Consider the following 54,989-nt stretch of genomic DNA (forward strand, 5'->3'; position numbering starts at 1 on the left):
GGGCGGCCCGCTGCCGGGCCGCGCGGGTCTTCGGGGCGCGCCGCGGGGCCGGGCGGCGGGCCGGGGCGGGCGCGTCCGGGACGGTCTCGGCGGCGGTGTCCCCCTCGGGCGCGGGCTTGCGGTCGCGGTGCAGCAGCGCCCGCTCGCAGGCCGTCCAGGTCGTCGTGGTGACCACGTAGAGGCCGGCGGCCAGCGGCACCACGGCGATGGTGATCAGCGTGCCGAAGGACAGCAGCGGCATCAGCCTGGACATCGACGCCATGCCGGGCAGCGCGGCGTTCGTGCCGCCCGCGGCGGGGGCGGGGGCCTTGGCCAGCGTGGCCCGGGCCCGTCGGAAGTTCCAGGTGGCGACCGCCGTGATCAGCGCGAACAGGGCGAGGTAGACCAGGCCCTGCGGGCCGAGGACACCGCCGTCGGAGAGCGCCTGGGTCCAGTGGCCGCCGAGCGGCGCCCCCAGCAGGGTGTGGTCCAGCAGACCGCCGGCCCCGCGGGAGAACAGGTGGTACATCACGAAGAAGACGGGCAGCTGGAGCAGCATCGGAAGGCAGCCGGCCAGCGGCGAGGAGCCGCTGTCGGCGTACAGCTCGCTGATCGCCTTCTGCAGCCGCTCGGGGTTGCCCTTGTGGGTGCGCTGGAGCTCCGCCATGCGCGGGGCGAGCGCCGAGCGGGCCTTCTCGCCGCGGGCGGCCGCGCGGGCGAGGGGGTGCAGCGCGGCGCGGACGCCCAGCGTGCACAGGACGATGGTGGCGGCCATGGCCGCCGTGCCGAAGAGCGGGGTGAGTGCGTCGGCGGCGTGCGTCAGTGCCGCGCCGAGGAAGCCGAACATGGACATGGGTGAGCCCTCCACGGGTCTCGTCGTGCCGGGATGCGGAATCGGCGTGACGAGCCGCGCGGACGCGGACAGCGGTGCGGTGGGACCGGTCCGGGCGCCTACGCGGCCGTCGGGAGGGGACGGCCCGGTGCCCGGGGACGCGGGCGCCCTGCCGCGTCGGGATCGCGCTGGGGCAGGAAGGCCGTACGCCGCTCGCGGTCGCGCAGCGCCGTGCGGACCCGGCCCGGTGGCAGCGGCCGGGCGACGGCCGCGATCAGGAAGGCGCTGCACAGCAGCAGCATCGCCGCGGTGGTCGCGGCGGCGGTCAGGGCCGCGGTGAGGCCGGTCTGCGAGAGCAGGAGACCGGCCAGGAGGAAGAACAGCGCCGAGAGGCAGAGCCGCCAGCTGTCGACGATGCGGTGCACCCGGCGTCCTCCTCTGGTTGTCCGGTCCTCAAGACTTGTCGTCTTCCGCTCAAGAGTAGCCATAGATCTGGGCAGCCGTGAGACCTGCCGGTAACTTGCCCTGCCTGCCGTCGGGGACGTCGGCGGACCAGGGGGAATCAAGGGGGAACACCAAGGAGGTGCTGTGCGCGACATCAGCGTTCCGGCCCTGGCGGCTCCACTGCGGACCGGCGGTCTCGCCGACTCCGTCTTCGACACCGCCGCCCATCAGCCGGATTTCGCTCAGCTCGCCCGTCGCGACCCCCGGGCCGGCGGCGGCTGGCAGGAGGTGTCCGCGGCGGAGTTCCGGGACGAGGTCATGGCCCTGGCCAAGGGGCTGCTGGCGGACGGGGTCCGGCCCGGTACCCGGGTCGCCCTGATGGCCCGGACCCGCTACGAGTGGACGCTGTTCAGCTACGCGCTGTGGGCGATCGGCGGGCAGCTGGTGCCGGTCTATCCGACCGCGTCGGCCGAGCAGCTGCGCGCGATCGTCGCCGGGGCGAGGGTCACCGCGATCGTCGTGGAGAACGAGGCGCACGCGATGACCGTGGCCGAGGCCTGCGACGAGCGGGCGCTGCGCCGGCTGTGGCAGCTGGACCTGGACTGCGTGCGGCGGCTGATGGAGGAGGGCACCCGGCTGACCGACGCGGACGTCCACCGGCTGCGGCACGCGGTCGACCCGGACGGCACCGCGGCCATCGTCTACACCTCGGGGACCACCGGCCGCCCCCGCGGCTGCGTGATCACCCACGCCAATCTCGCCGCCGAGTGCGACACCCTCTACGCGGGCTGGGGCGGGCTGCTGGCCGCGCCCGGCGAGCGCCCCTCGCTGCTGGCGTTCCTGCCGTTCGCGCATGTCTACGGGCTGATGGTGCAGGTCGCCTGCCTGCGCGGCGGGGTCAAGCTCGCCCATCAGCCGGAGGTGTCGTCCCGCGAACTGCTGCCGGCGCTGGCCTCGTTCCGTCCGACGTTCCTGTTCGCGGTGCCGTACGTCTTCGAGAAGATCTGCACCCGCGCCCGGCTGGCCGCGGAACAGGCCGGCCGGCAGCGGACGTTCGACGCGGCGATGACGGTGGCGGTGCGCTACGCGGAGGCGCTCGCGGAGCAGGAGGCGGGCACCGGCCGCGGCCCCGACCCGTTCCTGCGCGCCCGCCACGCGCTCTACGACCGGCTGGTGTACTCGCACATCCGCGAGATGCTGGGCGGCCGGGTGCGCACGGCCGTCTCCGGCGGCTCGCCGCTGCTGCGGGAGCTGGGGCTGCTGTTCGCCGGTATCGGGATCACCGTCTACGACGGCTACGGACTGACCGAGACCAGCGGCGCGATCACCGTGCAGCCGCCCGGCCGGGTGCGGTTCGGGACGGTAGGCCTGCCGCTGCCGGGCAGCGCGGTGCATCTGGCGCTGGACGGCGAGGTGTGGGTCCGGGGCGCGGTGGTGTTCGCCGGCTACCTCGACGAGGGCGGCACCGCGGACGACGGGCTGTACGACGGCTGGCTGGCGACCGGTGACCTCGGGCACCTCGACGAGCAGGGCTATCTCGTCATCACCGGCCGCAAGAAGGACGTCATCATCACCAGCAGCGGCAAGAGCGTGGCGCCGCAGGGGCTGGAGCAGCGGCTGTGCGCGCATCCGCTGATCTCGCAGTGCGTGGTCGTCGGCGACAACCGCCCCTATGTGACCGCCCTGATCACCCTGGACCCGGAGTCGCTGACGCACTGGCGCACCCTGCGCGACGAGCCGGGCCCGGGCAGCACGGCCCCCTCGCCCGAGGAGCAGTTGCAGGCGGAGGTGCGGCGGGCGGTGGCGCGGGCGAACGCCTCGGTGTCGCGGGCCGAGTCGATCCGCGCCTTCCGGGTCCTGCCGGGCGAGTTCAGCCAGGAGTCCGGGCTGGTGACGCCGTCGCTGAAGCTGCGGCGCGCGGCGATCGTCCGGGCGTACGCGGCGGAGATCGAGGCGCTGTACGCCGAGGGCCGCAGCGAGGAGCCCGAGTCCCGGCGCGAGCGCCGCCGTTGGGCGGGGGCGAGCCTGTACGCACGCTGAACGCGCGGGCCGGGCCGCCTGGTGCGGGCCCGGCCGGGCACACGGCATCCGGCGCACGTCACCCGTGTCACCCGGCCGGGCCCGCACGCGGCACCGTAGCAGTGCCGCGGCGGGCCCGGCCGTTATTTGTCCAGGGGTGAGGACCTGGGCCCGCCGACCCGGTGCGGCACTTAGCGTCCGGTGGGATTCCAGTAGTGACGATCCGGGAGGTCGTGTGCGGTCCATCCTCAGCAACTCCGCAACATCCGGGCGGACCATCGCCACCGGACTGGTGGTAGCTGCGCTCATGGCCACGCTCGCGGCGCTGCTGCTCCCCGTCCAGCTCTTCGGTGAGTCCGCCGCCGCGGCGACCACCACGCTCACGTACGACGACGACGGCGGGGGCACGGTCAACACCCGCTACGGTCCGCTCACCGCGATGGACCGGGACTTCGTGCGCAAGGTCAAGCTGGCCGGGCTGTGGGAGCTGCCCTCGGGCCGGATGGCGCAGCAGCGCGGGACGACGGACGCCGTCCGCACGGCCGGCAACCATCTCGTGGCCGGGCACACCGAGCTGGACCGGCGGTCGAACGAGGCCGGGAAGGCGCTGGGCATCGAGCTGCCCACCGAGCCCAACGTCGCCCAGCAGGGCTGGCTCGGGCAGCTCAACAACGCCCAGGGCAAGGAGTTCGACCGGCTGTTCGCGGAGCTGCTGCGCCGCGCCCACGGCAAGGTCTTCGGGCTGGTGGCCCTGGTCCGCGACCAGACCAAGAACACGATGGTGCGCGCGCTGGCCGACCGCGCCAACGACGTCGTGCTGGATCACATCACGTTCCTGGAGAAGACCGGTCGGGTCGACTTCAACACCCTGCACTCCAGCTGACCCGGCGCAGGCACCCCACTGGGAGGCGCCCATCACGCCCTTCTGTGAACCGCATCAGGACGACACCCCTCACATCGGACGAAGCGAAGTGATCTCATGAGGCAACGGCAACAAGCCCATAAACGCTCGCGTTTGACGAACAGAATGCTCGTGGGAGCCGCGGCGCTCCTGCTGGGCGGCGGCGGTCTGGCGGCGGTCGCCACGACCGCGCTGGCCGGCAACTCCCACCCGGAGACGGGCTCCTCCGCGGGCCATCAGCACACCGTGTCCGCCTTCACGATCTCCTGCCCCGATGTGGGCGAGCGGCTGCGCCAGGTGCCGCACAGCGCCCAGCTCCCGGTCTCCAAGGGGCTGTCCTCGCTCGACCGGCAGGTGCACGACGCGTACCACAAGATGATGGGCGGCAGCGGCTCCGCCGTCCTCGGCGGGCTCAAGACCCAGCGCCAGAAGACGATCAAGATGATGGTCACGGCCATCTCCAAGAACGCCAAGCGGCCGGGCTATCTGCTCAAGATGAGCGGCTGCACCGTCAAGCCCGTCAACGAGGGCGCCGGCGCGGGCGGCAACGACTCCACGAAGACCGTGAAGGAGGGCTGGTACCAGGGGCAGAACCCGAACCAGACCGGCGGCCAGCAGCAGGGGCAGGACCCGAACCAGAACGGTGGCCAGCAGCAGGGCCAGGATCCGAACCAGAACGGCGGGCAGCAGCAGGGCCAGGCCGGCGGTCCCTCCCCCGACGACTTCGTGGACATCAACAACGTCCAGCCGAACGCGGATCAGCCGCCGTTCGCGGCCCCCCAGGGCGGCAACGCCACGACCGGCACCTTCACCACGGAGTGCGGCCGCAACGAGGAGGGCCACTTCAACTCCGACAACGTCATCGTGACGCCGGGCGTCAGCAACGGCGCCCACCACACGCACGACTACGTCGGCAACACCACCACCGACGGCAACTCCACCGACCAGTCCCTGGCCGCCTCCGACACCACCTGCACCAACGGCGACCAGTCGACCTACTACTGGCCGGTGCTGCGCAAGCTGGACGGGAACGCGGAGCAAAAGCCGGGCGCCGCGCAGGACGCCAACGTCGGCTCGGTGCTGACCCCGGCCACCGTGACCCTCACCTACCGCGGCAGCCAGGCCGGCCAGGTCGAGGCGATGCCGCGCTTCCTGCGGATCATCACCGGTGACGCCAAGGCGTTCACCAACGGCACCAAGAACGCCAACGCCTCCTGGAGCTGCACCGGCTTCGAGAACCGGCAGCTGAAGGACAAGTACCCGCTCTGCCCCAAGGGCTCGCAGGTCGTGCGCAACTTCGCCTTCCAGAACTGCTGGGACGGCCGGGAGACCGACAGCGCCAACCACCGCGACCACATGGCGTTCTCGGACCAGAACGGCACCTGCCCCGCCGGGTTCAAGGCCGTGCCGCAGCTGGTGGAGCGGATCACCTACGACGTCCCGCAGGGCGACAGCTTCGCGGTGGACAGCTTCCCCGAGCAGCTGCACAAACCCGTCACGGACCACGGCGACTTCATCAACGTGATGCCGGACAACCTGATGAGCAAGGCCGTGGACTGCATCAACAACGGCCAGAAGTGCACCTGACGGACATCGGCACCGCACGGACGCCCGTCCTCACCTGACGGACGTGGTGCCCCTCGGGGAGACGCTCCCCGAGGGGCACCCGGCATGCCGGGGCGGAGGAGTCGGCGGGGCGGCGGGGCAGGCAGGGGCAGGCGGCGGGCACGGCAACGGTGCCGGCCGCCGGCTCCGGCTCCGGGGCTCGGCCCCGGCGACGAGCCCCGCCGCGGCGGCACCCCGAGGACACGACACAGCACCGGCCCCAGGGCCCTGACGAAGCGGTGGCCCGAGGACATGGCACAGCAGCAGTGGCACGACGGCGCCTCCCCGCGGCGGCCCGAAGACGGGGCACCGCGGTCACCGCGCCGGGCGGCGGCCCGGCGGCGCCCCCGCGGGCACGGCACGGCAGCGGCCCCGACCCGGGTGGTCCGGGGGTCGGGGCCGCTGCGCCGCGCCGGCGGTCAGCTCAAGGGGCGCGGTGGTTCATCCGCTGCTGCGTCAAAGACCGTTGACGCGGGCCTCGCGGGCCACGCCCAGCGGGCGGATGGAGGAGGCGACGGCCCTGGCGCGGCGGCCGGCCCGTGCGCGGTAGCTGCGGACATGCGCCATCAGACGGCGACTGCGCAGCGCCATCTCCAGCTCGAAGCGGGTGCGCGGGTCGCGCAGCACCGGACCGAAGAGCTTCTCTATCTGGCGCAGGCGGTAGCGGACCGTCTGGGGGTGCACATGCAGCAGCTTGGCGGCCTCCGGTGCTCCGCCGCCCTCCAGCCACGCCAGCAAGGTGACTTCGAGCCGTTCGCTCTGCCGCGGCGTCAGCTCCTCCAGCGGTCCCAGCCAGCGGGACGTCAGCGCGTCCGCCAGCGACTCGTCCTGGAGCAGCAGCAGCGCCGAGAGGTGGTCGTCGACGAAGGCGGGCCGCGACTCCGGGCCGACCCGGCTGGGGGCCAGCGTCAGCAGATAGCGGGCCCAACGCAGCGACGACGCGGTGTCGGTGGCCGGCACCACGTGCCCGACCGCCGCCGGCCGGCCCTTGAGCGCCGCCTCCAGGCGGGCCCGGGTCTGGGTGGCTGGGTCGGGGACGAACAGACAGGTGTAGCCCTCGACATTGCCGATGAGGGCGTGGCCCAGTGCCGCGGCGAGCTGCGCCGCCTCGGCGGGGGTGGCAAGCACGACGGCCTGCAGGGTGTCGGGGACGGGCCAGCCGGCCTCGCGGGACAGCCCGCTCAATCCCTCCTCCGGAGCCTCGCGTTGTCCGGCGAGCACGTCGAACAGATCCTGGCGAGCCCGTGCGACGGGCATCGGGGTCACCACTGAAGGTCCTGCCGGAGGTTTACTCTCCGACTCTTTTTGGTACCCAAGAACTGTCAGCAAGGCCTGTTCAAGCGCCCAATGTGCCTCTTCTACGGGAGTATCCCCGAGAAGTGCGGACAATGCGGGAAATCCGCGTTGCAACTCCGCGACCAACTTCTCGGAGAGGTCCGGTAGTTCATTTCTGACTACGCGGGACCACTCTCCTCGGGGACGCGACCAGATGCGGTTCAGGAGATCACACATCGCTACCTCGATCCTGGCGGGGATGCGGCTGTTACGGGGGGTGGCGCACCCCGTGCGCCTGAGTCGGCATCATCCGGAGTCGTGCCGCGCGCCCGCGATGCCACTGCAGGAATTTGTCACAGCGCGATAAACCTTACGAAATCCTGAACACGTTCGTAGATGCTTTTGACATCCGGATTACGGCCCTGCGTATCCACTCGGTTACAGAATGTTTAGTGTTACCGGGGGTCACCCGAACAAAAGCCCCGGGCAAATTACGCCCCCGGGATATTTCCTCGAAATTCGCATCCCAGCACCCGCGCCCTGACACCGGGAGGTCCGATGTCCGCACCGCGTATGCAGAGCCGCCGCGCCGCACACCGAGCCCGGCCTTCGCCTTTCGTGCCTCGCCCCCGGCGCCCCCCGAACGAACCCGGGCCGCCGGCCCGCCGATCGGCCGGCGGCTTCGCCGGAACCGCCGTGCTCCGCCCGGCGCTTCCGGCCGCACTGCTGCTCTTCCTCGCCGTCCTGCTGCGCTCCGGCGCGATGGACGGCGTGCTGAACTTCCTCGACTTCGGTGCCGGGGTGCTCGCGCTGGTCTCCCTGTCGGTGACCGTGCTGTGGGGCCTGGCCGCCACCGACCGGATGGTGCTGAAATCCGGTCACCGGCTGCTCGCCCAGGCCGTGCACCGCGGCACCGGCGTCGCCGGCCTCGGCTTCCTGGGCCTGCACATCTGGGTCAAGGTCTCCGAGGGCCACACCGATGCGGGGGCCGCCGCGGTGCCGTTCACCGACGGCGCCCGCCCCGGCCTCATCGGCCTCGGCACCCTCGCCGCCTACGTGTTCCTCGCCGTCGCGGTGACCGGCGCGGTACGCGGCGCCTTCACCGGCATCACCGCCTCCCGGTGGTGGCGCGGGCTGCACATGAGCGCGTACGTCGCCTGGGGGCTGGCCCTGGTGCACGGCCTCCGGGCGGGCCGCCCCGCGGCCGGCTACGCCCTCGTCGGCTACGCCATCTGCCTCGTCGCGGTGGCCGTACGGCTCGCGCTGCGGTTGCGCGGCGCACGCAGGAACACAGGAGAACTCCCATGACCGCCCCCGCCCCGACCCGCCCGCTCCCGGTCCTCCCCGGCCCGGAGCCCGTACCGACGCTGGCGTCCTACGGTCCGCCCCGGCTGCTGGCCGGCCTGGACGAGATGCCCCGGATGGACCGGGTGGCGCACCTGGCCCGGCACGGCAGCCTGCCCCAGCTGACCTCTCAGGAGCTGGTGGCGCTCGCCGAGAACATCGACCTGCGCGGCCGCGGCGGCGCGGGCTTCCCGTTCGCCCGCAAGGTGACCGCGGTCCTGGACGGCATGCAGCGGGCCGACGGCAAGGGCGCGATCGTGGTCAACGGCAGCGAGGGCGAGCCCAGCTGCCTCAAGGACACCGCGATGCTGCTGCACGCCCCGCATCTGGTGCTCGACGGCGCCCTGCTGGCCGCGGACTCCCTCGGCGCCCAGGAGGTCGCCATCGGCGTGACCCGCACGGACGTCCTGAACTCCGTGCAGCGGGCCATCGACGAACGCGGCCCGGTGCGGCCGACGTTACGGGTCACGCTGCTGACCGAACGCTTCGTCACCGGTGAGGGCTCCGCGATGACGAACGGCCTGGGCGGCGGGGCGGGCCTGCCCTCGGGCCGCAAGATCCGCTCCAGCGAGCGCGGGCTGAACGGTGTGCCGACCCTGCTGTCGAACACCGAGACCTACGCCCAACTCGCCGTGGCCGCCCGGCTCGGGGCGCTCGGCTACCGCACCACCGGCCTGCCCGCGGAGCCCGGCACCCTGCTGCTGACCGTGGCCGGCAACCGGGTGGTCGAGGTCCCCTACGGCGTACCGCTCAACCGGGTGCTCACGCTGTGCGGCATGGACGCGGGCCAGGGCGTGCTGATCGGCGGCTACCACGGCACGTTCATCTCCCCCGTCGACGCCCAGACCGCCACGCTCTCCCGTGAGGCGCTGAAGACCTACCACGCGGTCCTGGGCGCCGGGGCGGTCCTGCCGCTGCCGTACGACACCTGCCCCGCGGGCGAGACGGTACGCGTCGCGAAGTGGATGGGCGCCGAGTCGGCCGGCCAGTGCGGCCCCTGCGTGCTGGGGCTGCCGGCGCTCGCCGACCAGCTCGACCTCGCGGTCCGCGGTGGCGGGGACGCCGCGCTGGACGCCGTGCAGGCCCGGATGCGGGCCGTGGAGAAGCGCGGCGCCTGCAGCCACCCGGACGGCACCGCCCGCTTCGTGGCCTCGGCCCTCGCCGCCTTCCCCGAGGAGTTCGAGCGCCATGCGCGGGGGTTCGGGTGCGGCCGCCCGGTGACCGGGGCCCTGCCGGTCACCGGGCGTCTGCCGCTGCTGCCGGCCGCCACGCCCGTCGCCGCGCCGGCGGCGGCGCCCGCCGCACCGCCGCAGGAGCGGCTGCTGGTCGACTGGACGCTGTGCCGCGGCCACGGCCTGTGCGCGGACGTGGTGCCGGGCATCGTGAAGCTCGGCCCGGACGGCTACCCGGAGAAGGCCAGCATGGCGCTGCCCGCCCGGATGCGGCGCCGCGCGCAGCTCGCGGTGCGCCGCTGCCCGGCGCTGGCGCTGCGGGTGCAGGGCGGCAACTGACGTGCCGGGCGGGGTTTTTGCGCGCGGGGAAAATTCTTCGCCGCCGTTGAACGCCCCGCCCCCCGCAGCGCGTATTCCCCCGGCGACGGCACCCCGCCGGGGCCGGCCCGCCACCACACGGGCCATCGGACAGGCAACTCGGTTTCATCCCGGCAAGCGACACAGCCACCATCCGGCAGAGGAGACATCATGATCACTCGACGTCGAGCGGGACTCGCGGCCATGGCGGTCGCCACCTTGGCACTGACCGCCGCCTGCGGCAGCAGCGACAACCAGAGCGCCGGCACCACCCCCACCACCGACACCGTGCAGCCGGCCGGCTCGGGCACCAACTACAAGTACGGCTCCTCCGGCTCCAGCCAGGGCGACAACGGCTACGGCGGCCAGGCCGGCGGCGACAGCGGCGCGGCCCCCCAGGCGGCGAGCGCCGGAACGCTCGCGCTGCACCAGGACAGCAAGCTCGGCCCGGTCGTCACCGACTCCAAGGGCATGACCCTCTACCGCTTCGACAAGGACACCGCCAAGCCGCCGAAGTCCAACTGCTCCGGCTCCTGCGCCACCACCTGGCCGGTGGTCCCCGCCGACGGCGCCGAGGCCCCCGCGGGCATCGCCAAGAGCGACCTGGGCTCGGTCACCCGCGCCGACGGCACCAAGCAGCTCACCATCGGCGGCTGGCCCGCCTACCGCTACGTCAAGGACACCAAGCCCGGCGACACCAAGGGCCAGGGCGTGGGCGGCACCTGGAACGCGCTGGCCGCGGACGGCAAGAAGGCCGGCGCCCAGGAGCCCGGCGACGTCTCGGTGCTCAACCAGCCCGAGCTCGGCGACATCCTCGTCGACGGCAAGGGCATGACGCTCTACCGCTTCAACAAGGACAGCGCCTGGCCGATGAAGTTCGGCTGCAACGACGCCTGCCTGGACACCTGGAAGCCGGCCAAGCCCGCCGACCGCTCCAAGCTGAAGGGCATCCCCGCCAAGCTCATCTCCACCGTCACCCGCCCCGACGGCCTCCGCCAGCTGGCCGTCGACTGCTGGCCGGTCTACACCTTCACCGGTGACAAGCAGCCCGGCGACATCAACGGCCAGGGCAAGATGGGCCTGTGGTTCGCGGTCTCCAAGGAGGGCAAGAAGATCACCTCGACGCCGGCGGGCTGACCCCGCCGCCGCGCGGCGCCGTCCCCTCCTGACGGGGGAACTCGTCCTCCAGCGCCAGCACTTCGGCGTCCGGCCGCCCGTCCTTCGCCCCCGGCCCCAGCCAGGTGACCGCGAGCGCCACCACCAGATTCACGACGAGCCCGACGAGCCCCGCGTTCACCCCCCGCACCGGGTCGTGTCCCCCGAAGACCAGGACGCAGACGAGCGCGAAGCCCACGACCAGGCCGCTCACCGCGGCGTGCACCGTCAGCCGCCGCCACACCAGCCCCAGCAGCAGCATCGGTACGAGCTGCGCCATGCCCTCGTACGAGATCAGCGACAGCCGGACGAGGGTGTCGGGGGCGGTGTAGGTCAACAGCAGTGCCAGGGCTCCGGCCACCACCACGACCAGCTGCGAGAACAGCTTCTGCCGGCCGCCCGGCACCGTCCCCCGCTCTCCCCCCTCGGCCGCTCCCGTCGCCCCGGCGGGCCCGCGGGTGCGCGCGCCCAGCACGCTCCTCCCCCACATCGTGCCGATGACCAGCATGAACACGGCCATCGGCACGATGGAGGAGAGGGCGGCGGCCGCCCCGATCACCCCCACGGCCCAGGCCGGAAGGGAGTCCACCACCAGTTTGAACAGCGCGAGGTTGGAGCCCGCACCGCTCAGGTGCGGCACCACGAACAGCGCGGCCATCCCCAGCAGCACCGGCACGAACAACAGCACGTTGTAGAAGGGCAGATACATGGCATTGCGGCGGAGCGCGTCGGCGTTGCGGGCTCCGAGGTAGCCGGCCACGGTCGTCGGAAAGATCACCACGGTCAGGGAGTTGACGACGGTGGTGGTGGCGAACCAGACCTGGCCCAGGCCGCCCGAGGCGTGCCCGGGGAAGGTCAGCCACTGCGGCTTCTCGGCGACGATCCGGTGCAGGAAGGGCCCGTAGCCGCCGAAGTAGTGCCAGGGCACATAGACCGCGAGGAACCCGAGGGTGGCGACGACCAGGACGTCCTTGAGCACCGAGACCCAGGCGCTGCCCCGCAGCCCGCTGACCGTGACGAACGCGGTGGTCACCGCGAAGCTGAGGAAGTAGCCCCAGTTCAGGCTGATCGCCCCGTAGGAGATCGTGGAGACGACCACGCCCATGCCGGTGATCTGGAGCTGGATGTACGGCAGCAGGCAGACGGTGGCGAGCAGCGCGACGGCGGCGCCGAGCCAGGGCCGGCCGTAGCGGTGCGCCACGATGTCGGTGATGCCGACCAGGCCGTGCCGGCGGGCGTAGGCCCACAGCATCGGGCCGACGACGTAGCCGAGCGCGTAGCCGCAGGACATGTAGGCCAGCAGATAGAGCACCGGGGCGCCGAAGTTGTAGCCCCAGCCGGCCGCGCCGAGGTAGCTGAAGCTCGTGTAGCTCTCGCCGGCCATCAGCACCCAGATGAAGACCGTGCCCAGGCTCCGGCCGCCCACCGACCACTCGGTGAGCCCGCCCCCGCCCGGACGCCCCCCGGCCGTTCGGCGTCCCCGCACCGCGAGGAGTCCCAGGACGACGGTGAGCACCATGAATCCGCCGAACACGGCGGTGGCGACGGCGGCGTTCACATCCGCCCCCGCGCCCTGTCACCGCGCCGCGCCAGCCACACCGACAGCGGGGTGGCCAGCGTCGCCAGCAGCACCCAGAAGAACAGGAACGGCAGCCCGAGCACCGTCGGCGTCACCCGGTTCACCAAGGGCAGCACCCCCAGGAACAGCACGTACGGCAGCAGCAGCCACAGCAGCGCGGGACGTCTGCGGGAGCCCGGGGACCGCTCTTCGCGGGTCTGGTTACGCACGGGGCGTCAGCCTAGGCGACGCCCGGCCGCTCCTACCGGGACTGTGTCGACCGCAACACTCCCCACACCACCAGGCGGTAGGTGGAGGTGTAGGCCGGCGTACAGGTCGTCAGGGTGAGGTAGGCGCCGGGCGCGGTGAACCCGTAGGAGGGGTGCACCGCGCTGCGGGGCACCGCGGCCAGCACCGAGCCGTCGCCGGGTGTGGTGCGCGGCAGGACGCGCCGGACGGTGTAGGTGGCACGGGTCCGGGCGGTGTCGAGGGTGACGGTGTCGCCGGGGCGCAGCCGGTCGAGGTGGCGGAACGGCTCGCCGTGGGTGTTGCGGTGCCCGGCCAGCGCGACGTTGCCCCACTCACCGGGCTGCGCGCTGTGCGGATAGTGGCCCACATAGCCCCGGTTGAGGACCGCGGCCTTGCCCGTGCCCTCGGCGACGGGGGCGGTCAGGCCGAGCCGCGGGATGCGCAGCACCGCGTACGCGAGGTCCGTGCGGGGCCGCGGGGGCGGGGCGGCGGCGCGGTGGCCGGGGGCGGTGGGCGAGGCGGTGCGCCCGGTGCCGCGCGCCCCGTCGGCCGCGCCCTCGCCGGACGGGGGCGGCCCAGGTGACGGCGGGCGGGCGTCCCACTGCCGCTCCAGCCGGTCCACCTGGTCGCGGGCCGCCGCCTGCGCCTGACGGTTCGTCCACCACAGCTGGTGGGCGACGAACAGCAGCAGGACGAGGCCGGCCGTCACGGCCAGCTCCGCGCCCGTCCACAGCACCCGCACGACAGGAGGGCGCGGTGGGGAGGGGCGCCGCCCCTGTACGACCACCGGTATCCGCTCGCGCACGCGGGCACCGTAAGCCCTGCGGGCACAACCCGCCAGAGGCGGTGCGCGGTCCGCGCCGCGAACGGGGCGTCAGCCGCCGAAGGCCTGCGAGACGGCGTAGATCGCCAGGCCCGCCAGGGCGCCGACGACGGTGCCGTTGATGCGGATGAACTGCAGGTCGCGGCCGATGTGCGCCTCGATCTTCCGCGAGGTCTGCGCGGCGTCCCAGCCGGCGACGGTGTCGGTGATCAGGGAGGTGATCTCGCGCTGATAGGTCGTCACCACATAGACCGCCGCGTTCTCCAGCCAGCCGTCCACCTTGCCCTGGAGCCGCTCCTCGGCGGCCAGCCGCCGGCCCAGGGACAGCAGCGCCGCCCGGACCCGCAGCCGCAGTTCGCTGCGCTCGTCCTCGGCGGCGGCGACGATCATCGCGCGCACCGAGCCCCAGGCGGAGGCGATCAGGTCCTGGACCTCGCCGCGCCCCAGCACCTCGGACTTCAGCCGTTCGACCCGGGCCCGGGTCTCGGGGTCGGACTGCAGGTCGTCCGCGAAGTCCCGCAGGAAGCGGTCGATCGCGCCGCGCGCCGGGTGTGCGGGCATGTCCCGCATCTCGGTGACGAAGCGCAGCAGCTCCTTGTAGACCCGGTCGCCCACCTTGCGGTCGACGAAGCGCGGGGTCCAGCCGGGCGCGCCGCCGGAGACCGCGGTCATCACGGAGTCGCCGTGCTCGACCAGCCAGTCGTGGGCGCGGGCGACGACCAGGTCCACCACCCGGGTGTGGCCGCCCTCGGCGACGACCCGCTCCAGCAGCGTGCCGAGACCGGGCGCGATCTCCTGGGCGGCGGCGCGGCGGGTGATCGCCTCGCCGACCACGGCCTGCACATCGGAGTCGCGCAGCACGGTCAGCGCGCCGCGCAGCGCGGTGGACACCTCGGCGGTGACCCGGTCGGCGTTCGCCGGGTCGGCGAGCCAGCCGCCGAGCCGCCGGCCGACGGCCACCGAGCGCAGCCGGCGCCGCACGACCTCGCCGGACAGGAAGTTCTCCCCGACGAAGTCACCCAGGCTCTGACCCAGTTGGTCCTTCTTGGTGGGGATGATCGCGGTGTGCGGGATCGGCAGCCCCATCGGCCGCTTGAACAGCGCGGTGACCGCGAACCAGTCGGCCAGCGCGCCGACCATCCCGGCCTCCGCGGCGGCCGCGACATAGCCGGTCCAGCCGCCCGCTCCGGCGGATCCGGCCCATTTCGCCAGGACGTAGACGACCGCGACGGCCAGCAGCAGGCCGGTGGCCAGGGTCTTCATCCGGCGCACCGCGTGCCGGCGCTCCTCGTCGGCCGCGCCGAAGGCGAATCCGGCCGCCCCGGGGGCGGCGGGCGCCACCGGTCCGCGCGCCGCCCCGGCCGCCGTGTCCGAATCTCTGCGTTCCATCCGCTCCACCGCTCCCACCGCGTTCCCCCGTCATCCCGACGGCCTATGCTGCTCCGCACCGGCCGCCGGCCCGGCTCCGTGTCCCACTGTGACCTACTCCTGGAACGCATCACGAGTTCCCCACGTCCCATGGCCGTGGCGGAACGGCCCGGGGCGCCGGGCGGTTCCCCGGAGGTCCGTGGGATCATGAAGGACCGATCGGACCGCAACGGTGCCGCTGATCATCCGCTGCCCTTGCCCGCCCGGAGCGTGTTGCTCCACTTTCTCCAGGAGAGCCCTCCCGCATGAACAAAAGTGTGGGTTACGCCCTGTTCGCCGGACTGGCGGCAGTGGTCGTGCTGATCTCGACCGCGATATTCGTCGGCTTCGGCGGCGATGACGGCGGCCTGGGCGACTCCTCCCACAAGCCACGCGACCCGGCGGCCCCCGCGGTCTCCGGGCAGTGGGTCGGCACCTGGTCGGCGGCGGCCGCGGCGGCCGAGCCGGGCACCCTGAACGGCTACGCGGGCATGTCGGTGCGCAATGTCGTGCACACCAGCGTCGGCGGCTCCGGCGTGCGCATCCAGCTCTCCAACCTCTACGGCACCCGCCCGCTGGTGGTCAGCCACGCCTCGATGGCGCTGGCCGCGGCCCCCAGCAACCCCACCGCGGCGACCGGCACCATGCGGCGGCTGTCCTTCGGCGGCAAGCCCGCGGTGACCATCCCGGCGGGCGGCGCGGTCACCAGCGACCCGACCCGGCTGAAGGTGCCCGGGGACGCTGACCTGCTGGTCACCACCTACTCCCCGTCGACCTCGGGCCCCGCCACGTACCACCCCTACGCCCGGCAGACCTCCTACCTGGCGCGCGGCGACCGGGCGGAGGACGCCACCGGAGCCGCCTACACCGAGCAGAGCCCGTACTGGCGCTATCTGACCGGTGTGGACGTGTGGAGCACCCAGGCCCGCGGCGCGGTCGTCGCCATCGGCGACTCCATCACCGACGGCATCACCTCCACCGCCGGCGCCAACCACCGCTGGACCGACTTCCTCGCGGCGCGGCTGCGCAACGAGCCCGGCGCGCCCCGCTACGGCGTCCTCAACCAGGGCATCAGCGGCAACCGCCTGCTGGTCAACGGCAGCAGGTTCTCGCCGAACAACGGGCCCAGCGTGCTGTCCCGCCTGGACCGCGACGCGCTGTCGCGCTCCGGGGTGAAGGCCGTGATCGTCGAGATCGGGCTGAACGACCTGTTCAAGTCGCCGCGCCAGCTCGACCCGCAGAAGATCGTGGCGGGGATGCGGCAGATCGTCCGCGAGGCGCACGCCCGCGGGCTGCGCGTCACCGGCAGCACCCTTACGCCGTTCGGGGGGCACCGCGGCTACTCCGATCTGCTGAATTCGGTCCGTGAGCGGGTCAACCGGATCATCCGCTCCGGCTCCGTCTACGACGAGGTCGTGGACTTCGACAAGGCGCTGCGCGACCCGTCGATGCCGGTCCGGCTGCGGCCCTCCTACGACTCGGGGGACCACCTCCACCCCAGCGACGAGGGCTTCCGGGCGATGGCCGACGCGGTGAACCTGGAGCACCTCAAGCAGGCCGCGCCCGCCGCGCTGTGACACCGGCGGGGCAGGCGCGAGCGCTCAGTTCAGCTCCTTGCGCCCCTCGTCCTTCAGGCGCCGCCTCTCTTCCTTGAGGCGGCGCTTCTCCTCCTTGAGCAGCTTGCGCTCGACGCCGACGCCGCCCATCAGGGCCAGCCCCTTGACGATCACCCGGGGCGCGCCGGGCTCACCCGGCGTCCCGTCCTCCCGCGCGTCGAAGCCGCCCATGATGCCCAGGCCCCGCACATCGACCTCGACGCCGGGCGGCACCACGATGTTGACCCCGCCCATCAACGCCCAGCAGGTGATGGTCACTTCGGGCCCGGCGAAGTTCGCCTCGCGCAGGTCCAGCTCGCCGCCGCCCATCAGGCACACCGCCGTGAAGCGGCGCCCGATGGTCCACCGGCCCTTGCGCTGGAAGCCGCCCAGGATGCCGATGCCCGCCGCGGAACCGTCCGTGTGCGGCACGATCCGCTGGGACCACGCCGTGACCTGCGCGGTGTCCTTGCGCAGCGACAGCGGCGCGGGGGCCGCCGCGGCCGCCGGCAGATCGGCGGTGAGCGGCGCCAGCTCCCCGTAGGTGCGCGCCCGGTACGCCGCTTCCAGCCGCTCGTCGAACTCCTCCATCGCCAGCCGCCCCTCGGCGACGGCGTCCCGAAGGATCTCGGCGACCCGCTCGCGGTCGGCGTCGGAGGCGCGCAGTTCGGGAAGGTCATCGGTCATACGGACAGATTAGAGGGCGCGGCCGTCTTTTCCCCCGGCTCCGGCCGCATCCGCACGCATCCCGCCACCCGCGTACAACTCGGCGATCAAGGACTCGATGTCCGGCTCCCGCACCGACAGGTCCACCAGCGGATAGCCCGCGGCGACCGCCGCGACCAGCGGCGCCGCGCTCTGCGACGCCGGGAAGGCCAGCCACTGCCGGGGCCCGTCCACCCGGACCGTGCGGGCCCCCGGGACGCCCTCGATCGGCGGGAGTTCGCGCTCCAGGTCCACCACCAGGGTGCGCTCCCCGCCGCCGGCCGCGCGCAGCCCGTCGAGGCCGCCGTCGTAGACCAGCCGGCCGTGGTCGATCACCATCACCCGGCGGCACAGCTGCTCGATGTCGGTGAGGTCATGGGTGGTCAGCAGGACCGTGGTGCCGCGCTCGGCGTTCACCTCGCGCAAAAACCCGCGCACCTTCGCCTTGCTGACCACGTCGAGGCCGATGGTCGGCTCGTCCAGATACAGCACCTCGGGGTCGGGCAGCAGCGCCGCCGCGATGTCGCCGCGCATCCGCTGCCCCAGCGACAGCTGCCGCACCGGGACGTCCAGCAGCGGGGCCAGGTCGAGGAGTTCCACGCAGCGCTCCAGGTGGGCGCGGTAGGCGGCGTCCGGGATCCGGTACATCCGCCGCACCAGCTCGTAGGAGTCCTTCAGCGGCAGGTCCCACCACAGGGTGGTGCGCTGCCCGAAGACCACACCGATCCGGCGGGCCAGCCGGGTGCGTTGCTGCGCGGGATCGATGCCGGCTACCCGCAGCCGGCCGCCGCTGGGCACCAGGATGCCGGTCAGCATCTTGATCGTGGTGGACTTCCCCGCACCGTTCGGCCCGATGTAGCCGACCATCTCGCCGCGCGCCACCCGGAAGGAGATCCCGTCCACGGCCCGGACCTCCTCGCGCACCCGGCGCAGCCGGCCGGCCCGGCGCCGCACCGTGAAGACCTTCTCGACGCCGTCCACCTCGATCAGCTGCTCCGCCTCGTCCACCGCATCCGCCCCCTCGTCGTCCCGTGCCCGGCCCGTCATCCGCCCCTCCGTCAGCTTCCGGTGCTGCGGTACGACCGCAGCCCCCACCGCCACGCCAGCCCCGCCCCCGCGCACATCAGCGCCGCCACCGCGGGCCCCAGGAAATCCACCCAGCCCGGCAGCCCCAGCGGATCGGGGCGGCCCAGCAGCCGCAGCGCGGGCAGCCAGTTCACGAACGCCAGCGGGACCAGGAAGGTGACCCCGCGCACCAGCTCCTTCGCGAACACCGTCGGCGGGTACTGGAGCATCGCGTTGCCGCCGTAGGTGAAGGAGTTCTGCACCTCGGCCGCGTCCTGCGCCCAGAACTGGAAGGCCGCCCCGGCCGTGAACACCGCGCCGAAGATGGCCGTGCCGCACACCGCCATCAGCGGCAGCATCAGCACCCGGCCCACCGTCCAGTCCACCTCGATCCGCGGCAGCGACCAGCCCAGCACCAGCAGCGCCTGGGTGATCCGGCCCAGCCGGCGCAGCGCGAAGCGGTCCGCGGCGATCTGCGCGAAGACCGGTGCCGGGCGCAGCAGCAGGGTGTCGAGGGTGCCGTCGCGCACCCGCCGGCCCAGCCCCTCGATGCTGCCCAGCAGCAGATCCGCCAGGCCCAGCGCGATGCCGGAGGTGCCGTACAGGAAGGCCACCTCGGGCAGCGAGAAGCCGCCCAGCGCGTCGATCTGCGAGAACATCAGCATGATGGCGACGAAGTCCAGCGCGTTCGCCGCGAAGTTGCCGCACGCCATCATCACGAACGAGGTCCGGTAGGCGAGGCTGGAGCGCACCCACATCCGCACGATCAGCCCGTACGCCGACACCCCCTGCGCCACCTCCGCCGCCCGGTCGCGCAGCACCCCCGGCCGTCCGCTAGCCACCGTGCACCACCACCTTGCGGGTCGCCGCCGACTGCACCAGCCGCCCCAGTGCCAGCAGCCCGACCGCCCACGCCGCCTGGAACACCAGCCCCCGCACCAGCGCGCCCCCGCGCAGCGCCCCCACCAGCACATCGGCCGGCGTCTGGAGCACCGCCGCCCACGGCAGCAGCTGGGCGACCTCCCCCAGCCCGCCGGGGAAGACCCGCAGCGGCAGCAGCATCCCCGAGAAGAACATGCCGGCCAGACCGCTGATCAGGGCCAGGCCCGAGCCGTCGAGCAGCCAGAACGAGGCCAGCGCCACCAGGTACCGCAGCGCGAAGCTGACCACCACCCCGCACAGCACCGACAGCAGGAAGCAGCCCCAGGTCAGCGGGTCGCCGGGCAGCGCGAGCGGGAAGGCCAGGGCGCCCACCGCCATCGGCACCACCCCGCGGCCCAGCAGCTGGAGCCCGGCCCGCCCCAGGTCCGCGGACAGCCACCACAGCTGGAGGTCGGCGGGCCGGTAGAGGTCCACCGCGATGTCCCCGCTGCGGATCCGCTCCTGCAGCTCGTCCAGCCCGCCGCCCATCAGCGCCGCGGTCGCCAGCAGCGCCTGCCCCGTCCACACGAAGGTCAGCGCCTGCGCCTGGTCGTAGCCGCCCAGATGCGGCCGCTCGTGCCACAGCGCGAGATAGGTGAAGGCGACGATGAAGCCGAAGACGGTGTTGGTGAACACGCCTGCCACGGTGGCCATTTGATACGTGGCGTACCGCCGGAAGCTGCCGGCCGCCACGGCCGCGTACCACACGCCGCCTCCCCTCCCCCGCCCTCGGCGTCCGTACGCGCCGCGCGCGGCCCAGACGCAAAACACCGGAGCCTAGAGGGCGGGCCGGGCGGGCACCATCGAATTGTCACCGCTTCGGGTGAGCCCTGGGCGCCATTCAGCCGGTCAGCTGGCGGTCCGGGGTGCGCGCCACCCCTCCTGACCGGCACGGATGATGCGAGAGTTGCCCCGTGTGCGGCATTTGCTCACTCCGCGGACCGCACACATCCCCGATAAGAGACCGACTCGCCGCAGTACAACCTCCGGCGGCGGCCGAGGAGTCCAACCGAACATGAGCGGACCACGTACGGGCTGGCGCCGTGCCCTTCCCACCTGGCGCGCGGTGCTGGGCGCCGTGCTGCTGTTCCTGCTGCTCGTCGTCGGCGGGATGATCACCGGCTATCTGCTGGTCGGCATCCCGCCGGCCAACAGCGCCGCCAAGGCCCAGAGCAACGTCTACCTCTACTCCGACGGATCGGAGCTGGCCCGCGACGGCGAGGTCAACCGGCAGAACGTGACGCTCAGCCAGGTCCCGAAGTCCGTCCAGCAGGCCGTCCTCGCCGCCGAGGACCGCGACTTCTACTCCGAGTCCGCGGTCGACCCCGCCGCGATGCTGCGGGCCGCCTGGAACACCGTCACCGGCAAGGGCAAGCAGTCCGGCTCGACCATCACCCAGCAGTACGTGAAGAACTACTACCTCGGCCAGGAGCAGACCGTCACCCGCAAGGCCAAGGAGTTCTTCATCGCCATCAAGCTGGACCGCGAGGTGAGCAAGGACAGCATCCTGGAGGGCTACCTCAACTCCAGCTACTACGGCCGCAACGCCTACGGCATCCAGGCCGCCGCCCGGTCCTACTACGGCCGCGACGCCGAGCAGCTGACCACCGCCCAGGGCGCCTACCTCGCCACCCTCCTCAACGCCCCCAGCGCCTACGACATCACCGCGCACCCCGGCAACCGCCCGCGGGCGCTGGCGCGCTGGAACTACGTCGTGGACGGCATGGTGACCAAGAAGTGGCTCGGCCCCGCCGAGCGGGAGGCGCTGCGCTTCCCCGAGCCCAAGCCGGCCAAGGCCTCCCCCGGGCTCACCGGCCAGCGCGGCTACCTCGTCGAGGCCGTCAAGGACTACCTCACCGACCACCAGATCCTGGCGGAGGACACCCTGCGGGGCGGCGGCTACCGCATCACCACCACCATCAGCCGCAAGCGCCAGAACGCCTTCGTCAAGGCGGTCAACACCCGGGTGATGGACCGGCTCGACGACTCCCGGAAGGTCGACCGCTACGTCCGGGCCGGCGGCGCCTCCATCGACCCCGCGACCGGCCGGGTCGTCGCCCTCTACGGCGGCATCGACTACGCCCGGCAGTACGTCAACGGCGCCACCCGCGCCGACTACCAGGTCGGCTCCACCTTCAAGCCGATCGTCTTCGCCTCCGCCGTGCAGAACGGCTCCACCACCCAGGACGGCGCCCCGATCACCCCCAACACCGTCTACGACGGCACCAACAAGCGGATGACCCTCAACCGCGGCCGCCCCACCGGCTTCGCCCCCGCCAACGAGGACGACCGCTCCTACGGCCCGATCACCGTCACCGAGGCCACCGACAAGTCCGTCAACGCCGTCTACGCCCAGATGGGCATCGACGTCGGCCCCGGCAAGGTCAAGTCCACCGCCGTCAGCCTGGGCATCCCCGCCGACACCCCGAGCCTCGCCTCGTCCCAGGGCGCCGTCTCCCTGGGCACCGCCACCCCCAGCGTGCTGTCCATGACCCAGGTCTACGCCACCCTCGCCCACCACGGCACCCACCGGCCGTACACCCTGGTCGACAAGGTCACCAGGAACGAGGAGGCCGTCGACCTGCCGGAGCGCGAGGAGAGCACCGCCGTCCCCCGCACGGCCGCCGACACCACCACCTCGATCCTGCGCGGCGTCGTCGACGGCGGCACCGGCACCGCCGCCCAGGGCGCCGGGCGCCCCGCGGCCGGCAAGACCGGCACCGCGGAGAACGACAAGGCCGCCTGGTTCGCGGGCTACACCCCCGACCTCGCCACCGTCGTCGCCGTCCTGGGCCAGAACCCGGACAGCGCGGCACAGGAGCCCCTGTACGGCGCGGGCGGCCTGTCGCGGGTCAACGGCGGCGACTACCCCGCCCAGATCTGGGCCGACTACACCGCGGCCGCGCTGAACGGGAAGCCGGTCCGCGACTTCGACCTCCAGCTGGAGAAGGGCGCCGAGTCGGCCTCCCCGGAGCCGTCCGGCAGCGACTCCGCCTCGCCCGGCGCGTCGGATTCGCCGTCCACCGGCCCGAGCGGCTCCACCACCCTCCCCGGGCCGCCCACCGGCGCCCCGACCGCGCCCACCGCCGGACCGCCCACCCCCACCGGACCGCCCGAGCCCCCCGCCCCCACGGAACCCACGAACGACTTCCCGACGGTGGCCCCGCAGGCCTACGACCTGGAGCGGCTGCCGACGGAGTGGGGCGGCTAGGGGGTGTCGTCCGGATCGGGCCGGCGGGACCGGCCCCGGCACCGGGCGGGGTGGTGTCAGTGCCCCGACGTGGCCTTCAGCCCGACGACCGCCACCAGCAGCAGAGCGATGAAGAAGATCCGGGCCGCGGTGGCCGGCTCGCCGAGCAGCACCATCCCGGCCACCGCCGCGCCGGCCGCCCCGATGCCGACCCACACGCCGTAGGCGGTGCCGATCGGCAGGGTCCGGGCCGCGTACGAGAGCAGCAGCATGCTGGCGACGATGCCCGCGCCGGTCCACACGCTGGGCCACAACCGGGTGAAACCGTCGGTGTACTTCATGCCGACCGACCAGCCGACCTCCAGCAGACCGGCAACCAACAGCAGGATCCATGCCATGACGGCACCTCCGTGAACAGAGCGTCAACAGGGGTGCGTCGTCTTGTCCTGCCCGGTACGGCGCGTCTCGTCGGGTGTCTTCGAGGCTAGCAAGGACCGGCGCGGCGGGCACCGGCCCCGGTCGGCGCCCGGCACCGCCCCGCTCCGGGGCCGTACGCCGGACGCCGGCCGGTCACCGCCAGGCGGTCACAGATACAGCCCGGTCGCGTCCTCCGCGCCCTCCAGGCGCTCCGCCGCCACCGCGTGCAGATCGCGCTCGCGCATCAGCACGTACGCCACGCCGCGCACCTCGACCTCGGCCCGGTCCTCCGGGTCGTAGAGCACCCGGTCGCGCACCTCGACGGTCCGCACGTTCTGCCCGACCGCGACCACCTCGGCCCAGGCCAGGCGGCGGCCGACCGCCGCGGTCGCAGGAATGACGATGCCCCCCGAGGAGCGGCGCTCGCCCTCGGGGATGTCCGTCCGGACCAGCACGCGGTCGTGCAGCATCCGGATCGGCAGCTTGTCGTGGGTGTCGTGGGTGTTATTCGGGCTCACGGCATGACCGTACCTGCCCGGCGCGGCCCGTCCCGCACCGCGGGCGCCGGGCGCTGCGGCCCGCCCGGGCCGGACACCGCGCGGGGCCCGCGCTAGCGGCGCCGCCGCGTGCGCATGGTCAGCAGGCCGATCAGCGCCACCCCGATCAGCGCCACCGGGACGACCCGCTCCAGCCGCGGCGTCCCGTCCTCCGACACCAGCTGCGCCCGCACGTCCGACACCGCGCGGTTGGCGGCCACATACGCCCGCCCGGCCGTACGGTCCACGGCGGCCGCCGCACTCGCCTTCGCGTCACCGATGATCGTCTTCGGGTGCAGCCGCACACCGATCTCGTCGAGCGTGACGGCGAGCTCCTGCCGCCTGCGGACGATGTCCGCCTCGATCTGCGCCGGGGTCCTGGCTTCCGCCACCGCGCTGCCTCCGTCGTCTCGCGCCGATGCGTACGGGGGCCGGGCACTGGGCCCCGTACGTGAACCGGCCAGCTGGCTGACTGCCGATTCGTGATGGACAGTCTGTCAGCTCACACCCCCGCGCGCCCCACAGCACCCCCCGTTTCGCGCCGCCCGGACTCCCGGGCCCGCACCGCCCGGCGCGGCTGGCTAATGTCGGAGCGTACGGATCCATGCCAGAGGAGAGACATGAGCGAGCGACTCCAGCCCGGCGACACCGCCCCCGCCTTCACCCTCCCCGACGCGGACGGCGCGCAGGTCTCCCTCGCCGACCACCGGGGCCGCAAGGTCATCGTGTACTTCTACCCGGCCGCCCTGACCCCCGGCTGCACCAAGCAGGCCTGCGACTTCACCGACAACCTCGACTTCCTCGCCGGCCACGGCTACGACGTCATCGGCATCTCCCCCGACAAGCCGGAGAAGCTCGCGAAGTTCCGCGAGAAGGAGGACCTGAAGGTCACCCTGCTCGGCGACCCCGACAAGTCCGTCCTGACGGCCTACGGCGCCTTCGGCGAGAAGAAGCTCTACGGCAAGACCGTCACCGGCGTCATCCGCTCCACCGTCATCCTCGACGAGGACGGCAAGGTCGAGCGCGCCCTGTACAACGTCAAGGCCACCGGCCACGTCGCCAAGATCATCAAGGACCTGGGGCTGTAAGCCCCCCGCACGACCGGCCGGGACGGCTCACCCGCCGCCCGGATCGGTCGCGCACACCCTGCCCGCCCGCTCGGGCAGCTCCAGCACGGCCTCGGCGCCGCCCTCCGCGGCGGTGCCGAAGTCCAGCCGCGCACCCAGCACTTGCGCCTGACCGGCCGCGATCGTCAGCCCCAGACCGTGCCCGGTCCCGCGCTCCGGCGCCGCCGTACGGAACCGCCGCGGCCCCTCCGCGCACAGCTCCGCCGGATAACCCGGACCGTGATCGCGCACCACGATCCGCGCACCGGCCACCACCACCTCGATCGGCGGCCTGCCGTGCTTGGCCGCGTTCGCCAGCAGATTCACCAGCACCCGCTCCACCCGGCGCCGGTCGGTCTCCACGATCCACGGCTCGCCCTCCACGGTCACCGACACCTCGTCGACCCCGCGCTGCCGCGCCGCCCGCCGCACGATCCCGCGCACCAGCGACGGCAGCTCGCAGGCGTCCAGATCCGCCCGCTCCACCCCCGCGTCCAGCCGCGAGACCTCCAGCAGGTCCTCCACCAGCCGCCGCATCGCCTGCGCCCGGTCGCGCACCAGCTCCACCGCCCGCGGCTGCGGCAGCAGCTCCGCCGCCGCCACCAGCCCGGCCACCGGCGTGCGCAGCTCGTGCGCCACATCCGCGGTGAACTCCCGCTCCGCCTGCGCCTGCGCCGCCAGCGACATCGCCATGTGGTGCACGCTGCGGCCCAACTCGGCCACCTCGTCGCGCCCGTGGCTGGCCAGCGCGTCCGCGTCCGGCGCCGCCCCCGCCGCGATCCGCCGCGCCGCCGCCGCGCTCAGCCGCAGCCGCCGCGACAGCCGCTGCGACACGAACCACGACACCACCGCCATCAGCACGACCGTGCCGCACCCGGCGATCAGCAGCGCCCGGTCCAGCGCCAACTGCGCCGGATCGTCGTCCGGATAGGGCGCCGAGACCGACAGCGACCGCGTCGGGGTGCTCCCGCCGCCGTCCGAGACCCCCGTCGCCGCCCACACCCGCGGGTCCTCACCGCCGCTGACATACGTCCCCGACCGCCGCTTGAACACCGCGTCGCGCAACGGCGACGGCAGCGCCCCGTCGTCCAGCTGCGCGCCCAAGGCCAGCGTGCCGTCCCGCTCGTAGATCTGCAGCGCCGAGCTGAGCCGGTCGTCCTGATACGCCCGCGCCGACCGCTCGCGCTCCGCATCGGCTATGTGGTGCACGGCGAACCCGAGCACCACGACGGCCAGTGCCGTCATACAGGAAATGGCCAGGGCGATCCGGCCTCGAATGCCCATCACGCGAGGTTGTACATCTCCGTCGTGTCCCCGAGCGGCGTCGAGCCCTCGTACGTCACCTCCAGGCCGGTGAACGCCAGCCCGCCGCGGACCGGCTTGGGCCCGTAGAGGCGGAAGGTCGCCGGGAAGCCGGCCTCCGTCCCCCCGCCCGCCGCGGTCTTCCCCACCTGCACCACGCCGACCCCCACCGCGTCCTTGGCGCCGTACTTCTTCCACCGGATCCCGGTCGCCACCATGGCGACGTCCGAGCAGGTCAACATAATCACCCGCGGCTTGCTCTCCGGCGCGCCGACCCCGCAGTCACGCACCACCGGCAGGCCCTGGGACGGCTGCCCGTCCTCCTTCACGTCCTGCACCGCCGACGTCTTGGGTGCGGCGTCCACCGCCGACGCCCGGTCCGGGGTCTGGGCGAGCCACACCCCGCCGGCCGTCAGCGCCGTCACCACGGCAAAGGCCACCAGCGCCACACGTCCCCGACCCCACCGGGACCCTCCGCGGTCCGTCATCACGTTCTCCTCCCGAGGACCAGGCCCCGTACCCCCACAGCAAACACGAATGCCGCACCCGCCGCTGCCACTCTTCCGTCCCCCGGACACAGGCTGATTGCCCCAACACGGCGGTGACCGCGCGGCTGTGTACCAGTCCTGTAACAAGCCCTGCGCCACCCCTGGCGTGTCCCCGTCACGGCACTGCCCGCCGCACACCACGGTGCTCCGTACGGCGCAGCCGCGCGTGACGTTTATCGCTTCGTGACGAGACAGTGGTTTGATCCACGCGCGATTGCGCAGGCGCACCTGTCGTATCCCGCGTGCACCCGCGCGCTGTCAGACCGAGAGGACCGCCTCGTGCCGACCGGCAGCACCGAAGCAGAACCCGCTCCCGAACAGGACCGGGAAGCGCTCAAGCGCCACCGGGTGCTCTTCCGTGCCGTCGCCCGGCGCAAGAACCCCAAACTGCGGCGCACCGACATCACCGTCACCGACGAACGCGTCGTGCGCCGCGCCGTGAAGGCGGCCGCGCTCGGCAACGCCATGGAATGGTTCGACTTCGGGATCTACAGCTATCTCGCGGTCACCATCGGCAAGGTCTTCTTCCCCGGCGGCAGCGACACCACCAGCCTGCTGTCGTCCTTCGCGACCTTCGCCGTGGCCTTCCTCGTACGCCCCCTCGGCGGCGCCTACTTCGGCCCCCTCGGCGACCGCATCGGCCGCAAGAAGGTCCTCGCCCTCACCATGATCATGATGGCGCTGGGCACCCTGTGCATCGGACTGATCCCGTCCTACGCCACCATCGGCTTCTGGTCCCCCACCCTGCTCATCCTCTTCCGCCTCGTCCAGGGCTTCTCCACCGGCGGTGAGTACGGCGGCGCCTCCACCTTCATCGCCGAGTACGCCCCCGACAAGAAGCGCGGCTACTTCGGCAGCTTCCTGGAGATGGGCACCCTTATCGGCTACACCGGCGCCGCCGGCATCGTGCTGCTGCTCAACACCACCCTGGGCGATGACGCCATGCTCCAGTGGGGCTGGCGGCTGCCCTTCCTGATCGCCGGTCCGCTCGGCCTGGTGGGCCTCTACCTCCGGGTCAGGCTCGACGAGACCCCCGCCTTCCAGAAGTTCGAGGCCGCGCACACCCACAGCGCCTCCGGCTCCGCCGTCGAGGCCGAGGCGGAGTTCTCCCACCTCTCCGAGAACGCCCCGAAGAAGAAGATCAGCGAGATCTTCGCCCAGCAGTGGCCCACCCTGATCCTCTGCATCGCCCTGGTCGGCGCCTACAACATCACCGACTACATGCTGCTGTCGTACATGCCGACCTACCTGACGGACACCCTCCACTACGAGGAGTCCCACGGCCTGCTGATCCTCCTGGGCACCATGGTCGCCCTGATGTGCGTCATCAGCACCGTCGGCAAGCTCAACGACCGCTACGGCCGCAAGCCCCTGCTGATGGCCGGCATGCTCGGCTTCTTCGTCCTGGCGATCCCGGCCTTCCTCCTGGTCAAGCAGGGCAGCATCCCCGCCGTCATCGGCGGCATGGCACTCCTGGGACTCTCCCTGGTCTGCCTCCTGGGCACCATGTCCGCCGCCCTCCCGGCCCTCTTCCCGACCAACGTCCGCTACGGGTCCCTGTCCATCGGCTACAACCTGGCCGTCTCCCTCTTCGGCGGCACCACCCCCCTGGTGATCACCGCCCTCATGGACGTCTTCGACGAGAACGTCATGGTGCCCGCCTACTACACGATGGGCGCCGCCCTCGTCGGCGTCATCGCCGTCGCCTGCATGAAGGAGACCGCCCAGCAGCCCCTCGAAGGCTCCCCGCCCTCCGTCGCCACCAAGGAGGAAGCCGTCGAACTCATCGAATCCCAGACAGCGGAACCCCGCTTCTGATCTACGCACACCTACCGAACAGACCGGGCCCCGGGGAACCTTCCCCGGGGCCCGCTCGCTTTTCCGGCCCGAGGGCATCGGGCCGCGCGTAACCGACCGCGCGTTCGATCGTTGTTCGGTTCGAGAGGGCGCGGGCAGGGGCCCTGCGCGCGGGACGGGGGACAGGGAGCATGGCGAACGTCTATACGCGGGAGCGGCTCGTCGAGGCTGCGCGTGAGTCGGCGTCGTACGACGAAGCCGTGCGGTGGTTCGGCAGTGCGCCCACACCGGGTCGCCGACGGTATGTACGTGCCAGGATGCGCGACGCGGGGGTGGACACCACCCACTTCGTGCCCACGGGCGTACGGCACACCGAGGCCAGGCTCCGTGCGTTGGTGGCGCGCTCGCACAGCGTCGCGGAGGTCGTCCGCCGCCTCGGCATCAACCCGGTCGGCGGGAACCAGGCGCACATCGGCCGACGCATCGCCGAACTCGGCATCGACACCTCCCACTTCACGGCCGTACCCCGGCAGCGCCCCACGACCGGCACCCGGCGCCGGCTCGTTCTGGGGTCACCCGCAGACGGCCGCCTCCCAGGGGAGCGCCTGCGCCGGGAGCTGCTGCGGCAAGGAGTTCCGGAGCGGTGCGCGGACTGCGGCACCGCGGCGCACTGGAACGGCAGACCGTTGCGGCTGGAGGTCGACCACATCAATGGCCACTGGTGGGACAACCGGCCGGGCAACCTCCGCCTGTTGTGCCCCAACTGCCATGCGGTGACGGACACCTATCGCGGCCGCGCGCGGCGGCGGAAGTGACCGCCGCGATGACCCGGCGCGTTTCGTACACCCGCGAACTGCTCGTCCGCACGGCAGCCGAATCCACCGGTCCCGTCGACATGCTGCGGCAGCTCGGTGCCCCGCTGGCCAGCGAGCCCCGCCGGTATCTGTGCCACCGGCTGAGGCATTACGGCATCAGCACCGCGCACTTCGTCGACGAGCCGCTCCCCCGCCGGCCACGCCGTGTGTACACGGAGGCACTGCTGCGGGAAGCGGCCGCACGGTCCCACAGCATCCGGGACATGCTGGAGTACATGGCGGTGGTGCCGTACACCGGCGCGTACAGCCATCTGCGGAAGAAACTGGACCAGTTCGGCATCGACACCTCGCACTTCACTGTCCGAGGAGACGGGACTCTCCTTCCACGAGCCGACCTGGCCGACGCCGTGGCCGCCTCCCACAGCTTCGCCGGCGTCGCCAGGCGCCTTGCGCACGGCGGTCGTGCCCCGTCCCGTGGGACCGTCCGACGCAGCATCGAGGCACACGGCCTGTCGACCACCCACTTCACCGGCCAGGGGCATTTCCGTGGCCGCCCCTCCCCCAACCGCAGGCCGGCCGACGACATCCTGCGGCGTCGCGAGCCGGGCTCCCGGCGGGAGAAGACCACGCTCCTGCGCCGTGCCCTCGACGAGAAGCAGAGGCCACGGCGCTGCGCGGAATGCGGCATCGGCGACACCTGGCAGGGCCGGCGGCTGGTCCTGGAGATCGACCACATCAATGGCGACCGGCTCGACAACCGCCTGGAGAACCTCCGCTATCTGTGCCCCTCCTGCCACAGCCAGACGCGGAGCTTCGCCCGCGCGTCGGCGCACCCGGCCATCCCTGTACGGCCGCAGGGGCGAGCACAGTAAGGTAGGCGCCGCGGGCCCGTACCCCAGCTGGCCAGAGGGCGCCGGTTTAGGTCCGGTGTGTCGTGGGTTCGAGTCCCACCGGGCCCATTTACGCAAAACGGCCTCTCCGTCCATGGACGGAGAGGCCGTTCTCGTGCACAAGGGGCTCAGCTGCCGCCTCAGCCCAACAACTCCCGTACCACCGGTGCCAGGGCCCGGAAGGCCTTGCCGCGGTGGCTGATGGCGTTTTTCTCGGCGGGGGTCAGTTCGGCGCAGGTGCGGGTGTCGCCGAGGGGCTGGAGGATCGGGTCGTAGCCGAAGCCGCCGGTGCCGGAGGGGGTGTGGCGCAGGGTGCCGTCGAGGGTGCCCTCGACGACGCGCTCGGTGCCGTCGGGCAGGGCCAGGGCCGCGGCGCAGGCGAAGTGCGCGGCGCGGTGGCCGTCGGCGATGTCGCCGAGCTGGGCCAGGAGCAGGTCGAGGTTGGCGCGGTCGTCGCCGTGCCGGCCGGCCCAGCGGGCGGAGAAGATGCCGGGGGCGCCGCCGAGCACGTCGACGCAGAGGCCGGAGTCGTCGGCGACGGCGGGGTGGCCGGTGGCCTGGGCGAGGGCGTGCGCCTTGAGCAGGGCGTTCTCGGCGAAGGTGACGCCGGTTTCCTTGACGTCGGGGACCTCGGGGTAGGCGTCGGCGCCGACGAGTTCGACGTGCAGATCGGCCGCTTCGAGAATGGCGTGAAGCTCGTTGATCTTGCCGGCGTTGCGGGTGGCGAGGATGAGGCGCCGCGGTGCGGCGTCCGGGCCGGTGTGAGGCTGCATGGGCAGTGATTATCCCGGAATGCGGGTCCCGGGTGGGGTGCCGGGGGCTTCGGGGAGGGCGGCCCGGCCGAAAGGGCGAGGTCGCGAGCCGGTCGGGGCGCCGGGAGGGGCCGGGCAGCCGTCAGACGAGGCCGGTCTGGGTGAGCAGCATGGCGAGGACGAGAACGAGCGTCCAGCCGAGGAGGTGCTCCAGGAGCGGGTTGTCGTCCCGGGGCCCGCCGGTGCGGGCGCGGGGCGCGGTCGCGGCAGTGGTGGGCATGGGTCCACAGTGCCGGGTCCGGGGCGGCTTGCCCAGAGAGGGATCTCCCATGAGAAAAGGGTCACAGGGGGAGGTGGCGGTCCTTCCCCTGTGACCCCGTGGTGGTCGCGTCGCGCGCGGCCGCCTGTGTGTCAGAGCGTGCGGGCCAGGGCCGCCCGCTGGGCCTCGTCGAGCGTGCCGCAGCCGGAGACGGCGAGGTCGAGGAGGGCGTTCAGCTCGTCGCGGGCGAAGGGCTCGGCCTCGGCGGTGCCCTGGACCTCGACGAAGCGGCCGTCGCCGGTGCAGACGACGTTCATGTCGGTGTCGGCGCGGACGTCCTCCTCGTAGCAGAGGTCGAGGAGGGGGGTGCCGTCGACGATGCCGACGCTGACGGCGGAGACGGTGCCGGTCAGCGGCTTGCGGCCGTGCTTGATGAGCTTCTTGCCCTGGGCCCAGGTGACGGCGTCGGCGAGGGCGACGTAGGCGCCGGTGATGGCGGCGGTGCGGGTGCCGCCGTCGGCCTGGAGGACGTCGCAGTCCAGGACGATGGTGTTCTCGCCGAGGGCCTTGTAGTCGATGACGGCGCGCAGCGAGCGGCCGATGAGGCGGCTGATCTCGTGGGTGCGGCCGCCGATCTTGCCGCGGACGGATTCGCGGTCGCCGCGGGTGTTGGTGGAGCGGGGCAGCATCGAGTACTCGGCGGTGACCCAGCCCTCGCCGGTGCCCTTGCGCCAGCGCGGGACGCCTTCGGTGACGGATGCGGTGCAGAAGACTTTGGTGTCGCCGAAGGAGATGAGGACGGAGCCCTCGGCGTGCTTGCTCCAGCCGCGTTCGATGGTGACCGGGCGGAGTTGTTCGGCGGTGCGGCCGTCGATGCGAGACATGGCGTAGACCCTATCGGCAACGCGAGGGCCCCACTCCGGGCGGTGGATCGTCCGGTGCGGGGCCGTCGGCGAAGGCGCGCGCGGGCGCGGCTCAGCTGCTCACATCATGTCTTCGATCTCGGCGGCGATGGGGTCGGCGTCGGTGCCGATGACGACCTGGATCGCGGTGCCCATCTTGACGACGCCGTGGGCGCCGGCGGCCTTGAGGGCGGCCTCGTCGACGAGGGAGGAGTCGACGACCTCGGTGCGGAGGCGGGTGATGCAGCCCTCGACCTCTTCGATGTTGTCGAGTCCGCCGAGCCCGGCGACGATCTTCTCTGCCTTGCTGGCCATGTCCACTCCTGCTTGTCTCGGCCGCCGGCGGTCCCGCCGGGCGGTTTCACACCGTAACGCACGTTCGGCCCAACTATGTGGGCGTTTGTCCGCTGTCTGGCGAAGGATGGCGATCACCGAAGTGCGCGCCGGACGGCCCGGACGGGACGGCCGGAACGCACCGCAAGTGGTCTACACCACCAGTATGCGGCAAGCACCAGGGCGGTTGTCGACGGGCCGACCGCCGGGAGGACACCGATGAGTTCGAACGCGGCGGCGGCACCGGGGCGGAACTGGGGAGCGAACCTCTTCCAGGGTCTCCAGAAGATGGGACGCAGCCTGCAGCTGCCGATTGCCGTCCTGCCCGCCGCGGGCATTCTCAACCGGCTCGGCCAGCCGGATGTGTTCGGCGCGGACGGGCTGGGCTGGGACGCGGTCGGCAAGGTCTTCGCGGCCGCGGGCGGCGCCCTGCTGGATTCCGGGCTGGGCCTGCCGCTGCTGTTCTGCATCGGTGTGGCGATCGGGATGGCCAAGAAGTCGGACGGGTCGACGGCGCTGGCGGCGGTGGCCGGCTTCCTCGTCTACTTCTCGGTGATGCACGCGTTCCCGGCGGGCTGCGCCGCGGGGCAGACGTACACCCAGGCGGGCCTGTGGAGCGGGGTGTGCGTCGACAAGACGCTGACCGTGACGCAGGCCTCCTTCCAGAACCCGGGGGTCTTCGGCGGCATCGTCATGGGCTTCCTGTCCGCCTGGCTGTGGCAGCGCTTCCACCGGGTGAAGCTGGTGGACTGGCTGGGGTTCTTCAACGGCCGCCGGCTGGTCCCGATCATCATGGCCTTCGTCGGGCTGGTCTTCGCGGTGCTGTGCCTCTTCGTCTGGCAGCCGATCGGTGACGCGCTGACGAGCTTCAGCGAGTGGCTGACGGGGCTGGCGTCCTGGGGCGCCGGGCTCTTCGGCGTCGCCAACCGCGCGCTGCTGGTGATCGGCCTGCACCAGTTCCTGAACACCTTCGTCTGGTTCCAGTTCGGCAGCTTCACCAAGCCGGACGGCACGGTCGTTCACGGCGACATCAACCGGTTCCTGGCGGGCGACCCGACGGCGGGCCAGTTCACCACCGGGTTCTTCCCGATCATGATGTTCGCGCTGCCGGCCGCGGCGCTGGCGATCGCGCACTGCGCCAAGCCGCACCGCCGCAAGGAGATCGCCGGCATGATGCTGTCGGTCGGCCTGACCTCGTTCGTGACCGGGGTGACCGAGCCGATCGAGTACTCGTTCCTGTTCGTCGCGCCGGTGCTGTACGCGATCCACACCGTGCTGACGGGTGTGTCGATGGCGGTGAGCTGGGCGCTGGGCGTCCACGACAGCTTCAGCTTCTCGGCCGGCCTGATCGACTACGTCATCAACTGGGGGCTGGCGACCAAGCCCTGGCTGATCATCCCCATCGGCCTGTGTTTCGCGGTGGTCTACTACGCCCTCTTCCGCTTCGTGATCACGAAGTTCAACCTGGCGACACCCGGCCGGGAGCCGGACGAGGTGGGCGACGCGATGGAGCAGGAGAACGTGAAGTAGGGGCGCGGCCGGGCGGTCCCGCCCGCGCTGGAGACGATCTTCCGCACGGCGGTGGCGGCCTTCCCCGCGGCGAACTTCCCCGCGCACGGCGGGAGTTGCAGATGCCCTCCCCCACCCCTCCCGCACCCGCTCCGGCCGGCCGCCGAAGGCCGGTGACCGGGGGCGTTCCGGGGCCTTCACGGGGATTCCTTTGCGGCGAACGGCCATGTAAGAATGGTCTAAACCACTGAGCGGTGCAGACCAGTGGTTCCCCCACCGAGTCCCCGCCTCACCAGGAGGAATCCGATGAGTTCGGCCACCGCGACAGCGGCCCCCGAGAAGAAGGGCCGCGGCTCTCGTGCCATGGCAGTGGCCCAGCGCATCGGCCGCAGCCTGATGCTACCGATCGCCACGCTGCCCGCGGCAGCGCTGATGGTGCGGCTCGGGCAGCCGGACATGCTCGGCCGGGAGTCGTTCCCCGCGTTCCTGAACAAGATCGCCGAGTTCATGGCGGCCGGTGGCGGCGCGCTGCTCGACAACATGCCGATGCTCTTCGCCGTGGGCATCGCGATCGGCTTCGCCAAGAAGTCCGACGGCTCCACGGCCTTGGCCGCGGTCGTCGGCTACCTGGTCTTCAGCAAGGTCCTCGGCACCTTCTCGGACAGCAGCCTGCCCACCGTCCAGAAGATCGTCGACGGCAAGATAGCCGACGCCGCCCCGCCGGTGGACGCGGGCGTGCTGGGCGGCGTCGTGATGGGCATCGTGGTCGCCCTGCTCTACCAGCGCTACAGCCGCAAGAAGCTGCCCGACTGGCTCGGCTTCTTCGGCGGCCGCCGCCTCGTGCCGATCCTCTCCGCCTTCGCCGGCCTCGTCATCGGCATCGTCTTCGGCTACATCTGGCCGGTGCTCGGCGCCGGTCTGCACAGCTTCGGCGCCTGGCTCGTCGGCTCGGGCGCGGTGGGCGCCGGCATCTTCGGTGTGGCCAACCGCGCGCTGATCCCGGTCGGCATGCACCACCTGCTGAACTCCTTCCCGTGGTTCCAGGCCGGTGACTACCACGGCAAGCACGGCGACATCGCCCGCTTCCTGGCCCACGACCCCTCGGCCGGGCAGTTCATGACCGGCTTCTTCCCGATCATGATGTTCGCGCTGCCGGCCGCCTGCCTGGCGATCGTGCACTGCGCCCGGCCCGAGCGCCGCAAGGTCGTCGGCGGCATGATGCTCTCCATCGCGCTGACCGCCTTCGTCACCGGCGTCACCGAGCCGATCGAGTTCACCTTCATGTTCATCGCCCCGGTGCTGTACGCCATCCACGCGGTGCTGACCGGTGTCTCGATGGCCCTGACCTGGGCCCTGGGGATGAAGGACGGGTTCGGCTTCTCGGCCGGCGCGATCGACTTCCTGCTGAACCTCGGCATCGCCACCAAGCCGTGGCTGCTGGCCCTGATGGGCCTGGTCTTCGCGGCGCTGTACTACGTGGTGTTCCGGTTCGCGATCATCAAGTTCAACCTGCCGACCCCCGGGCGCGAGTCCGAGGAGGAGATCGCCGCGGAGGACAAGGCCCAGTACAAGGCCTGACCTGCGCGGATCGGCCACGCATGGCGAGGGCCCCGGAACCACCAGGTTCCGGGGCCCTCGTCGTCGTCCGCCTCGCGCCGTCGGTCAGACCTCGTAGACCGCCCCCGCCTTGGCGACCTCGACCGGGCCGTCGTAGACCTTCTGGGCGTCGCGGACGCTGATGTCCGGGTCGGTCCACGGCGGGATGTGGGTCAGCACCAGTCGCGCCGCCCCGGCACGCCGGGCGGCCTCGCCGGCCTCCCGTCCGTTGAGGTGCAGGTCGGGGATGTCTTCCTTGCCGTAGGTGAAGGACGCCTCGCACAGGAAGAAGTCGGTGCCCGCCGCGAGGGTCTCCAGCGCGTCGCAGGGCCCGGTGTCCCCGGAGTACGTCAGCGACCGGCCGCCGTGCTCGACCCGGACGGCGAAGGCCTCCACGGGGTGCTTGACCCGCTGGGTGCGGATCGTGAACGGCCCGAGGGTGAAGCTGCCCGGCGTCAGGGTGCGGAAGTCGAAGACCTCGCTCATCGCGCCGTCGTACGGCAGGTCGGCGTGCGCCACGGTCAGCCGGCGCTCGGTCCCGGCCGGCCCGTAGACCGGCATCGGCGCGCACCGTCCGCCGTCCGGGCGGTAGTAGCGCACGACGAAATAGCCGCACAGGTCGATGCAGTGATCGGCGTGCAGGTGCGACAGGAGTACGGCATCCAGGTCATAGAGGCCGGTGTGGCGCTGCAGCTCACCCAGGGCGCCGTTGCCCATGTCGAGGAGCAGCCTGAAGCCGTCGGCCTCCAGGAGGTAGCTCGAGCAGGCCGATTCCATCGAAGGGAACGACCCCGAGCATCCGACGACAGTGAGCTTCATACGGGCGTGAACCTCCGTGGGCGTGGGCGGCGGTCAGGCGCCTCCCCCGGCTCGTACGCGGTGGAGAGCTCGGGGCGGGTCCGGGGTTCCCCGGCGGGCCCTGCCGGGGTGTCGCCGGATCCTCGGCGGTCGGTGCGGTGCCCACGAGCGTAAGGCGCGAAAGGTGCTGTGGCGCCTCCAGCGGGGCGAGCTGTGGGCGGAATCACCAGTCCGGGCTGACGCCCCGTACGCCCGTACGCAGTGGCCCCTTCCGCCACCCGTTCCGCAGGAGCCACGCCGCCGTCCGCCGCTCCGTTCCGCCGGCTTCCGCCCGCCGCGCCCCGGGTGCCCCGCGGATGCCGGGCCCTCCGGGGCACTCGCCCGGTGGCGGCACCCCGGGGAGGGCCGCCGCCCGTCACCCGGTGTACCGCGACCCCGTGCCTACGCCCAGAGCTGCCCGTGCAGCGTGGCGATCGCCGCCTCGGTGGACTCGGCGGTGTACACGCCGGTGGAAAGGTACTTCCAGCCGCCGTCGGCGACCACGAAGACCACGTCGGCGCTCTCCCCCGCCTTGACGGCCTTGCCGGCGACGCCGAGCGCGGCGTGCAGCGCCGCGCCGGTGGAGATGCCCGCGAAGATGCCTTCCTGGGCGAGGAGTTCGCGGGTGCGGCGGACCGCGTCCTCGGAGCCGACCGAGAAGCGGGTGGTGAGCTGGGACTCGTCGTAGAGCTCGGGGATGAAGCCCTCGTCGAGGTTGCGCAGCCCGTAGACCACGTCGTCGTAGCGCGGCTCGGCGGCGACGATCCGGACGCCGGGGACGTGCTCGCGCAGATAGCGGCCGACGCCCATCAGGGTGCCGGTGGTGCCCAGACCCGCCACGAAATGGGTGATCGAGGGCAGGTCGGCGAGGATCTCGGGGCCGGTGGTGGCGTAGTGCGCACCGGCGTTGTCCGGGTTCCCGTACTGGTAGAGCATCACCCAGTCGGGGTGCTCGGCGGCCAGCTCCTTGGCCACCCGTACGGCCGTGTTGGAGCCGCCCGCGGCGGGCGAGGAGACGATCTCCGCGCCCCACATGGCGAGCAGCTCGCGCCGCTCGGACGAGGTGTTCTCCGGCATCACGCACACGATGCGGTAGCCCTTGAGCTTGGCCGCCATGGCGAGCGAGATGCCGGTGTTGCCGCTGGTCGGCTCCAGGATGGTGCAGCCGGGGGTGAGCCGGCCGTCCTTCTCGGCCTGCTCGATCATGTGCAGCGCGGGCCGGTCCTTGATCGAACCCGTGGGGTTGCGGTCCTCCAGCTTCGCCCAGATACGGACGTCGTCGGAGGGCGACAGGCGCGGGAGGCGGACGAGAGGAGTGTTCCCGACCGCCGCCAGCGGGGAGTCGTAACGCATCAGCGCATGCCGCCGGCCACGGCCGGGAGGATCGTCACGCTGTCGCCGTCGGCGAGCTTGGTGGAGATGCCCTCCAGGAAGCGGACGTCCTCGTCGTTGAGGTAGACGTTCACGAAGCGGCGCAGCTGCTCGCCGTCCACGAGGCGCTCGCGGATGCCGTTGTGCCGGCTCTCCAGGTCGGTGAAGAGGTCGGCGAGGGTCTCTCCGCTGCCCTCGACGGCCTTCTGGCCGTCGGTGTAGGTACGCAGGATGGTGGGGATTCGGACCTCGATGGCCATGGAGTGCTCCTGTGGAGTGCGGGTCGGGGGCGGTGCGTCCCGGGGTGCACGGCATGCGGCGTGCCGGGAGGGCGTCGGGTGACGCGGGAGGTGCGGGGTGCCGAAGGCGCGCGCCGCGCGCCCGGGGCAGGCCGGGTCAGGCGGCGGCGCAGCGCGGACAGATGGCGCTGGAGAGCCGGCACAGATCGACGTGCAGCCGTGCGGCTCCGCAGCCGAACGCGCCCAGCAGCGCGGATGCGGAGCGACGCGTGGCGAGCGGAGCGAGCAGCAGCATGCCCGGCCTCTTTTCGCTCACGTCAGGGTCAACCATGCGGTCATCGTATCGATTCCCGGTCCGGGTTTTGGAACCACGTCCCATGATGCGGACGATCGGTGTACGCCAGGTGGGACGCGCTCAGGAGTACGCGGCCACGACCTCGACCTCTTCCTCGGTCACCGTGCCGTCGACGATACGGAACGAGCGGAACTGGAACGGCCCGGCGTCGTCGGTGTCGGCGGTGGATACCAGGACATAGTGGGCGGCCGGCTCATTGGCGTAGGAGATGTCCGTACGCGAGGGATAGGCCTCGGTAGCGGTGTGCGAGTGGTAGATGATCACCGGCTCCTCGTCCCGGTCGTCCATCTCCCGGTAGAGCTTGAGCAGGTCGGCCGAGTCGAACTCGTAGAACGTGGGCGACCGGGCGGCGTTCAGCATCGGGATGAACCGCTCGGGGCGGCCGCTGCCGGCCGGGCCCGCGACCACGCCGCAGGCCTCGTCGGGGTGGTCCTGGCGGGAGTGCTCGACGATCCGGTCGTGGAGGGCCTTGGTGAGGGTCAGCATGGCGCCAAGGATAAGAGGCACGGGCGGAGCTCCGGCCCGAGGGTGGCGGTGAGCGACGGGGCGAGCACGCAGCGGGCCCGTCCGTACCGGTGGCCGGTACGGACGGGCCCGCATGCTGGACGCCGGGAGGGGCGCCCGGGGTGCCGCGTGGGTGCCCAGGAGGCGTTGACCCCTTAGGCGTCCTTGGAGTCCGTGACGGGGGCCTTTCGGTCCGCCGCGCCGGACGTCAGGCCGTTCGCCGCGTCCCGGCGCTTGATGCACAGGTAGCCCACGCCCAGGATGAGCGCCCAGACGGGCGCCGCGTAGAGCGAGATCCGGGCGTCCGGGTCGACGCCCATCATCACGATCACCATGGCGATGAAGGCCAGGGCGAAGATCGAGGTGTAGGGGCTGCCGGGGGCCTTGAACTCGGACTGCGGCAGCTCGCCGCGGTCGGCCTTGGCGCGGTAGCGCAGCTGCGAGGCCAGGATGACGATCCACGCCCACATACCGGAGATGGTGGCGAAGGAGACGACGTAGTTGAACGCGTCGCCGGGCCACTGGTAGTTGATGTAGACGCCGAACAGCATCATCGCGACCGAGACGCCGGTGCCCCAGGTGGGCAGGCCGTTCTTGCTGAGCTTGGTGAAGAACTTCGGGCCCTGGCCGTTGAGCGCGAGGTCGCGCAGCATCCGGCCGGTGGAGTACATGCCGGAGTTGGCCGAGGAGAGCGCGGCCGTCAGCACGACGAAGTTGACGATGCCCGCACCGGCCGGCAGGCCGATCTGCTGGAAGGCGGCCACGAAGGGGCTGACGCCCGGCTTGAAGACCGTCCAGCTGACGACGGACAGGATGATGATCAGCGCACCGATGTAGAACAGGCCGATCCGCCACGGCACGGTGTTGATCGCCTTGGGCAGGACCTTCTTCGGGTTGGTCGCCTCGCCCGCGGTGACGCCGACGAGTTCGACGGCGAGGAAGGCGAACATCACGATCTGCAGCGTCATCAGCGTGCCGCCGATGCCCTTGGGGAAGAAGCCGCCGTGGGACCACAGGTTGGTGAAGGACGCGGTGTCACCGGCGTCGGAGAAGCCGAGGGTGATCACGCCGAGGCCGATCAGGATCATGCCGATGATCGCGGTGACCTTGACCATGGAGAACCAGAATTCCAGCTCACCGAAGATCTTCACGGAGATCAGGTTGATACCGAAGAGCGCGACGGTGAAGACCAGCGCCGCCGCCCATTGCGGTATGCCCTTGTTCCAGTACTGCACATACGTGGCCGCGGCGGTCACTTCGGTAATGCCGGTGACGACCCAGAACAGCCAGTAGGTCCAGCCGGTCACAAAGCCGACGAAGGGACCGAGGAATTCTCGCGCGTACTCCGAGAAGGAGCCGGAGACGGGCCGGTACATGAGCAGTTCGCCCAGGGCCCGCATGATGAAGAAGATGACCAGACCGACGATGGCGTAGGCGAGGATGATGCTCGGCCCGGCCATCGAGATCGCCTTGCCGGCTCCGAGAAAGAGACCGGTACCGATGGCGCCACCAATGGCGATCATCTGGATCTGACGGTTTCCCAGACCGCGCTGATAGCCCTCTTCGGGGGCCTGCTCAGCTGCCTCGTTGCCGTCGTGTTGCTTGTCGACCTGCACAGAGGTCATGTGTGGTGCGCCTTTCTCCATACCGACCCGGTCTGTCCGGATCGGGTCCCGATCCCCCCGGATGGAGTCCTGCTGCCGACGGTCGGCCGGCCAAGCGCTCCCGCAGTGACAGGGGTGGCGTCACTCACGGCAGGTCGTGAACATCTATCACGACCCCCAGGAGAACGCCTAGAGATGGCGTGAACCGCACCACGTGAAAAACGGGCCAAAGCGAATAAGTGCGTACAACTTGCTTGGCGGCGGTAATGGGATCGTTATGCGGATTTGAGCATCCGCTGAGCGAACACCCGGTGAACAACCGAGGCGATATGCCCGGTTTTCACCCCATGAGTGACTCGACCAGAGTCTCCTGGAGTCCGCCGAGCCAGAGATATGCCATCACCATCGGCTTGCGGGGATCGCTGTCCGGCAGCCTCAGCAGCTCGCCGCCGTCCTCCTCATCGGTCGCTTCAAGCCGCGTCCCGATGGCCAGCCGGAGGTCATTGAGGGCCCCCAGCCACTGCCGGCACTCGCCGGGCTTCAGCCGCAGCTCGGCGCTGCCGCCGGCGGACGGCGCGAGCGTGTCCAGCGCGCGGATCAGCGCGAGGGTGTCCTCGCGCTTGCGGGAGCGCAGATCGTTCTCGGTGTAGCGGCGGAACTCGGCGGAGGCGGCGCGGACGTCGTCGTCGGGGACGAGGTCGGGACCGCCGTAGGCGTCGGGGAAGAGGCGGGCCAGGACCGGGTCGGCGGGCGGCTCGCTGGGGCCGTCGTTGAAGATCGACGCCAGCAGGTCGTCGCCCTCGCGCTCCGCGGGCTCCTCGCCCGGGCCGATCAGCTCCATCAGCTGGACGGCGAGGCTGCGCAGGATGGAGATCTCGACCTCGTCGAGGGGGACCGAGGCGCCGCCGTCGGGCAGCGGTGTGAAGTGCCCGGTCATCGGCGGTCCTGCTGGAGGGTCGCCCACAGGCCGAAGCCGTGCATGGCCTGCACGTCGCGCTCCATTTCCTCGCGGCTGCCGCTGGAGACCACCGCGCGCCCCTTGTGATGGACGTCGAGCATCAACTGGTGCGCCTTGTCCTTGGAATAGCCGAAGTACGTCTGGAAGACGTAGGAGACATAGCTCATGAGGTTCACGGGATCGTTGTGAACGATCGTGACCCACGGGAGGTCGGGCTCGGGGACCTCGAAGGGGGCCTCGCTCGACTCGGGGCGCTCGGTCTCGACCGGGACACTGAGGGTGCAGTGGTGCGGCCGGAGCGTGATCGTGGGTGACGGGTGGGCGCTCACAGGCCCCATGCTGCCACCCGGGGACCCGTGACGCACAAATGCCCCTCGCGCGGGCCGCGTCGGCACGGCGCGGCCGCCCGCCCGCGAGGCCGCCGGGAGGCCCCCACCCCACTATCGTCAATGTGACGAGTATCGGGGGTAGCATCGTCTCCATGAACACAGCAGACCTGGGGCTGCCGGTGGCCGTGCCGTCGACTGCGCTCTTCACCGACCAGTACGAACTCACCATGCTGCAGGCCGCGTTGCGGTCCGGCACCGCGGACCGGCACTCGGTCTTCGAGGTCTTCACCCGCCGGCTGCCCGAGGGCCGCCGCTACGGCGTGGTGGGCGGCACCGGCCGGGTGCTGGACGCGGTGGAGAACTTCCGCTTCGACGAGACGATCCTCGGCTTTCTGCGCGAGCGCGGCATCCTCGACGAGCCGACCCTCGACTGGCTGGCCGGCTTCCGCTTCCGCGGCGACATCTGGGGCTATCCGGAGGGCGAGGTCTACTTCCCCGGCTCCCCCGTCATGCGGGTCGAGGGCACCTTCGCCGAGGCGGTGCTGCTGGAGACGGTGATCCTCTCGATCCTCAACCACGACTCCGCGGTGGCCGCGGCCGCCTCCCGGATGTCGGTGGCGGCCGGCGGCCGCCCGCTGGTGGAGATGGGCGCCCGCCGCACCCACGAGCTGGCGGCGGTGGCCGCGGCCCGGGCCGCCTACGTCGGCGGCTTCCACACCACCTCCGACCTCGCGGCCGGCTTCCGCTACAACATCCCCACCGTCGGCACCAGCGCCCACGCCTTCACCCTGCTGCACGACACCGAGCGGGACGCCTTCACCGCCCAGGTCGACACCCTCGGCAGCGGCACGACCCTGCTCGTGGACACCTTCGACGTCGCCGAGGCGGTGCGCACCGCCGTGGAGGTGGCCGGGCCCGGCCTCGGCGCCGTGCGGATCGACTCCGGTGATCTGCTGCTGATCGCCCACCGGGTGCGCCAGCAGCTGGACGAGCTGGGCGCCACCAAGACCAAGATCGTGGTCACCAGCGATCTCGACGAGTACGCCATCGCCTCGCTGGCCGCCGCGCCGGTGGACGCGTACGGCGTCGGCACGCAGCTGGTGACCGGCAGCGGCCACCCGACCTGCTCGATGGTCTACAAGCTGGTCGCCCGCGCCGACAGCGACACGCCCGGCACCCCGCTGCGGCCGGTCGCCAAGCGCTCGATGGGCGCCAAGACCTCGCTCGGCGGCCGCAAGTGGGCGGCGCGCCGGCTGGACGCGGACGGCATCGCCGATGCCGAGGTCATCGGCACCGGCCCGGTCCCGGCGGAGCTGGCCGACCGGCAGCTGCTGGTGCCGCTGGTGAGCGGCGGCACCGTGGTGGCGCGGGAGCCGCTGGACGCCGCCCGCGACCGGCACATCGCCGCCCGCGACCAGCTGCCGCTGTCGGCCAGCCAGCTCTCCCGGGGCGAGGCCGTGCTGCCCACCGAATACCTCTGACGCGTCCCCGGCGGGCGGCGGGCGGGCCGCGGCGCGCCCGCCGCCCCGCGGCCGCCGGGCTCCGGACCACTCCCGCAATCCGCCGCCAGTGGCTACCCTCGGTCACACCACCGCACCACACTCCGGGCCGGTCCCCCGATTCCCAGCCGGAAGGCACGCACCATGCACCGGGCATTGATCGTCGTTGATGTGCAGAACGACTTCTGCGAGGGCGGCAGCCTCGCGGTGGCGGGGGGCGCGGACGTCGCGGCGGCCATCACCGATCTGATCGGCCAGGCGGCCGGCGGCTGCTACCGCTACGTCGTCGCCACCCGTGATCACCACATCGACCCCGGTGACCACTTCTCCGAGCACCCCGACTACGAGCGCTCCTGGCCGGTGCACTGCGTGGCCGGCACCGAGGGCAGCGGCTTCCACCCCAATTTCACCCCGGCGATCGCCTCCGGGGCCATCGACGCGGTCTTCGACAAGGGCACCCGCTCCGGGGCGTACAGCGGCTTCGAGGGCACGGACGAGAACGGCACCCCGCTCGCGGACTGGCTGCGCGGCCACGGCGTCACCGAGGTCGACGTGGTCGGCCTGGCCACCGACCACTGCGTGCGCGCCACCGCCCTGGACGCCGTCCGGGCCGGGCTGCGCACCCATGTCCTGCTGGACCTGACGGCCGGGGTGGCCGCGCACACCACCGAGCGGGCGCTGGCGGAGCTGCGCGCGGCGGGCGCCGAGCTGACCGGGAAACCGCTGGTCACCGGCGGCTGACGCCCCCCCCCCCGCGGCGGAGGGGCGCCGGGCGGCCGTGCGCGGGCCCCGCGCGCTACCCCGCGGCCCGGTAGCCGGCGGTGGACGCCGGGGGGATCTGGGGGCGCATCAGCGCCCGTATCGGATGCCAGGACTCGGTGTCGTCCTCCGGGGTCTCGCGCCAGACCACCCCGTCCGGGTGGTGCAGCACGGCCGTGATCTCGTCGGGTGTGGGCGGCTCGGTGTTGCCGCGCAGGTAGACCCTGCGCAGCCCGAGGTTGCGCAGCCTGGTCAGGGCGCGCTGGCGGTTCACCGCGTGGACCAGCACCCGCACCCGGCACCCGCAGTCGTACGGGCCGGGCCGCGGGCCGTGAGCCGGCCTGGGCAGTGACAGGGCGACCACCACGCTCCCTCCTGGGAGCCTGATGTAACCGCCACCGGACTTGGTCATTTCTCCCCCGTGAGACTTCGCGTCAACAAGGATCTGTAGAACGCATCTAAACGCGAATCGGCCGCCGCCCGCTAGGGGGCGACGGCCGAATAGCCTCTGACCTGCGATGTTAAGTTTTACTTACCGGCGGGGCCCACCTGGACCGTCACCGTGGAGCCGTCCCGGGCCTCGTTGAGGATCTTGATCCGGGTGTTGGTGTCAGGAACGATCACGCCACCGGTCGGGTTCGTCTTGTCGTAGTAGACGCCGTGCCGGTCGTCGAAGAGGGTGATGCCCTTCTTCGAGCTGATCTTGACCTTCTTGCCGTCCCGGTGGAGGGTCAGCGCGTCGGTCGGGAACCGCGTGAAGGTCGAGTCGTAGCTCTGGAAGCGGTTGCGCATCATCGTGCCGTCGGCCCAGTGCTCGGCCTTGGGGTGCGCGTCGACCGGCAGGATCTGCCCGGCGCCGGGGTGCTGGCCGACGTTGTTGTCCGCCTGCGAGGTGTCCCACAGCCAGATCAGGACACCGTTCTGGTAGGGGAAGTGCTCCACCCAGGACGGCTTGGCCGTGGTCCAGCCGAAGTTGTACGGGCCGACCTTGAGGGTCTTGTCGTACGACACGTACTGGCGGTTCTCGGCGATGTAGTACTGCGGGTAGGACTTGGTGAACGAGCCGCCGATCCGCGAGAAGCCCTTGCTGGTCCAGCCGTTGTCGCCGTTCTCGGCGTTGTCGGTGAACAGCGACTGGCCGTCGGCGGTGACGTTGATGGCGTCGGCCGCGAAGCCCTTCTGGGCCGCGCCGCCGTCGGTCTGGTAGCGGAAGCGCAGGTCGATCTTCTTGCCCGCGTAGGCGTCCAGCGGGTAGGAGAGGTCCTGGTAGGCGGCCACGGTGCCGGTCAGCGCGGGCTTGTCGCTGCCGTCACGCGGGATGGCCTTGCCGTTCGCGGTGCCGTCCAGCGCCGTCCAGTTGCTGCCGCCGTCGGTCGAGACCTCGGCGTACAGGTAGTCGTAGTCCTTCTCGATGTCCCACCAGCCCTTGAGGTCCAGGGACGCCTTGGACTTGCCGGTGAGGTCCACCTGCCGGGTCAGGGTGTTCTTCAGGTCGTTGCCCATGTCGCTCCACCACTGGTGGGAGCCCTCGGCGGGCTGGACGACATCGGTCTTGACCTGCTTGGCGGGCAGGGCGACGACCACTGCCTGCTTGTTCTTGGTGTTGTACTCGGCGACGCCCAGCTTGTACGAGGACTTGGCCGCGGCCTTCGCCTTGCCGTAGTTGAGCCAGCCCAGCTGGAGCTTGTCCCAGGCGCTCATGTCGCCCGGCAGGTTGCCGATGTTGTCCTTGCCGGTGCCCAGCCAGGAGCCGCCCGACATCAGCGACCAGAAGTCCACCGAGGACTCACCGGTGCCGGAGGTGTCGTACTCGTCCGGCAGGCCCAGGTCGTGGCCGTACTCGTGGGCGAAGACCCCGAGCCCGCCGTTCTCCGGCTGCATGGTGTAGTCGCCGACCCAGATACCGGTGTTGCCGATCTGGGTGCCGCCCGCCTTGTTGGCACCCGGACCGGTCTTGCCGGCGTCGGTGCCGTAGGCGTACCAGCGGTGCGCCCAGATGGCGTTGGTCTTCTGGACGCCGCCGCCGGCGGACTCGTCCTCACCGGCGTGCACGATCTGGAAGTGGTCGATGTAGCCGTCGGGCTCGTTGAAGTTGCCGTCGCCGTCGTGGTCGTAGCGGTCCCACTGGTCGTACTTGGAGAGGTCCGCCTTGATCTGGGCGTCGGTGCGGCCCTTGGCCTTCTGGTCCTTGGCCCACTGGTTGACGCCGTCGCGGATCAGGTCCCAGGCGCTGGCGCAGTTGGTCTGGCCGCAGTAGTTGGACCCGTAGCGGGCCTCGTTCCAATCGACCTTGACCCAGTCGGAGACCTCGCCGTTGACCGAGTAGCGGCCCGAGGACTGCTTCTCGTAGTACTTCGCCAGCGACTGCTTCTTCTTGTCGTGGGAGAAGTACAGGTCCTGGAAGTGCTTCTGGTTGTAGTCCTTCTGCCAGGCCGTGCTGTTGTCCTTGGCACGGTCCGGCTTGGCTATCAGGTTGTGCGCCGGACCGGGGTCGCCGCCGTACTTCTTCACCGGCGGCTTGGGGCCGTCGCCGTCCGGGTCGTACATCGTGGTGTTGTCGACCTTGTCGCCGAAGTCCACCAGGATCGTGAAGATCTTGTCGGTCTTCTGCCGGGCCAGCTCGACGTACTTGCTCTTGCCGAGCTTGACGACCTTGGAGCCGCCCCGCAGGGTCGCCTTGGCGTCGCCGGCGATGACCTTCTGGAGCGCTTCCTTGCGCTCGGACGCCTGGCGGTCGCTGAACGGGCCCTTGAGGTCGTGGTCCACGGCCCGCTCAGGGGCCGGGTCCTGGCGCTTGGCGACGGGCGACGGGCCCTGCGGGTCGGCCGAAGCCACCCCCGAAGACAAAGCGGCCGCCCCGATCGCAGCAATTGCCGTGGCCAGGGCGGCCGATCTGAACACCCTTCTCTGCTGTCTCACTTGGCGCTGTCCTCCCCTTAGACCGGTCACTGTTCGAGGGCATTCGACCGGAAGTACGGGGAAAAAGACAGATCTTGACTTGAGCACGACAGCGAAGTACGTTACTCGGTCCGCCAGTTGCGGCTATCGGACATCGCACGGCGGCACCCGGGAGCGGCCACCGCACCCGGGCAGGGGCCGGGCGCATATGCCCGCCCGGACCTGCGCCCCCGCTCCCAACTGGCACGACGCCGCGGCCCCGACGCCCGGACGGCGGCCTCGTGCGCCCCCAGTGCTTCACCACCGTGGGTTAGGTCACGCTTACCTGGCGTTCCGCACGGGCAAGGAGGACCGTAGGCTCCTTCGTTGGCGCGTGCTTGACCCACTACCCCCACCCCCTGCCGACCCTCCGAGGACGGATTCCGCCATGCCTCGTCCGACCGCCGCACAGCTCGCCTACGGTTCGGCCACCGTCTTCTTCTCCACCCTCGCGATGCTGCTGCTGTCGCAGACGCAGACCGGGATCGGGGTCGCGGTCATCGCCATCGCCGGACTCGGGCTCGGGCTGCTGGTCGCCATGACGGTGCCGATGCCCGCGGTGCCGCGGGTGGTCCGCCGGCGTGCCGGGCGGGCCGAGTCGCCCGCCGCGCCCGCCGCTTCACCGGCCGCCGCGGCGCCGCCCGCGGGTGTCCGGCCGGCGCACTCCCCCTCCCGCGCCCGGCGGTGGCACCTCGCCGATCCGGCCGCGGCCGCCCGGGCCCGGATCGGCGAGCACTCAGGCTGACGCGGACCGGGCCGGCTCCGTGGACACCACCACGGTCTTCGCCGCCTTGTCGTGCAGACACTGGTGATACGGCTTGTCCCAGGTACACCACAAGACGTTGATCAGCCAGAAAATGAAGCCGCAGCACGGCACGATCTCCGGCAGCGAATAGACCGCGGCCCGGGTCCAACCGGCCTGCGGGGTGGGGATCGAACCGTTCGCGAGCATCGCCACCCGGATCTTCATCGCCATCTTGCCGAGGGTCTGGCCGCGGCTGCTGAGCATCAGCCCCTCGTAGATCAGATACGCCAGCATGGTGACGCCGGAGACCGTCCACTGCCGGCCGGCCTGGCCGCTGTCGGTGCTGAAGTAGTTCACCCCGCCGACGATCAGCGACATGATGATGCCGACCGGCACCCCGATGATGATCGCGTCGATGATGCGCGCGACGAGCCGGCGGCCGCGGTTGGCCAGCGGCGGCATCCCGGCCAGCGGATCGGCCGGCTGCCCGTACTGCCCGCCGTAGGGATCACCGGCATACGGGCCGCCGGCGTACGGACCACCGCCGTAGGGGCCGCCACCGGGAGGCGGGGCACCACCGGGAGGCGGCGTGCCACCGGGAGGCGGCGGGGGCTGCTGACCGCCCGGAGGCTGCTGGCCGCCCCAGGGCTGCTGACCGCCCGGAGGCTGCTGGCCGCCCCAGGGCTGCTGGCCACCCGGGGGCGGTGCGCCGCCCGGTGGTGGTGCGGCGCCCTCGCCGCCGCCCGACCCGTTGGCGTGATTGTTGCGCGGGGAGCCGTTCTCGTGGGACGGGCCGTTGCCGGGAGCGCCGCCCGCCGGGGGCTCCTGCGGCTTCTTCAGGAACGGCTCGTTCTCCGGCGGCTCACCGGGGCCGGGTCCGGGCTGGTCGGTACTCATGGCCCGAGTCGACCGCTTGTCGCTGCCCGCCGCATCCGGCGAAGTCCGTTCGGGGGACGGCCGTCCGCCGCCCGGGCGGCGGACGGCCGGACGCGCCGCCCCGCTCAGCCGGCGGCGACGAAGGTCCGCGCCACCTTGTCGTGCCAGCACTGCCGCCACGGCCGGTCGAACAGGCACCAGGCGGCGTTCAGCACACCGACGGCCAGGACGCCGAGCACGCCGTAGACGAACCAGCGCTTGAGGGCAGCGCCGAGGGTCGGGGTGTCGTGGCTCTCGATGTCCAGGACCCGGACGCCGCACAGCTTCTTGCCCAGGGTGCGGCCCCACTTGAGGGTCGGCAGCGCCTCCAGGAGCGCGCCGCCGAGCAGCAGGACGGCCAGGATCGTGGCGAAGACCGGGATGGTCGTGCCGTCGATGAGGTAGACCGTCACCTGGCGGCCGGACTGCTTGGCCGCCTCGACCTTGGCGGCGAGGTGGTCGGTGACGGTGCCCCACAGGGGAACGGCCACCGCGGCGGTGACCGCGCCCAGCACCAGGGTGTCGATCAGCCGGGCCGCGAACCGGCGGCCGAGGCCCGCCGGATGGCCCTGCGCCGCCTGGAGGGCCTCGTAGAACGGGTCGGCGGCGGCCGGCGGCTTCCAGGGGATGACGCCGTCGGCCTCGCCGGACTGCGCGGCGGGACCGGCCTGCGCGGCACCGCCCTGCGCCGGGAAACCGGCCGCGGGCGCGGCCGCCCGCGTCGCCGGGGTCTGCTGCGCCGGGGCCTGCGGGACGGGCGTGCGGGAGGCCTGCTGCTGCGGGGGCTGCTGCTGCGGGGCCGGGCGCTGGGGCTGCGGCGCCGCGCCGACGGACGGGAGCGCCTGCGGGGAGCCGTCGCCGGGCGCGGCGGCGACCGTGGGGTCTCCGGGTGCGGTGCGGAACGTCATCGTCTCCTGGGCGCCGGCGGGCTCACCGGACTCCGGCCGGACCGCGCGGATCGCGGTGGTGCCCTGGTCGCCGGCGCCCTTGCCGCGGCGGGCGGGGTCCACGGCGCGGAGGGCGACCGTCCCGTCGGACGGGGCGTCGGGTGCGGACCCCTGCGCGCCGGACGGTTCCTCGCGCTGCGGCGGCACTCCTCCCCACCCGGGAGCGCCCGACGGGGTGCCGGGAGGTGCCTGGTCCGGCGAACCCCAGGAGACCCGGGGCTCGCTCTCGCCGGCGAACCCGCCCTGCCGGGAGGCGTCGGCCTGCCAGGAGGCGCCCGCCTCGGGACCGGCGCCGTGCAGCCGGGTGGTCTCGTCCCAGTTCACCCCGGGCCGGGCCGCGACCTCGCCGGCGCGGCGCACGACCGGCAGCGCGGAGCCCCGGTCCGCGTCCTCCTCGTCGAAGAAGACCGGGCCGGTCTCCTCGACGGCGGGGGCGGGTGCCCCCTGCGCGGGCGGCGCCGAGAGCCCGGACGCGGACGGCGGGGCCGCGCCGGGCGGCGGGGCGGGCATGGCCTCGCCCTGGGCCGGGGCCGGCCGGCTGGTGCCCGGCACCCATGCGGCACCGTTCCAGTACCGGATGTAGCCGGGGATGGACGGGTCCGGGTAGAAGCCTGGCGTGGGGCTACCGCCGGCGGATCCTGAGGTAGGGGCGCTCATGTCCGAAGTCCCGTATCTGTACTCGGCCTGTGGGATGTGGGTGCAGTCTGCCGCAACGCGGCGTCCACATCTATCAGACCCCGGGTTGCCAGGGTGCCGATGCCCGCCGACGACCACCTGGAAGAGGCGCGGAAAAAAAGTTGTACGAAGTCGCGTAATGATCCGGCTCCCGGCCGCTCTCCTCTTCCGCGGGCCTCGTTTCGGGCGTCCGCAGGAGCGAGGAAAGGCGGACGTCATGTACACCGTGGTGGAGCGAGAGCTGGAGCTGGGCCTGGTCCGGTCGTCGGAGCGGAGCGTTCCGGTGCCGGCCCGGCTGACGTACCGGACGGACGACCCCTACGCCGTCCATGTCACCTTCCACATCGGCTCACAGGCGCCGGTCCGGTGGACCTTCGCCCGCGAACTGCTCGTCGAGGGCGTGTTCCGGCCGTGCGGGGACGGCGATGTGCGGGCCTGGCCGACCCGGGTGGACGGGCGCAGCCTGGTCTGCCTGGCGCTGGCCTCGCCGGACGGGGAGGCGCTGCTGGAGGCGCCGGCCGCGGCGGTCTCGGCCTGGCTGGAGCGCACCCTGCGGGTGGTGCCGCCGGGCTCCGAGCAGCAGCATCTCGGTCTGGACAAAGGGCTGAGCGAGCTGCTGGCGCTGGCGCCGGGGGACGAACTGCGGCCGGGCGGCGCCGCGTCGGAGGAGTCCCCGGACCCCGGGGCGTGACGGGCGGGGTACGGGGACGCCCGCGGCGGGGCGCCGCGCCTTCCGGCGCCCCGCACTCAGCCGCGGTAGGCCTCCAGCAGCCGCAGCCACACCTCGCTGATCGTCGGGTAGGAGGGCACCGCGTGCCACAGCCGCTCGACGGGGACCTCGGCGGCCACCGCGATCGTCGCGGAGTGCAGCAGCTCCGCGACGCCGGGGCCGACGAAGGTGGCGCCGAGCAGGACCTCGCGGTCCAGGTCGACGACCATCCGGGCCCGGCCGCGGTAGCCCTCGCCGTAGAGGTAGGCGCCGGACACGGCCGCCAGGTCCTGGTCGACCACCCGGGTGCGGTAGCCGGCGCGTTCCGCCTCGGCGGCGCTCAGCCCCACCGACGCGGCTTCCGGGTCGCTGAAGACGACCTGGGGGACGGCGCGGATGTCCGCGGTGGCGGAGTGCGCGCCCCAGGGGTCGGACTCCAGGATCGGCACGCCCCGGGCCCGGGCGGAGATCGCGGCGCCGGCGATCCTGGCCTGGTACTTGCCCTGATGGGTCAGCAGGGCGCGGTGGTTGACGTCGCCGACGCCGTAGAGCCAGCCGCCGGTCACCCCCGTCACCCGGAGGGTCTCGTCGACGTCCAGCCAGGAGCCGGGCGTCAGGCCGACCGTCTCCAGGCCGATGTCCTCGGTGCGCGGGGCCCGGCCGGTGGCGATCAGGAGTTCATCGGCGACGATCTCGTCGCCCGAGTCGAGCAGGACGGTGACCGGTCCGCCCGGGGCCTCCCGGCGCACCTCGCGCACCTCGACGCCGGTGCGCAGGAACACGCCCGCCTCGGCGAGCGACTCGGCGACCAGATGGCCGGCGAACGGCTCCATCCGGGGCAGCAGCCCGTCCCCGCGCACCAGCAGGGTGACCGAGGAGCCCAGGGCCCGCCAGGCGGTGGCCATTTCGACGCCCACCACGCCGCCGCCGACCACCACCAGCCGGCCCGGCACGGTCTTCGCGCCGGTCGCGTCGCGGCTGGTCCAGGGCCGGGCCTCGGCGAGGCCGGGCACGGGGGGCAGCACCGCGCGGCTGCCGGTGCACACCGCGACCGCGTGCCGGGCGGTGAGCACCCGGCCGCCGTCGACGACGACCCGGCGGGGCCCGGCCAGCCGGCCCGGGCCGCGGACGAGGTCGATGCCGGCCGAGTCCAGCCAGCGGACCTGCCCGTCGTCCTTCCAGTAGGAGACGACGGCGTCACGGTGGGCGAGCACGGCGGGGGCGTCCAGGGGGCGGTCGGCGGCCTCCTGGAAGCCGGGGACCCGGCGTGCCTCGGAGCGGGCGGTGACCGGGCGCAGCAGGGCCTTGCTGGGCATGCAGGCCCAGTAGGAGCATTCGCCGCCGACCAGCTCGCTCTCCACGACCACCGCGCTCAGTCCGGCGGCGTGCGCCCGGTCGGCGACGTTCTCGCCGGTCGGCCCGGCCCCCAGCACGATGACGTCGTACGCCTCATCAGCGGCGTTGGTCGCTTCGGTGGCTGCCATCGGCTCTCGCTTCCTGCGTGGGCATGCGGTGGCCCGGTGGGCCCGAGGAGTCCTTGGGCCCATCCTCTGCCCAACTGGCCGTCAGCGCATCCGGCGTTCGACCGCTTCCTTGGCCTCGACGAGGTCGGAGCCGGTCACCTCGCGGTGCAGCTTGATGGCCTGGATCTTCTTGCCCTGGGTCAGCAGGGCGTCCAGCTCGGCCATCCTGGGGTCCTCCGGCTCGGGGATCCCGGCGTGCGCGAGCAGCAGGTCCGTCTTGCGCTCCAGCCGCGTGAGCTGGAGGGTCAGCCGCTTGGCCCGGCGGTCGGCGGCCTGCTCATTGAGGTAGACGCCGATCAGGAGGGCGACGGCGGCGAGGGTGAGCGCGTAGTCCATGGCGGCACTTTACGAGGCGGCGGCACGTGCCATGAACACGGCAGTCGCGGCGGGGCCGTGCACGGTGCCGCGGACGGCCGGTGCGCCGTCGGTGAGGATCTCGCACTCGGCCCAGGCGCCGGGCCCGTCGAGGGTGAGGGTGAGCATCGGCATGGCGCCCACCCCGCGCGCCTGGACCACCTCGAACCAGGGCAACTCCGGCCGGGTCACCTGGTGTTCGCCGCCGGAGTCCTCCGGCGGCTGGACGGCGTAGGTCAGGTCGTCGACTCCCTGACCGCTCACCCGGAAGGTGACCATGCCCTCGCCGGGCAGGTGCGGATCGCTGAACGTCATGGGGGCAGTCAACCGCCTGTCCCGCGGTGTGTACATCCGGGCCCCGGCTGCGGCGACACCGGTGGGTGCGCAGGTCAGAACAGCTTGCCGGGGTTGAGGATGCCGAGCGGGTCGAAGACGTCCTTGATGCCGCGCTGCAACTCCATCCCCACCGGCCCCAGTTCGCGGGCCAGCCACTCCTTCTTCAGGACGCCGACGCCGTGCTCACCGGTGATGGTGCCGCCCAGCTCCAGGCCGAGCGCCATGATGTCGTCGAAGGAGGCCCGGGCCCGGCGCGACTCGTCCGGGTCGGCGGCGTCGAAGCAGACGGTGGGGTGGGTGTTGCCGTCGCCGGCGTGTGCGCAGACGCCGATGGTCAGGCCGTACTTCTCCGCGATGGCGGCGGTGCCGTCGAGCAGCTCGGCGAGGCGGGAGCGCGGGACGCAGACGTCGTCGATCATGGTGGCCGACTTGACCCGCTCCAGTGCGGTCAGGGTCAGCCGGCGGGCCTGCAGCAGCAGCTCGGACTCGGCGGCGGTCTCGGCGGGCACGACCTGGGTGGCGCCCGCCGCGGTGCACAGCGCGCCGACGGCGGCGAGGTCGGCGGCCGGCTCCGGAGTGTCGAAGGCGGCGAGCAGCAACGCCTCGGTGCTGTCCGGGAGGCCCATCCGCGCCATGTCGTTGACCGCGCGGATGCTGGTGCGGTCCATCAGTTCCAGCAGCGAGGGGGCGTGGCCGCGGGCCATGATCTCGCAGACCGCCGCGCAGGCGGCCGCGGTGGAGGGGAACTCGGCGGCCAGCACGAGCTGCTCGGGCGGCGCGGGCTTGAGGGCGAGGACCGCGCGGACGACGACGCCCAGGCTCCCCTCGGAGCCGACGAACAGCCGGGTGAGGTCGTAGCCGGCCACTCCCTTGGCGGTACGGCGGCCGGTGGACAGCAGCCGCCCGTCGGCGAGGACCACGTCCAGGCCGAGGACGTACTCGGCGGTGACGCCGTATTTGACGCAGCACAGGCCGCCGGAGGCGGTGGCGATGTTGCCGCCGAGGGAGCACTCCTCCCAACTGGAGGGGTCGGGCGGGTAGGACAGGCCGTGCGCGCCGGCCGCGCGGGACAGCGCGGCGTTGATGACGCCGGGTTCGACGACCGCGATCCGGTCGACGGGGTTGATCTCCAGGATCCGGTCCATCTTGACCAGGGAGAGCACGATGCAGCCGTCGGAGGCGTTGGCGGCGCCGGACAGCCCGGTGCGCGAGCCCTGCGGGACGACCGGGACCCGCAGCGCGGTGGCCGTCCGCAGGACGTGCTGGACCTGCTCCACGGTGCGCGGCAGGACGACCACGGCGGGCGTCCCGGCGGCGCAGAAGCTCGCCATGTCCGTGGCGTAGGCGCCGGTGACATCGGGGTCGGTGAGGATCGCTTCACCCGGGAGTCCGGCGCGCAGCCGTGCGATGAGGTCCATGCCCTCAGCCTCGCATCCGTGGGCCGTACACGGAAGATCGTGCACGGCCCGCCCCGGCCGGGACTCAGAGGTTGCCGCGGCGCTCCTGCTCGCGCTCGATGGCCTCGAAGAGTGCCTTGAAATTGCCCTTGCCGAAGCCCATGGAGCCGTGCCGCTCGATCATCTCGAAGAACACGGTCGGCCGGTCCTGGACCGGCTTGGTGAAGATCTGCAGCAGGTAGCCGTCCTCGTCGCGGTCGACCAGGATCTTCAGCTCGCGCAGCGTCTCCACCGGCACCCGGGTCTCGCCGGCCCACTCGCCGAGGGTGTCGTAGTAGGAGTCGGGGGTGTCGAGGAACTCCACGCCGGCGGCGCGCATCGCCCGGACGCTGGCGACGATGTCGTTGGTGGCCAGCGCGATGTGCTGGACGCCGGGGCCGCCGTAGAACTCCAGGTACTCGTCGATCTGCGACTTCTTCTTCGCGATCGCCGGCTCGTTGATCGGGAACTTCACCTTGAGCGTGCCGTCGGCGACGACCTTCGACATCAGCGCGCTGTATTCGGTGGCGATGTCGTCGCCCACGAACTCCTTCATGTTGGTGAAGCCCATGACGTCGTTGTAGAACGCCACCCACTCG

55 protein-coding genes, 1 tRNA gene and 1 riboswitch (1 of these 57 running past the window's edge) are annotated in these 54,989 nt (G+C 72.1%); of the genes, 19 read left to right on the forward strand and 37 right to left on the reverse strand.

Annotated features, from left to right (window positions below):
- Both IEY78_RS25615 and IEY78_RS25620 read right to left on the reverse strand, forming a co-directional pair.
- Nucleotides 1-832, reverse strand: an 832-nt coding sequence (locus IEY78_RS25615) for a YidC/Oxa1 family membrane protein insertase (protein WP_189102127.1), incomplete at its 3' end; no start/stop codon positions are given.
- 98 nt (nt 833-930) lie between these two features.
- Entirely contained in the window at nt 931-1,236 is a 306-nt protein-coding gene (locus IEY78_RS25620) for a DUF6412 domain-containing protein (RefSeq protein ID WP_189102129.1), read from the reverse strand.
- Between the two features lie 163 nt (nt 1,237-1,399).
- Between IEY78_RS25620 and IEY78_RS25625 the strand changes: the two genes are divergently transcribed.
- From IEY78_RS25625 to IEY78_RS25635, 3 genes are all read left to right on the forward strand, one after another.
- Nucleotides 1,400-3,295, forward strand: coding sequence for an AMP-dependent synthetase/ligase (locus IEY78_RS25625; RefSeq protein ID WP_189102131.1), 1,896 nt, complete (start codon nt 1,400-1,402; stop codon nt 3,293-3,295).
- Nucleotides 3,296-3,509: 214 nt separating this feature from the next.
- Nucleotides 3,510-4,157 (forward strand): DUF4142 domain-containing protein, encoded by a 648-nt coding sequence (locus IEY78_RS25630; RefSeq protein ID WP_189102133.1) that lies wholly within the window; start codon nt 3,510-3,512, stop codon nt 4,155-4,157.
- Nucleotides 4,158-4,301: 144 nt separating this feature from the next.
- Nucleotides 4,302-5,762, forward strand: a complete 1,461-nt coding sequence (locus IEY78_RS25635; protein ID WP_189102268.1) for a DUF1996 domain-containing protein — start codon at nt 4,302-4,304, stop codon at nt 5,760-5,762.
- A gap of 474 nt (nt 5,763-6,236) precedes the next feature.
- Here IEY78_RS25635 and IEY78_RS25640 read toward each other — a convergent pair whose 3' ends face one another.
- Nucleotides 6,237-7,037, reverse strand: a complete 801-nt coding sequence (locus IEY78_RS25640) for a PucR family transcriptional regulator (protein WP_229700174.1) — start codon at nt 7,035-7,037, stop codon at nt 6,237-6,239.
- Nucleotides 7,038-7,751: 714 nt separating this feature from the next.
- On the opposite strand from IEY78_RS25640, the gene IEY78_RS25645 reads away from it, so the two are divergent.
- The 3 genes from IEY78_RS25645 (at nt 7,752) to IEY78_RS25655 (ending at nt 11,065) form a co-directional block, all read left to right on the forward strand.
- Nucleotides 7,752-8,363, forward strand: a complete 612-nt coding sequence (locus tag IEY78_RS25645; RefSeq protein WP_189102137.1) for a hypothetical protein — start codon at nt 7,752-7,754, stop codon at nt 8,361-8,363.
- Nucleotides 8,360-9,910 (forward strand): NADH-quinone oxidoreductase subunit NuoF family protein, encoded by a 1,551-nt coding sequence (locus IEY78_RS25650; protein ID WP_189102139.1) that lies wholly within the window; start codon nt 8,360-8,362, stop codon nt 9,908-9,910. The genes IEY78_RS25645 and IEY78_RS25650 overlap by 4 nt, the downstream gene beginning before the upstream one ends.
- Before the next feature lie 189 nt (nt 9,911-10,099).
- Complete coding sequence (locus IEY78_RS25655; RefSeq protein ID WP_189102141.1) at nt 10,100-11,065, forward strand: SCO0930 family lipoprotein; 966 nt, start codon at nt 10,100-10,102, stop codon at nt 11,063-11,065.
- Here the strand turns inward: IEY78_RS25655 and IEY78_RS25660 are convergent.
- From IEY78_RS25660 to IEY78_RS25675, 4 genes are all read right to left on the reverse strand, one after another.
- Nucleotides 11,043-12,641 carry a sodium:solute symporter family protein gene (locus IEY78_RS25660; protein WP_189102143.1) on the reverse strand — a complete coding sequence of 533 codons (1,599 nt, stop codon included), beginning with the start codon at nt 12,639-12,641 and terminating at the stop codon, nt 11,043-11,045. The genes IEY78_RS25655 and IEY78_RS25660 overlap by 23 nt on opposite strands.
- Nucleotides 12,638-12,871 (reverse strand): DUF3311 domain-containing protein, encoded by a 234-nt coding sequence (locus IEY78_RS25665; RefSeq protein WP_189102145.1) that lies wholly within the window; start codon nt 12,869-12,871, stop codon nt 12,638-12,640. Before IEY78_RS25665 ends, IEY78_RS25660 begins: the two co-directional genes overlap by 4 nt.
- A 32-nt stretch (nt 12,872-12,903) precedes the next feature.
- Nucleotides 12,904-13,695: a class E sortase gene (locus tag IEY78_RS25670; protein WP_229700175.1), complete on the reverse strand. Its 792-nt coding sequence runs from the start codon at nt 13,693-13,695 to the stop codon at nt 12,904-12,906.
- 69 nt (nt 13,696-13,764) lie between these two features.
- On the reverse strand, nt 13,765-15,102 hold the full coding sequence (locus IEY78_RS25675; protein ID WP_229700176.1) for a DUF445 domain-containing protein: 1,338 nt from the start codon (nt 15,100-15,102) through the stop codon (nt 13,765-13,767).
- Between the two features lie 284 nt (nt 15,103-15,386).
- Between IEY78_RS25675 and IEY78_RS25680 the strand changes: the two genes are divergently transcribed.
- Complete coding sequence (locus IEY78_RS25680; RefSeq protein ID WP_189102148.1) at nt 15,387-16,697, forward strand: SGNH/GDSL hydrolase family protein; 1,311 nt, start codon at nt 15,387-15,389, stop codon at nt 16,695-16,697.
- Between the two features lie 24 nt (nt 16,698-16,721).
- Here IEY78_RS25680 and IEY78_RS25685 read toward each other — a convergent pair whose 3' ends face one another.
- The 4 genes from IEY78_RS25685 to IEY78_RS25700 form a co-directional block, all read right to left on the reverse strand.
- Nucleotides 16,722-17,402, reverse strand: a complete 681-nt coding sequence (locus tag IEY78_RS25685) for a DUF1707 SHOCT-like domain-containing protein (protein ID WP_189102149.1) — start codon at nt 17,400-17,402, stop codon at nt 16,722-16,724.
- Nucleotides 17,403-17,411: 9 nt separating this feature from the next.
- The gene (locus IEY78_RS25690; protein ID WP_189102150.1) at nt 17,412-18,467 is read right to left on the reverse strand and encodes an ABC transporter ATP-binding protein; all 1,056 of its coding nucleotides are present in this window, start codon (nt 18,465-18,467) and stop codon (nt 17,412-17,414) included.
- An 11-nt stretch (nt 18,468-18,478) separates the two neighbouring features.
- Complete coding sequence (locus tag IEY78_RS25695; protein WP_229700180.1) at nt 18,479-19,243, reverse strand: ABC transporter permease; 765 nt, start codon at nt 19,241-19,243, stop codon at nt 18,479-18,481.
- Nucleotides 19,244-19,319: 76 nt separating this feature from the next.
- The gene (locus tag IEY78_RS25700) at nt 19,320-20,114 is read right to left on the reverse strand and encodes an ABC transporter permease (RefSeq protein WP_189102151.1); all 795 of its coding nucleotides are present in this window, start codon (nt 20,112-20,114) and stop codon (nt 19,320-19,322) included.
- A 307-nt stretch (nt 20,115-20,421) separates the two neighbouring features.
- On the opposite strand from IEY78_RS25700, the gene IEY78_RS25705 reads away from it, so the two are divergent.
- Entirely contained in the window at nt 20,422-22,617 is a 2,196-nt protein-coding gene (locus tag IEY78_RS25705) for a transglycosylase domain-containing protein (RefSeq protein ID WP_189102152.1), read from the forward strand.
- A gap of 56 nt (nt 22,618-22,673) precedes the next feature.
- On the opposite strand, the gene IEY78_RS25710 is transcribed toward IEY78_RS25705, so the two are convergent.
- The 3 genes from IEY78_RS25710 to IEY78_RS25720 form a co-directional block, all read right to left on the reverse strand.
- Nucleotides 22,674-22,994 (reverse strand): DMT family transporter, encoded by a 321-nt coding sequence (locus tag IEY78_RS25710; RefSeq protein ID WP_189102153.1) that lies wholly within the window; start codon nt 22,992-22,994, stop codon nt 22,674-22,676.
- A 32-nt stretch (nt 22,995-23,026) separates the two neighbouring features.
- Nucleotides 23,027-23,094: riboswitch (guanidine-III (ykkC-III) riboswitch) on the reverse strand.
- Between the two features lie 86 nt (nt 23,095-23,180).
- Complete coding sequence (locus tag IEY78_RS25715) at nt 23,181-23,483, reverse strand: GroES family chaperonin (RefSeq protein WP_189102274.1); 303 nt, start codon at nt 23,481-23,483, stop codon at nt 23,181-23,183.
- Between the two features lie 140 nt (nt 23,484-23,623).
- Nucleotides 23,624-23,941 (reverse strand): DUF3618 domain-containing protein, encoded by a 318-nt coding sequence (locus IEY78_RS25720; RefSeq protein WP_189102155.1) that lies wholly within the window; start codon nt 23,939-23,941, stop codon nt 23,624-23,626.
- 228 nt (nt 23,942-24,169) lie between these two features.
- Between IEY78_RS25720 and bcp the strand changes: the two genes are divergently transcribed.
- Entirely contained in the window at nt 24,170-24,637 is a 468-nt protein-coding gene (gene bcp, locus IEY78_RS25725) for a thioredoxin-dependent thiol peroxidase (RefSeq protein ID WP_189102157.1), read from the forward strand.
- Between the two features lie 27 nt (nt 24,638-24,664).
- Here the strand turns inward: bcp and IEY78_RS25730 are convergent, their stop codons facing one another.
- Entirely contained in the window at nt 24,665-25,939 is a 1,275-nt protein-coding gene (locus IEY78_RS25730; protein ID WP_189102159.1) for a sensor histidine kinase, read from the reverse strand.
- Nucleotides 25,939-26,445, reverse strand: coding sequence for a hypothetical protein (locus IEY78_RS25735; RefSeq protein WP_189102161.1), 507 nt, complete (start codon nt 26,443-26,445; stop codon nt 25,939-25,941). The genes IEY78_RS25730 and IEY78_RS25735 overlap by 1 nt, the downstream gene beginning before the upstream one ends.
- Before the next feature lie 339 nt (nt 26,446-26,784).
- Here IEY78_RS25735 and IEY78_RS25740 point away from each other — a divergent pair, with 339 nt between their 5' ends.
- The 4 genes from IEY78_RS25740 to IEY78_RS25755 all read left to right on the forward strand — a co-directional run bounded on the left by IEY78_RS25740 (nt 26,785) and on the right by IEY78_RS25755 (nt 30,076).
- Nucleotides 26,785-28,323: an MFS transporter gene (locus IEY78_RS25740; protein WP_189102163.1), complete on the forward strand. Its 1,539-nt coding sequence runs from the start codon at nt 26,785-26,787 to the stop codon at nt 28,321-28,323.
- Nucleotides 28,324-28,493: 170 nt separating this feature from the next.
- Nucleotides 28,494-29,117 carry an HNH endonuclease signature motif containing protein gene (locus IEY78_RS25745; RefSeq protein ID WP_189102165.1) on the forward strand — a complete coding sequence of 208 codons (624 nt, stop codon included), beginning with the start codon at nt 28,494-28,496 and terminating at the stop codon, nt 29,115-29,117.
- Between the two features lie 8 nt (nt 29,118-29,125).
- The gene (locus tag IEY78_RS25750; protein ID WP_189102167.1) at nt 29,126-29,989 is read left to right on the forward strand and encodes an HNH endonuclease signature motif containing protein; all 864 of its coding nucleotides are present in this window, start codon (nt 29,126-29,128) and stop codon (nt 29,987-29,989) included.
- A gap of 12 nt (nt 29,990-30,001) precedes the next feature.
- Nucleotides 30,002-30,076, forward strand: a tRNA-Leu gene (locus tag IEY78_RS25755).
- A gap of 71 nt (nt 30,077-30,147) precedes the next feature.
- On the opposite strand, the gene rdgB is transcribed toward IEY78_RS25755, so the two are convergent.
- The 4 genes from rdgB to IEY78_RS25775 form a co-directional block, all read right to left on the reverse strand.
- Nucleotides 30,148-30,780 (reverse strand): RdgB/HAM1 family non-canonical purine NTP pyrophosphatase, encoded by a 633-nt coding sequence (rdgB, locus tag IEY78_RS25760; protein ID WP_189102169.1) that lies wholly within the window; start codon nt 30,778-30,780, stop codon nt 30,148-30,150.
- A 121-nt stretch (nt 30,781-30,901) separates the two neighbouring features.
- Nucleotides 30,902-31,039 (reverse strand): SCO1431 family membrane protein, encoded by a 138-nt coding sequence (locus tag IEY78_RS25765; protein WP_189102171.1) that lies wholly within the window; start codon nt 31,037-31,039, stop codon nt 30,902-30,904.
- A gap of 131 nt (nt 31,040-31,170) precedes the next feature.
- Nucleotides 31,171-31,902, reverse strand: a complete 732-nt coding sequence (gene rph / locus IEY78_RS25770) for a ribonuclease PH (protein ID WP_189102173.1) — start codon at nt 31,900-31,902, stop codon at nt 31,171-31,173.
- A gap of 99 nt (nt 31,903-32,001) precedes the next feature.
- A complete protein-coding gene (locus IEY78_RS25775; RefSeq protein ID WP_208683897.1) occupies nt 32,002-32,241 on the reverse strand; it encodes a PTS sugar transporter subunit IIB in 240 nt (79 codons plus the stop codon).
- A gap of 231 nt (nt 32,242-32,472) precedes the next feature.
- Here IEY78_RS25775 and IEY78_RS25780 point away from each other — a divergent pair, with 231 nt between their 5' ends.
- Complete coding sequence (locus IEY78_RS25780) at nt 32,473-33,783, forward strand: PTS transporter subunit EIIC (RefSeq protein WP_189102175.1); 1,311 nt, start codon at nt 32,473-32,475, stop codon at nt 33,781-33,783.
- Nucleotides 33,784-34,068: 285 nt separating this feature from the next.
- The gene (locus tag IEY78_RS25785) at nt 34,069-35,340 is read left to right on the forward strand and encodes a PTS transporter subunit EIIC (RefSeq protein ID WP_189102177.1); all 1,272 of its coding nucleotides are present in this window, start codon (nt 34,069-34,071) and stop codon (nt 35,338-35,340) included.
- 84 nt (nt 35,341-35,424) lie between these two features.
- Here IEY78_RS25785 and IEY78_RS25790 read toward each other — a convergent pair whose 3' ends face one another.
- The 8 genes from IEY78_RS25790 to clpS all read right to left on the reverse strand — a co-directional run bounded on the left by IEY78_RS25790 (nt 35,425) and on the right by clpS (nt 41,531).
- Nucleotides 35,425-36,177: an MBL fold metallo-hydrolase gene (locus IEY78_RS25790; protein WP_189102179.1), complete on the reverse strand. Its 753-nt coding sequence runs from the start codon at nt 36,175-36,177 to the stop codon at nt 35,425-35,427.
- 420 nt (nt 36,178-36,597) lie between these two features.
- The gene (locus IEY78_RS25795; protein WP_189102181.1) at nt 36,598-37,548 is read right to left on the reverse strand and encodes a PLP-dependent cysteine synthase family protein; all 951 of its coding nucleotides are present in this window, start codon (nt 37,546-37,548) and stop codon (nt 36,598-36,600) included.
- On the reverse strand, nt 37,548-37,826 hold the full coding sequence (locus IEY78_RS25800; RefSeq protein ID WP_189102183.1) for a MoaD/ThiS family protein: 279 nt from the start codon (nt 37,824-37,826) through the stop codon (nt 37,548-37,550). The genes IEY78_RS25795 and IEY78_RS25800 overlap by 1 nt, the downstream gene beginning before the upstream one ends.
- Before the next feature lie 136 nt (nt 37,827-37,962).
- On the reverse strand, nt 37,963-38,136 hold the full coding sequence (locus IEY78_RS25805) for a putative leader peptide (RefSeq protein ID WP_329150806.1): 174 nt from the start codon (nt 38,134-38,136) through the stop codon (nt 37,963-37,965).
- A gap of 84 nt (nt 38,137-38,220) precedes the next feature.
- Nucleotides 38,221-38,646, reverse strand: a complete 426-nt coding sequence (locus IEY78_RS25810) for a M67 family metallopeptidase (protein WP_189102186.1) — start codon at nt 38,644-38,646, stop codon at nt 38,221-38,223.
- Between the two features lie 173 nt (nt 38,647-38,819).
- A complete protein-coding gene (locus IEY78_RS25815; RefSeq protein ID WP_189102187.1) occupies nt 38,820-40,289 on the reverse strand; it encodes an amino acid permease in 1,470 nt (489 codons plus the stop codon).
- 319 nt (nt 40,290-40,608) lie between these two features.
- The gene (locus IEY78_RS25820; protein ID WP_189102188.1) at nt 40,609-41,205 is read right to left on the reverse strand and encodes a DUF2017 domain-containing protein; all 597 of its coding nucleotides are present in this window, start codon (nt 41,203-41,205) and stop codon (nt 40,609-40,611) included.
- Nucleotides 41,202-41,531 (reverse strand): ATP-dependent Clp protease adapter ClpS, encoded by a 330-nt coding sequence (gene clpS / locus IEY78_RS25825; RefSeq protein WP_189102276.1) that lies wholly within the window; start codon nt 41,529-41,531, stop codon nt 41,202-41,204. The genes IEY78_RS25820 and clpS overlap by 4 nt, the downstream gene beginning before the upstream one ends.
- 176 nt (nt 41,532-41,707) lie before the next feature.
- Here clpS and IEY78_RS25830 point away from each other — a divergent pair, with 176 nt between their 5' ends.
- Nucleotides 41,708-43,036, forward strand: a complete 1,329-nt coding sequence (locus IEY78_RS25830; RefSeq protein WP_189102189.1) for a nicotinate phosphoribosyltransferase — start codon at nt 41,708-41,710, stop codon at nt 43,034-43,036.
- Nucleotides 43,037-43,198: 162 nt separating this feature from the next.
- Nucleotides 43,199-43,795 (forward strand): isochorismatase family protein, encoded by a 597-nt coding sequence (locus IEY78_RS25835; protein WP_189102190.1) that lies wholly within the window; start codon nt 43,199-43,201, stop codon nt 43,793-43,795.
- Nucleotides 43,796-43,850: 55 nt separating this feature from the next.
- Here IEY78_RS25835 and IEY78_RS25840 read toward each other — a convergent pair whose 3' ends face one another.
- Together IEY78_RS25840 and IEY78_RS25845 are read right to left on the reverse strand one after the other, a co-directional pair.
- A complete protein-coding gene (locus tag IEY78_RS25840) occupies nt 43,851-44,225 on the reverse strand; it encodes a hypothetical protein (RefSeq protein ID WP_189102191.1) in 375 nt (124 codons plus the stop codon).
- 116 nt (nt 44,226-44,341) lie between these two features.
- The gene (locus tag IEY78_RS25845; protein WP_189102192.1) at nt 44,342-46,732 is read right to left on the reverse strand and encodes an immune inhibitor A domain-containing protein; all 2,391 of its coding nucleotides are present in this window, start codon (nt 46,730-46,732) and stop codon (nt 44,342-44,344) included.
- A gap of 406 nt (nt 46,733-47,138) precedes the next feature.
- Between IEY78_RS25845 and IEY78_RS25850 the strand changes: the two genes are divergently transcribed.
- The gene (locus IEY78_RS25850) at nt 47,139-47,495 is read left to right on the forward strand and encodes a hypothetical protein (RefSeq protein ID WP_189102193.1); all 357 of its coding nucleotides are present in this window, start codon (nt 47,139-47,141) and stop codon (nt 47,493-47,495) included.
- On the opposite strand, the gene IEY78_RS25855 is transcribed toward IEY78_RS25850, so the two are convergent.
- Entirely contained in the window at nt 47,487-48,392 is a 906-nt protein-coding gene (locus tag IEY78_RS25855) for an RDD family protein (RefSeq protein WP_189102194.1), read from the reverse strand. The two genes, IEY78_RS25850 and IEY78_RS25855, sit on opposite strands and share 9 nt — an antisense overlap.
- Nucleotides 48,393-48,496: 104 nt before the next feature.
- On the reverse strand, nt 48,497-50,014 hold the full coding sequence (locus IEY78_RS25860; RefSeq protein ID WP_189102196.1) for an RDD family protein: 1,518 nt from the start codon (nt 50,012-50,014) through the stop codon (nt 48,497-48,499).
- 235 nt (nt 50,015-50,249) lie between these two features.
- Here IEY78_RS25860 and IEY78_RS25865 point away from each other — a divergent pair, with 235 nt between their 5' ends.
- Entirely contained in the window at nt 50,250-50,723 is a 474-nt protein-coding gene (locus tag IEY78_RS25865; RefSeq protein ID WP_189102198.1) for an SsgA family sporulation/cell division regulator, read from the forward strand.
- A 56-nt stretch (nt 50,724-50,779) separates the two neighbouring features.
- On the opposite strand, the gene IEY78_RS25870 is transcribed toward IEY78_RS25865, so the two are convergent.
- The 5 genes from IEY78_RS25870 to hppD all read right to left on the reverse strand — a co-directional run.
- Nucleotides 50,780-52,225 carry a dihydrolipoyl dehydrogenase family protein gene (locus tag IEY78_RS25870; RefSeq protein WP_189102200.1) on the reverse strand — a complete coding sequence of 482 codons (1,446 nt, stop codon included), beginning with the start codon at nt 52,223-52,225 and terminating at the stop codon, nt 50,780-50,782.
- 81 nt (nt 52,226-52,306) lie between these two features.
- Entirely contained in the window at nt 52,307-52,600 is a 294-nt protein-coding gene (locus IEY78_RS25875) for a hypothetical protein (protein WP_189102202.1), read from the reverse strand.
- A gap of 9 nt (nt 52,601-52,609) precedes the next feature.
- Nucleotides 52,610-52,933 (reverse strand): hypothetical protein, encoded by a 324-nt coding sequence (locus IEY78_RS25880; protein ID WP_189102204.1) that lies wholly within the window; start codon nt 52,931-52,933, stop codon nt 52,610-52,612.
- Nucleotides 52,934-53,007: 74 nt separating this feature from the next.
- Entirely contained in the window at nt 53,008-54,372 is a 1,365-nt protein-coding gene (locus IEY78_RS25885; protein WP_189102206.1) for an FAD-binding oxidoreductase, read from the reverse strand.
- Nucleotides 54,373-54,436: 64 nt separating this feature from the next.
- Nucleotides 54,437-54,989: the final stretch of a 4-hydroxyphenylpyruvate dioxygenase gene (hppD, locus tag IEY78_RS25890; protein ID WP_373294246.1), read on the reverse strand. The gene runs 614 nt beyond the window's last position; only the last 553 of its 1,167 coding nucleotides appear in the window; its start codon lies off the right edge, out of view; the stop codon is at nt 54,437-54,439.

Source organism: Streptomyces kronopolitis (assembly GCF_014646275.1).
Classification (GTDB): domain Bacteria; phylum Actinomycetota; class Actinomycetes; order Streptomycetales; family Streptomycetaceae; genus Streptomyces; species Streptomyces kronopolitis.

What these genes read in the sequence shown, in the direction of transcription:
- IEY78_RS25635 (WP_189102268.1), top strand. Translation starts at nt 4,302, where the DNA reads ATGCTCGTGGGAGCCGCGGCGCTCCTGCTGGGCGGCGGCGGTCTGGCG.
- IEY78_RS25640 (WP_229700174.1), bottom strand. Translation starts at nt 7,037, where the DNA reads ATGCCCGTCGCACGGGCTCGCCAGGATCTGTTCGACGTGCTCGCCGGA.
- IEY78_RS25650 (WP_189102139.1), top strand. Translation starts at nt 8,360, where the DNA reads ATGACCGCCCCCGCCCCGACCCGCCCGCTCCCGGTCCTCCCCGGCCCG.
- IEY78_RS25655 (WP_189102141.1), top strand. Translation starts at nt 10,100, where the DNA reads ATGATCACTCGACGTCGAGCGGGACTCGCGGCCATGGCGGTCGCCACC.
- IEY78_RS25675 (WP_229700176.1), bottom strand. Translation starts at nt 15,102, where the DNA reads ATGGAACGCAGAGATTCGGACACGGCGGCCGGGGCGGCGCGCGGACCG.
- IEY78_RS25680 (WP_189102148.1), top strand. Translation starts at nt 15,387, where the DNA reads ATGAACAAAAGTGTGGGTTACGCCCTGTTCGCCGGACTGGCGGCAGTG.
- IEY78_RS25685 (WP_189102149.1), bottom strand. Translation starts at nt 17,402, where the DNA reads ATGACCGATGACCTTCCCGAACTGCGCGCCTCCGACGCCGACCGCGAG.
- IEY78_RS25690 (WP_189102150.1), bottom strand. Translation starts at nt 18,467, where the DNA reads ATGACGGGCCGGGCACGGGACGACGAGGGGGCGGATGCGGTGGACGAG.
- IEY78_RS25695 (WP_229700180.1), bottom strand. Translation starts at nt 19,243, where the DNA reads ATGTGGGTGCGCTCCAGCCTCGCCTACCGGACCTCGTTCGTGATGATG.
- IEY78_RS25705 (WP_189102152.1), top strand. Translation starts at nt 20,422, where the DNA reads ATGAGCGGACCACGTACGGGCTGGCGCCGTGCCCTTCCCACCTGGCGC.
- IEY78_RS25710 (WP_189102153.1), bottom strand. Translation starts at nt 22,994, where the DNA reads ATGGCATGGATCCTGCTGTTGGTTGCCGGTCTGCTGGAGGTCGGCTGG.
- IEY78_RS25715 (WP_189102274.1), bottom strand. Translation starts at nt 23,483, where the DNA reads ATGCTGCACGACCGCGTGCTGGTCCGGACGGACATCCCCGAGGGCGAG.
- bcp (WP_189102157.1), top strand. Translation starts at nt 24,170, where the DNA reads ATGAGCGAGCGACTCCAGCCCGGCGACACCGCCCCCGCCTTCACCCTC.
- IEY78_RS25730 (WP_189102159.1), bottom strand. Translation starts at nt 25,939, where the DNA reads ATGGGCATTCGAGGCCGGATCGCCCTGGCCATTTCCTGTATGACGGCA.
- IEY78_RS25735 (WP_189102161.1), bottom strand. Translation starts at nt 26,445, where the DNA reads ATGACGGACCGCGGAGGGTCCCGGTGGGGTCGGGGACGTGTGGCGCTG.
- IEY78_RS25745 (WP_189102165.1), top strand. Translation starts at nt 28,494, where the DNA reads ATGGCGAACGTCTATACGCGGGAGCGGCTCGTCGAGGCTGCGCGTGAG.
- IEY78_RS25750 (WP_189102167.1), top strand. Translation starts at nt 29,126, where the DNA reads ATGACCCGGCGCGTTTCGTACACCCGCGAACTGCTCGTCCGCACGGCA.
- rdgB (WP_189102169.1), bottom strand. Translation starts at nt 30,780, where the DNA reads ATGCAGCCTCACACCGGCCCGGACGCCGCACCGCGGCGCCTCATCCTC.
- IEY78_RS25765 (WP_189102171.1), bottom strand. Translation starts at nt 31,039, where the DNA reads ATGCCCACCACTGCCGCGACCGCGCCCCGCGCCCGCACCGGCGGGCCC.
- rph (WP_189102173.1), bottom strand. Translation starts at nt 31,902, where the DNA reads ATGTCTCGCATCGACGGCCGCACCGCCGAACAACTCCGCCCGGTCACC.
- IEY78_RS25780 (WP_189102175.1), top strand. Translation starts at nt 32,473, where the DNA reads ATGAGTTCGAACGCGGCGGCGGCACCGGGGCGGAACTGGGGAGCGAAC.
- IEY78_RS25785 (WP_189102177.1), top strand. Translation starts at nt 34,069, where the DNA reads ATGAGTTCGGCCACCGCGACAGCGGCCCCCGAGAAGAAGGGCCGCGGC.
- IEY78_RS25790 (WP_189102179.1), bottom strand. Translation starts at nt 36,177, where the DNA reads ATGAAGCTCACTGTCGTCGGATGCTCGGGGTCGTTCCCTTCGATGGAA.
- IEY78_RS25795 (WP_189102181.1), bottom strand. Translation starts at nt 37,548, where the DNA reads ATGCGTTACGACTCCCCGCTGGCGGCGGTCGGGAACACTCCTCTCGTC.
- IEY78_RS25800 (WP_189102183.1), bottom strand. Translation starts at nt 37,826, where the DNA reads ATGGCCATCGAGGTCCGAATCCCCACCATCCTGCGTACCTACACCGAC.
- IEY78_RS25805 (WP_329150806.1), bottom strand. Translation starts at nt 38,136, where the DNA reads ATGGTTGACCCTGACGTGAGCGAAAAGAGGCCGGGCATGCTGCTGCTC.
- IEY78_RS25810 (WP_189102186.1), bottom strand. Translation starts at nt 38,646, where the DNA reads ATGCTGACCCTCACCAAGGCCCTCCACGACCGGATCGTCGAGCACTCC.
- IEY78_RS25815 (WP_189102187.1), bottom strand. Translation starts at nt 40,289, where the DNA reads ATGACCTCTGTGCAGGTCGACAAGCAACACGACGGCAACGAGGCAGCT.
- IEY78_RS25820 (WP_189102188.1), bottom strand. Translation starts at nt 41,205, where the DNA reads ATGACCGGGCACTTCACACCGCTGCCCGACGGCGGCGCCTCGGTCCCC.
- IEY78_RS25830 (WP_189102189.1), top strand. Translation starts at nt 41,708, where the DNA reads ATGAACACAGCAGACCTGGGGCTGCCGGTGGCCGTGCCGTCGACTGCG.
- IEY78_RS25835 (WP_189102190.1), top strand. Translation starts at nt 43,199, where the DNA reads ATGCACCGGGCATTGATCGTCGTTGATGTGCAGAACGACTTCTGCGAG.
- IEY78_RS25840 (WP_189102191.1), bottom strand. Translation starts at nt 44,225, where the DNA reads ATGACCAAGTCCGGTGGCGGTTACATCAGGCTCCCAGGAGGGAGCGTG.
- IEY78_RS25850 (WP_189102193.1), top strand. Translation starts at nt 47,139, where the DNA reads ATGCCTCGTCCGACCGCCGCACAGCTCGCCTACGGTTCGGCCACCGTC.
- IEY78_RS25855 (WP_189102194.1), bottom strand. Translation starts at nt 48,392, where the DNA reads ATGAGTACCGACCAGCCCGGACCCGGCCCCGGTGAGCCGCCGGAGAAC.
- IEY78_RS25860 (WP_189102196.1), bottom strand. Translation starts at nt 50,014, where the DNA reads ATGAGCGCCCCTACCTCAGGATCCGCCGGCGGTAGCCCCACGCCAGGC.
- IEY78_RS25865 (WP_189102198.1), top strand. Translation starts at nt 50,250, where the DNA reads ATGTACACCGTGGTGGAGCGAGAGCTGGAGCTGGGCCTGGTCCGGTCG.
- IEY78_RS25870 (WP_189102200.1), bottom strand. Translation starts at nt 52,225, where the DNA reads ATGGCAGCCACCGAAGCGACCAACGCCGCTGATGAGGCGTACGACGTC.
- IEY78_RS25875 (WP_189102202.1), bottom strand. Translation starts at nt 52,600, where the DNA reads ATGGACTACGCGCTCACCCTCGCCGCCGTCGCCCTCCTGATCGGCGTC.
- IEY78_RS25880 (WP_189102204.1), bottom strand. Translation starts at nt 52,933, where the DNA reads ATGACGTTCAGCGATCCGCACCTGCCCGGCGAGGGCATGGTCACCTTC.
- IEY78_RS25885 (WP_189102206.1), bottom strand. Translation starts at nt 54,372, where the DNA reads ATGGACCTCATCGCACGGCTGCGCGCCGGACTCCCGGGTGAAGCGATC.